The following is a 56,086-nucleotide window of genomic DNA, read 5'->3' as shown; positions in this document are numbered from 1 at the left end:
ATCCCCTGGAGATCGCCTATCGCGACGGCCGCGTCTTCGCCATGCCGGGCCTGACGGCCGGCCCGACGCTCGCCGACATGCTGGCACGCCTGGAACGCGACTGGACACCGGGCACGGCCCCGGATGCGGCGACCTTCACCGCCTGGGCGGCGGCGCTCAAGGGCGCCTATGCGGCACGCCTGGAGGGAATGGGCGATGGCGAGGATCCGAAGGCGCCGGCCTGCACGACGCATTTCTCCGTCGTCGACAGCAAGGGCAACATGGTCTCCATGACGCAGACCCTCCTCTCGGCTTTCGGCTCGCGCGTCGTCTCCCCCTCCACCGGCCTGCTGCTCAACAACGGGATCATGTGGTTCGATCCCGAGCCCGGCAAGGCGAACTCGCTGGGGGCGGGAAAGCGCTGCCTGATGAACGTCTGCCCGGTCGTGGCGGAAAAGGGCGGGCGCCGTGTCGCGCTCGGCGCCTCGGGCGGGCGCAAGATCGTCTCCGCCGTCGGCCAGCTCGCCTCGCTGATGCTCGACCACGACCTTTCCCTGGAGGACGCCTTCCATCACCCGCGCATCGACGTGTCGGGCGGTGAGACGGTGGTTGCCGACGAAAGCCTGCCCGCGGACGTGATCGCGGCCCTGTCCGCCGCGCACAAGACCGTCACCACACGCCGCACCGTGTTCCCCTACGCCTTCGCATGCCCTGCGGCGGTCATGCGCGAGGACGGCGAGAACATGGGCGCCACCGAAATCATGTCGCCCTGGGGCGACGCCCTGCACGCAAGCGAAAGGACCTGACCATCATGGCATCGAGACAGGGCGCGGTTTCACGCGCCGAGACCTATTTCGACAGCGGCTCCTTCAAGGACGATCTCGCCCGCCTGGTCGCCTTCGAGACGGAGAGCCAGAACCCGGACCAGAAGGCCGAACTCACCCGCTACGTCGACGAGGCCATGATCCCCTGGCTCAAGGAGATGGGCTTCACCTGCGAGGTCTTCGAGAACACCGACAGTCGCGGCGGCCCGATCCTGGTGGCGACCCGCATCGAGGACCCCTCCTTCGAGACGGTTCTGACCTACGGCCACGGCGACGTGATCCGCGCCCAGACCGAGCAGTGGCGCGAGGGGCTTTCGCCCTTCACCCTGGTCGAGGAAGGCAACCGTCTCTACGGTCGCGGCACCGCCGACAACAAGGGCCAGCATCTGATCAACCTGCAGGCGATCTCGGCCGTTCTGGATGAGCGCGACGGCAAGCTCGGCTTCAACGTCAAGGTGCTGATCGAGATGTCGGAAGAGACCGGATCCCCGGGCCTTGCCGAGTTCTGCGCGACCCACAAGGAGCTTCTGGCCTCCGACGTGCTGATCGCCTCCGACGGTCCGCGCCTGCAGCCGGACACGCCGACCATGTTCATGGGCTCGCGCGGCGGCGTGAACTTCGATCTGGTGGTCAACTTCCGTGACGGTGCCCACCACTCCGGCAACTGGGGCGGCCTGCTGGCCGATCCGGCAACGGTGCTCGCCCATGCCATCGGCTGCATCGTCGACAAGCGCGGCCAGATCCAGATCCCCGAGTGGCGTCCGACCAGCCTCACGCCGGACATCCGCGCGGCGCTGAAGGATCTTCCGATCACAGGCGAAACCGGCCCGTCCATCGACGAGGACTGGGGCGAGGAAAGCCTGACCCCGACCGAGCGCGTCTTCGGCTGGAACTCCTTCGCGGTTCTCGCCATGAAGAGCGGCGTTCCGGAAGCTCCGGTGAACGCCATTTCCGGCTGGGCCCGCGCCACCTGCCAGCTTCGCTACGTGGTGGGCACCGAACCGGACGACATCCTTCCCGCGCTGCGCCGGCATCTGGACAAGCACGGCTTCGGGAACGTCGAGGTGACGCCCGCCGACCGCGTGTTCTTCAAGGCGACCCGCCTCGATCCGGACGCCCCCTGGGTGACCTTCGTCGCGAAATCGCTGACCGAGACCACCGGCAAGGCCCCGCACATCCTGCCGAACCTTGCCGGCTCGCTGCCCAACGACACCTTCAGCGAGGTGCTTGGCCTGCCGACGGTGTGGGTGCCCCATTCCTACCGTGGCTGCTCGCAGCACGCGCCGAACGAGCATGTGCTGAAGGCTTCCTCCCGCGAGGCGCTCATGCTGATGGCCGGCCTGTTCTTCGACATCGGCGAGCGCAAGTCCGCCTGATCGGGGACAGAACCCGAATGAGAGCGCAAGGGGCCGGCCGACGCATGTCGCCAGCCCCTTGTTCGTTCACTCTCCCGGTGCTTGCCGCACCGGCCCCGCGCACTCCCGCACGAGCCATTCCTCCAGCAGCCGCATGGCGCGGGAGGGCTCGCGTCCGCGCGAGCGCGTGATCCAGTATCGGCCCACGCCGATTTCCCCTGCGAACGGCCGCACGAGCCGCCCCGCCGAAAGCCGCCTTGCAAACATCGTCGAGGGCAGCAGCGCAACGCCGTGACCGGCCTCGGCCACGTCCGCCATGGCGGGCGAACTGTCGAAGACCGGCCCGGCAAGCTCCGGCGGCGCGACGCCGGCCTGCTCGAACCAGACCCGCCATTCGTCCGCGCGATAGGAGCGCAACAGCACCTCGGCGCGAAGGTCCGCCGGAGAGGCGAGCCGCGCGGCCGTTTCAGGTGCACAAAGCGGCGTCAGCGGCGCTTCCATGAGCGGGGTCGCCACGACACCGGGCCATTGGCCGTCGCCGAAGCGGATCGCCATGTGAAGCCCCTCGCGCGACAGTTCCGAGCGGTTGTTGTTGGTGAAGAGACGCAGACTAACGCCGGGATGGGCGACCTCGAAACCCGGCAATCGCTCCATCAGCCAGCCGACCGCGAAGGTCGTGACCGCGCCCACATGCAGCGTTTCCCGGTAGCGCCCCTCCGCGAAACGGTCGAGCATCTCACCCATCTCGTCGAAACTTCGGGTGAGCAGCGGCACCAGCGCCTGCCCTTCATCTGTCAGCACGAGACCGGACGAGGAGCGGGTGAAGAGGCGAACGCCGAGCAGGTCCTCGAGCCGCAGAACCTGCTGGCTCACGGCTGCCTGGGTCACGCGCAACTCGATGGCCGCGCGGGTGAAGCTCCCCTGCCGGGCGGAGACCTCGAACGCCCGAAGGCCATTGAGAGGAAGGTTCGGTCTGTCCAGAGCCATTAGCTGACCTTATGCGGATTTCAAGGATTTGTCGTTTGGCCGCCTCACATCCCGCGCCCTATACCGGACATGCGGGCATTCCGGAACGCCACCGCCAGACTTTCCATTAGACAAACTGACACACCGGGCCTCCCCGGCCCTGCGGAAAGGCACTCCATGCACTCCTTCCCCCCGACATCCGTTCAACTGCTTTCAGGTCTGCGTATCCAGTCCGCGAACCTCGGCCTTCGTGTCGCGTCACGCGCGGTCGCGGCTGCCATCGTCACGCTTGGCCTCTGCGGCCCCGCGTTGTCCGGCGAGGTCGCCGACACGGTTTCTCGGCTCGAGCAACGCCTTGGCGGGCGCATCGGCGCGGTCCTTCGCGAAACCGGAGCGGACACGCCGGTCGTCGCGATCCGCGCGGACGAACGCTTCCCGACCGCCAGCACCTTCAAGCCTTCCCTGTGCGCCGCGGTTCTCGCCCGCGTCGAGCGCGGAGAGGAACGCCTTGACCGCAAGATCGCCTACCAGCCCTCGGACCTCGTGACCTATTCCCCCGTGACGGAAAAATACGCCGGCGGCCCGGGACTGACGATCGATGCACTCTGCGAGGCGTCGGTAAGCGTGTCCGACAACACCGCGACCAACCTGCTTCTCACGACCGTCGGAGGCCCGAAGGGCGTCACGACCTTCCTGCGCGGGATCGGTGACGACACGACGCGGCTCGACCGCACCGAGCCGAAACTCAACGCTTCCATTCCCGGCGATCCGCGCGACACCACCACGCCGGCCGCCATGGCCCGCACGCTGGAAACGCTGATCCTCGGCGCCGGCCTGTCTCCGGCCTCGCGCAAGCGTCTGGAAACATGGATGGTCAACGACAAGGTGGCCGATGCGCTGATCCGCAAGCACCTTCCCCCGACCTGGCGCATTGCCGACAAGACGGGTGCGGGCGCCAACGGCACGCGCGGCATCATTTCCGTGATCTGGCCAGAGACGGGCACGCCGCACCTGGCCGTGATCTACATGACCGGAAGCTCCGCTGACATCACCACGCGCAACGCGGCAATCGCGGAGATCGGCAAGGCCATGATTTCGGAAATCTCCGCCCGTCAGGAATGATCCCACGCAAAGGGCCCGGCGGATCATCCGCCGGGCCCTTTCCCTCAGATCGCGTATTTCTCGATCATCGCTTCCAGGTGCTCCGCCGCCTCGCGCCCCTTGAGCGCCTCGCGCCAGAGGCTTGCGGCGATCTCCTCGTGAAGGCTCATGGCTTCCTCGGCCGCGGTGATCAGCGCCACACCCACGCGGATGTTGGGCTGCTCACCGAGCCGGAACGGGCTGATCGCTAGCAGCGAGCGGTCGTTCTGGCGAAAGATCTGGAAGCTCGTCGCCGGCACGGGCTCACGCACGATCCCGATCTGGATGCCGATCGGCTCCTCGCGCAGCATCTCGAGGATCGACATGGCCTCCTTGCGCGCCTGCTCGCGGCGGCGGCGGGCCACCGCCGCGGGAAGATCGTGCCGACCGATCAGCCCGCGCAGGAGGAAACGCTCCAGATCCGCGGAGGCGATCAGGCTGACGATAAGCGGCCGGCGCAGGTGGAAGGTCTTCTTGCGGGCGCGCAGGATCTCCAGCAGCGCGTTCACCAGTTCCTCTGCCTCGCCGGCGGGCATCACCGCCTCGGGAAGCGATTCCAGCAGAACCTCGCGCAGGATCTCGTCATAGGTGTCGGACGTCAGGAGATAGGACACCGGACTGAAGAGGCCGATGATCTGCTCGCAGCTTTCCTCAAGCTGGCGCATCCGCTCGAAGAAGGCGATGGACGAGCTGACATACTCGACGCCAACCCCCATCAGGCTCGCCAGCGAAACGCCAAGCTCGCCCGCGATACGGGTCAGGGTCTCGATCTTGCGGATCTCGCCCTTTTCGGCGCGGTAGAGCGCGGCACGGGAAATGCCGAGATTCTCGGCAAGTTCCTCGGGCGTAAAGCCCTTGCCAAGCCGATAAGCCCTTAACCTCGCTCCGATATCCGAAAAACTGATGAGGTCGCCGGCCGGCACGCGCTATTCCTTTGCAAACGTTTTGGAGTATACGCAACCGGGTTTTCCAGCGTCAACACGAATGCTCAAAACAGAGACTGTTTACGCATTTTCTAGACGCTGGAGAGTTAAATCTCATTTTTGAGATTTTGCGTTGACGGACCGTCCGCGCGCCCTTACGCTTTTTCCGCACACCATACTTCCGGAGAGGTGAACATGAACTCCGTCCTTCGTCATCTGGCATCCACGGCGCTCGTTGCCGCCGTCACGGTTGCCGGCTCCTCGGTGGCCTTCGCCGCCGAATACACCGCCAAGATCGGCCACCTGGAATCGACCCAGCAGTCGCGTCACGTCCATCTGGAGAAGGTCGCCGAGCTCGTCGCCGAGCGCACCGACGGCGCCGTCGAGTTCCAGATCTTCCCGCAGGGCCAGCTCGGCTCCCAGCGCGAGATGAACGAGGGCGTTCAGCTCGGCGTTCTGGAGGGCACCGTCGCCCCGGCAGCCTTCCTCGGCGGCTTCAACCCGGCCGTGTCGATCCTCGACATCCCCTTCCTGCTGCCCGAGGACGACGCGACGGCGCAGGAAATCCGTGGCGGCGCCTTCGGCGACGCGCTCTGCGAGACCTTCGCCTCGCGCGGCGTGACCTGCCTCGGCCTGTGGCCGAACGGGCGCAAGAACTTCACCTCCTCGAAGCCGATCTCCTCGATCGACGACTTCGCGGGCCAGAAGTTCCGCGTCATGGACAGCAACATCCTCATCGAGCAGTTCAAGGCCGTCGGTGCCTCGGCGATCGCCCTGCCGTTCGGCGAGCTCTACACCTCCCTGCAGACCGGTCTGGTCGACGGTGAGGAGAACCCGCTCGACACCATCCAGCGCATGAAGTTCTACGAGGTGCAGAAGCATCTCGTCGTCTCCAACCACGGCGCCATGGAGGACGTGATCCTCTTCAACACCGCCTGGTGGGGCGCGCTGCCGGACGAGTACAAGACCGTCATCACCGAGGCCTTCGAGGAGGTCATCCCGGACCTGATCGCCCACAAGAACGCCTCCATCCAGGCCGCTCTCGAGGAGATCAAGGCGTCCGGCATCGAGGTCAGCGAGATGAGCGCCGAGGAGAAGGCCGCCTTCCGCGAGAAGATGTATCCGGCCACCCGTGCCGCCTACATCGAGCGCGCCGGCAAGGAGGGCGAGGACCTGCTCGCCGTCTACGAGAAGGCCTACGAGGCCGCGACCAAGTAAGCCGCGAGGCAGGGCGCGGGGCCGTTTCCGCGCCCTGCCCCGGCAACGACCCTTCCGCCGGCCCCTTCGGCCGGCGGAGACCTTCAGGGCAGGCGGACAGGAACACCAGATGCAGCTCCTAGCCATACTCAGAGCGGCCGAGCGCGCCGCCGTCGTCACGATCTTCCTGACGATGGTGGTCCTCTTCTCGCTGAACGTGCTGGCCCGCCAGGTCGGCGGCACCTTCGCCTCCGACTTCGCCTGGATCGAGGAAGCCGTCCGGCTCCTGAGCCTGTTCCTGACCTTCATGGCCGTGGGTCTCGCCCTCGACCAGGGACGCCATGCCGGCATCCACACCTGGCGCGAGAAGATCGCGCGCCGCACCGGCCTGCCGCTCCGGCGCATCATCGATTTCGTCGGTTTCTTCTTCTGCTGCTACCTGATCTGGCTGAGCTACGAGATGACCGCCTTCGTCTTCGCGAGCGGCCAGAAGAGCCCGACCCTCAACGTCCCCGTGTTCTGGATCTATCTCGCCCCGACCATCGGCTTCGCGCTGATGGGCCTGCGCTTCGCGCTGAGCTTCCTCGGACTTATCGACCGCTTCGCCGGCCAGCAGACGGAGCCGCACTGATGATCATTCTGCTTCTCATCATCGCCGTCGCGGTCGTCATGCTCGTGACCGGCTTCGAGATGTTCCTCGTCCTCGGCGTGCCCGCGCTGATGGTCAAGGAAGCCTTCTACGCGAGCCTTCCCGATCCGGTGATCTCGCAGAAGATCCTCGGCGGCATCAACCACACGACGCTGCTCGCCGTGCCCTTCTTCATCCTGGCGGCCGAACTCATGGGCGAGGGCCAGATCGCCCGCCGCCTGACCGGCCTGGTCAAGGCCTTCGTCGGCCACCTGCGCGCGGGCATGGGCTTCACCACCATCGGCGGGTCCATGGCCTTCGGTTCCGTGTCCGGCTCGGCGCCGGCCACCGTCGCGGCGACCGCCCGCATGGTCTATCCGGAGATGAAGAAGGCGGGCTACCGCGACAAGTTCTCCTTCGGACTGATCGTCTCCAGCGCCGAGACCGCGCTGCTCATTCCCCCGTCCATCACCTTCATCATCTACGGCTGGATGACGGGCACCTCCATCGCCAAGCTCTTCGTGGGCGGCCTCGCCGTCGGCCTCGCACTCGGCATCGCCTTCGCCATCATGGCGCACATCGAGGCGCGCCGGACCGGAATCGCCCCGGGCGAGAAGACCACCTGGGCCGAACGCGGCCGGGCACTCAAGGCCGCCTTCTGGCCGCTCGGGATGCCCGTCATCATTCTCGGCGGCATCTACTCCGGCATCCTCACCCCGACCGAGGCGGCGGCGGTCAGCGTCGTCTACGCGATCTTCGTGGAAGGACTGATCTACCGCGAGCTTTCCTTCTCCAAGCTGGTGAAGATCACCGAGCGCGCGGCCGTCTCGACGGCGATCGTGTTCATCCTGCTCGCCATGGGCGGCCTGATCTCCTTCTTCATCACGCTCGCGCAGGTGCCGAGCGCCATCACCGGCTTCCTGACCGCGATCGATGCGGGACCGATCACCTTCCTCATCATCATCAACATATGCTTCCTGATCGCGGGCATGTTCCTCGATCCGAACTCGGCGCTGCTGATCCTCATCCCGCCGCTGTTCCCCGTCGCCCAGGCGCTTGGCGTCGACCCCGTCCACTTCGGCATGATCGTCACGCTGAACATTTCCATCGGCATGATCACGCCCCCGTTCGGGCTCGACCTCTTCGTCGCCTCCTCGACCCTGCAGAAACCCGTCACGGCGATCATCGCCGGCGTGGCGCCGTTCATCGTCGCCAATCTGATCGTCCTCGCGATCATCACCTACGTGCCGGACATCTCGACCTTCCTGCCGAGACTTCTTCTCGGCTAGGAGCCCCGCGCGGGACCAGCGCCGCCGGGCATCCGGCCGGAACGACATCACAAGGAAACGACCCATGTTGCGCGTTGACCAGACCGTGACGACGACACCCCCTTTCCTGACGCAGGAGATCAGCCTCCCGGTCAAGGGGAACACGCCCGTCAATTCCGAGTACCGCCTGCTGGTGCTCGACGCTCCGCGCGAGCTGCTCGATCTGTGCCGTCCGGGCCAGTTCTTCAACCTTCTGTGCCCGCAGGCCGGCGGCGAGGCTCCCTACCTGCGCCGCCCGATGAGCATCTACGGCTTCTATCCGGAAAAGGGCGAGCTTCACTTCCTCTACAAGGTGACGGGAGCCGGCACCCGCGCGCTCGCCACGCTCGGGACCGGGGACGAACTGAACGTGGTCGGCCCGCTCGGCGAACCCTTCTCCATTGAGGACGACTGGCAGCACCTCGTGCTCGTCGCCCGCGGAGTCGGTCTCGCCACGCTCGCCCCCCTCGCCATCGAGGCGAACCGGCTCGGCCGCAAGCTCACGGCCATCTGCAGCGCGCGTCATCCCGACTACCTGATGTCGACGGAGCATTTCGCAGCGCTTGGCGCCGACGTCATCACGGTCACGGACGACGACGGCAGCTCCAGTCTGCAGAACCTCGAGACCATCCTGGAGCGCCTGATCGCCGAGGGGCGTGCCGATGCCTTCTACACCTGCGGGTCCAACCGCCTGCTGCGCCTGCTGCAGAAGGTCGGCGACGCCCACGGCGTGCCGGGCCAGATCGCGCTGGAACAGCAGATGGCCTGCGGGCTGGGCATGTGCCAGTGCTGCGTGCGTCCGCTGAAGCGCGACGGCGCCATCGTCTATCTCAGGGTCTGCCGAGAAGGCCCGGTGTTCGACATGTCGGAGGTGGTCGCATGAGTGATCTTTCTGTCCAGATCGGCGCGCTGACGCTGAAGAACCCGGTGATGCCGGCCTCCGGCACCTTCTCCGAGGAACTGGCGGAGGTCTTCGACCTGGAGCGTATCGGCGCCCATGTCACCAAGACCATCACGCTCGGCCTGCGCGAGGGCAATCCGACGCCCCGCGTGTGCGAGGTCAACGGCTCGATGCTGAACTCCATCGGCATCCCCTCCAAGGGCGTGACGGCCTTCCTGGAGAAGGTCGTTCCCTTCTACCGCCGCTACGAGACGCCTCTGGTGGTCTCCATCTCCGGCAACACGGCGGACGAATTCGCCGAACTGTGCAGCGCGGTCAGCGTCGATGGCGTCGATGCCATCGAGGTCAACATCTCCTGTCCCAACATCGAGGAAGACGGCAAGGCCTTCGCCATCCGCCCCTCTTCCACGCTGGACATCATGAAGCGCCTGCGCGCGGCGAGCCACCTGCCGCTGTGGGCGAAGCTGACGCCCAACACCGGCGAGGTGCCGGATGTCGCCCGCGCCGCCGAGGACGGCGGCGCCGACGCGCTGGTCGTCGCCAACACGATCCTCTCCATGGCCATCGACATCGAGACCCGCCGCCCACGCCTCGGCAACGTCATGGGCGGCCTCTCGGGTCCCGGCCTGAAGCCGATCGCGCTGCGCATGGCCTATCAGTGCGCCCGCGCCTCGCGTCTGCCGGTGATCGGCTGCGGCGGCATCGCCACCGCCTCGGACGTGCTGGAATACATGATCGCCGGCGCCTCGGCGGTGCAGGTGGGCACGGCCACCTTCATCCACCCCACGGCCATGCTCACCATCGTCGACGATCTCGACGCCTGGCTCCGGGCGCGCGGCATCTCCTCGGTGCGCGACATCATCGGCACGGTGGCCGACGGCGAGGAGGACCTTGCAAGCACAATGATGGCGGTGGCCCAATGACCAGGACCGGCACGCACACCTCCAGGACCTCCGACGGCGAATTCGACCTCGTCGCACGCCTGTTCGACGACATCGCGGCCATGAGCCCGGACACCGAGGGCGTCAGCCGGCCGGCCTTTTCCGGGATCGAGACCGAGACGCTCCGCTATCTCGAGGATTTCGCCCGGGGCGAGGGCCTCGCCACCTGGTACGACGACGGTTGCAACCTCAACGTCTCGCTTCCCGAGGACCGTGATGCCGAGCGCTACGTCCTCGTCGGCTCGCACGTGGACAGCGTTCCCCACGGCGGCAATTTCGACGGGCTGGCGGGCGTCATCGCGGCACTTGTGCTCCTGGTGCGCGCAAGACGTGCCGGCTCCCGCTTTTCCCGGCCCGTGCACGCGCTGGCCATGCGCGGCGAGGAAAGCGCCTGGTTCGGCCCCTGCTACATCGGCTCCAAGGTGCTCACCGCAAGCCTCACCGATGACGAGATCGGTTCGAGGCACAAGGGCGACGGCCGCACGCTCGGCGAGCACATGGCGGAGATCGGCCTGCCGCTCGAGCGCATCAAGGCCCACGAGAAGCTCATCGAGCTCGACCGCGTCGAGGCCTATCTGGAACTCCACATCGAGCAGGGACCGCTGCTGATCGGCAAGAACCTGCCCGCGGCCGCCGTCTCCGGCATTCGCGGCAACTTCCGCCACCGCAGGATCCGCTGCATCGGCGAGGCCGGCCACTCCGGCGCCGTGCCCAAGGCCTACCGCCGCGACCCGGTGCTCGCCTTCGCCGACCTGATGGTGCGTCTCGACGAGAGCTGGGCGACGATCCTGAACAAGGGTGACGATCTCGTGCTCACGAGCGGCATGGTGGGCACGGATCCGGCCACCAATGCCCTGTCGCGCATTCCCGACGAGATCGGCTTCAGCCTCGACGTCCGCTCCCAGTCGGCGGAGGTGCTGGACGACATGCGCGACCTCATCCGGACGGAGATGGCGGAGATCGAGCGGGACCGGAAAGTGCGTTTCGAGCTCGACATGGAGTTGCGCTCCGAGCCCGCGATCTGCGACAAGGACATCGTCGCCGGCCTGAAGCAGGCGATGGCGCGCGTCGGACTCGAGCCCTTCGTCATGCCCAGCGGCGGTGGCCACGATGCGGCCGTCTTCGCTGCTGCCGGCATTCCCTCGGGCATGGTCTTCGTGCGCAACCGCAACGGCTCGCACAATCCGCAGGAAGCCATGGAGTTGTCCGATTTCCTCGCCGGCTGCGACATCCTCTATTCCCACCTGACGGAGGGCCAATGACCAAGCTGACGATCCGCAAGCCCGATGACTGGCACCTGCACCTGCGCGACGGCGAGATGCTGAAGAGCGTCCTGCCTCATACCTCGGCGACCTTCGCCCGTGCCATCATCATGCCGAACCTGGTGCCCCCGGTGGTGACCACCGCCGACGCGGTCGCCTATCGCGAGCGGATCCTGGCCGCCCTGCCGAAGGAGCATTCCTTCACGCCGCTGATGACGCTCTACCTGACCGAGGGCACCGATCCCGACGATGTCGAGGCCGGCTTCAGGGACGGGACCGTCACCGCCGCCAAGCTCTATCCGGCCGGCGCGACGACCAACTCCCAGTCCGGCGTGCGTTCCATCGACAAGGTCATGCCCGTGCTCGAGCGCATGGCCGAAATCGGCATGACCATGTGCGTTCATGGCGAGGTGACCAGCGCGGACGTCGACATCTTCGATCGCGAGGCGGTGTTTCTCGAGACCGTGCTCGCCCCCCTGCGCGAGCGCCTGCCCGAACTGCGTGTGGTGCTGGAGCACGTGACCACGAGCGATGGCGTCGACTTCGTCATGGGCGCGGAGAAAAACCTCAGCGCGACGATCACGCCGCATCATCTCATGATCAACCGCAACGCCATCCTGGCCGGCGGCATCCGCCCGCACTACTACTGCCTGCCGGTGGCCAAGCGCGAAAGCCATCGCCTCGCCCTGCGCAAGGCGGCCACCTCCGGCGATGCCCGCTTCTTCCTCGGCACGGATTCCGCACCGCATGTGGATCCCTCGAAGGAATGCGGCTGCGGCTGCGCGGGAATCTTCTGTGCGCCCAACACGCTGGAGTGCCTGGCAACCGTGTTCGAGGAAGACGGCGCGCTGGACCGCCTCGAGGCCTTCGTGTCGCTGAACGGACCGGCCTACTACCGCCTTCCGGCCAACGAGGAGCGCGTGACGCTCGTCCGCCAGGACGCGCCCGTCGACTTTCCGGCGAAGGTCATGGCCGGCAGCGAGGCCGTCACGGTGTTCGATCCCATGCGCCCGATCCACTGGAATGTGGAACGCACTGCTTGCCCGCAGGGGAACTAACCGCTACAGCCCCCTTTCGGGTTGCCGCATTTTCAAGGAACGGCCGGGCCGCCCGGCCGGAAGATGCTCCAGCGAGGCACACCGGCCGTCGTGCAGGCCGGCAAAGAGCAGGATTGAGCGATGTTCCCGAACACCTTCCCCGACAAGGCGCTGATTTCCGAGATGGTGGCGAAGATGCTGCTGGAGATCGAGGCCGTCCATTTCCGCGCCGACCAGCCCTATACCTTCACATCGGGACTGGCGAGCCCGGTCTACATCGACTGCCGCAAGCTCATTTCCTATCCGCGCATCCGCTCGGCGGTGATGGACTTCGCGGCCGGCACGATCCTGCGCAATGCGGGCTTCGAGCAGTTCGATTCCGTGGCCGGAGGCGAGACGGCCGGCATTCCCTTCGCCGCCTGGCTGTCCGAAAGGCTCGGCCTGCCCATGCTCTACGTGCGCAAGAAGCCGAAGGGCTTCGGCCGTGACGCCCAGATCGAGGGCAACCTGAAGGAAGGCTCCCGCGTCCTTCTCGTGGAGGACCTGATCACCGACGGCGGCTCCAAGGTGAAGTTCGCCGAGGCGATCCGCAAGTCGGGATCCGAGGCGAGCGATACGTTCTCGGTCTTCTACTACGACATTTTCCCCGGCACGCCGGAGCGCCTCAAGGCCGCCGGCATGCGCCTGCACTATCTCGCGACCTGGTGGGACGTTCTCAGGGTCTGCAAGGAAGGCGGCCTCTTCCCGACCGCCGTGCTCGACCAGGTCGAGGCGTTCCTGAACAACCCTCTCGAGTGGTCCGGCAACCACGGCGGCATCACCGAGCTGCCGAGCTGAGGCGCGAGACCACGCCGGCTCCGGTCCGGGAGGATGAAACCGGGGCCCGATTGTCTGTCGTGTCGCATGTCCGGGAGCCGGTCGAAAGCCGGCCCCGGAATGCCCAAGCGGAGATGAACATGTTTGAGCAACTGATCCAGACCGTCGTCGACGGTGGCCACGGGGTCCGCGCCTACGATGCCTGCGCCCGCGCGGCGCGCGCGCGCATCAAGGACGAGCCGGAGAACGCCGCCGCGCTGACGCTCGTCATGTATGCCGCCCAGGGCGTCGTCGAGGCCTATGACGACCAGCCGCTGCCGGTGGACGAGTCCGAGGCCCTCCTCGACAAGTTCCGCGAGATGGTGGCCCTCATCGAGGGGGCCTACAAGAACGGCTCGGCCGATGCCAAGCTTGCAGCTCTCAACACGGTCGCGACCAAGCTCGCCGACGTCTCCACGACCTGAGGTCCGAGACCGCCGCGCCGCGCCGCGCGCGGCGGTCGGCGCCCCCCTGAACGCAAACAGGCCGCGCCCGGTGGGCGCGGCCTGTGCCTTTCTCCTGGACCGATGTCGCTTTTCTAGTGCGCCATCATCTCCCGAACGATTTCCTCACCGCTCAGCGACGCCGGATAATAGGTCGGCCAGTTGGTCACCTCCTTCAGCAGCGCGGCACGATCATCGCCCCAGTAGAGGTGATAGTGATCGGCCGAAGCCGGCGCGATGCGATGATCGCTGAACTGGATGAAGCCCGGAGCCCCGGCATCGCCTTCCGTCTTCCTGAAGATGAAACGCACACCGCGATTGCCCTTCTTGTAGGTCAGGATCTCGTATCCGTCGGAGGCGTAGCGCCCTTCCGCAACGCCGTTCGCGCCATGAAACGCGACCCGGTCACCGTCGATGACGATGCGGTTCACATCCGTCTTGTAGCCCACGTCATAATAGGCCTTGTACTCCTCGGCGGTCTTCTCGCCGTGCTCGGCCTTGTGGGTCATCACTGGGTCCAGAGTGCCGTCGGCCAGATAGGGATAGACCGACTGCCAGTCCCCCTCCCAGTCGGCAAGCGGCCGCTCGGCAACCGCACTGTCCTCGAAATAGCCCTTGTAGACGGACTTCTCGCCGTGGTCGTGACCATGGTCATGGGCGTGGGAATGGTCGTGCTTGTGCTCCTTGCCGGACTGTTCCGCCGCGGCCGGAACACTGGAAAGAACAGCCGCCGCGAGCAGCGCGGCGGAGGTACGAAGCATTGCCTGTATCATTCTGACTGACCTCTTTGCATCCCGAACATGCCCGCATCCGGACCTCTCCCGAGAGAGGCGGAATGTCGGGCAACGACCGCGTTTTCGCGGCCTTTGTTCGATATGTTATTTCATAACATTCGCGTTCTAGCCCAATGCCATCCGGCTGCCAATGGCAAAACGGGCAGGACGCAACGAGATCGGGGAAAACCGGAGCGACATCGCAACGCGCGCGAGCGCCCGGGAGCGAAGCGCTCCCGGGCCGTCGGCCAGATGCGACGACCGTCAGGCCGTCGCCGAGGCCCGCTTGACCTGCAACGTGCGGCGAATGAAGGCGATCACGAAGGCCGCCGTCAGGATCAGTACGACCGTCGGCGCGGGAGCGCTGTCGAGGAAGAAGCTCAGATAGGCGCCAAGCACCATCGACGCCATGCACACGATCACGGACACGACAAGCATCCGGCCGAAGCTGCGCACGCTCAAAAAGGCGATCGCGCCGGGCGCGATCAGCAGCCCGACGGCCAGAATGAGCCCGGTGGCCGACAGCGTCGCCACGATGGTCAGCGACAGGACCGTCAGCAGCCCGTAGTGCAACAGCCCGACAGGAAGTCCCGAGGCTCGCGCCTGGGCCGGATCGAAGGCGTGCAGCATCAGGTCCTTCCATTTGAGGAGCAACACAGCCGCCACGCCAGACGAGATCAGGCCCGCCGTCCAGAGATCGTCCGCGCCCACACCGAGCATGTTGCCGAACAGGATGTGATCGAGATGCACATTGGTGTGGATCGAGACATAGATGACGATGCCGAGGCCGAACATGCCGGAGAACACCACGCCCATGACGGTGTCCTGCTTCACCCGGCTGTTTTCCGAAAGATAGCCGGTCGCAAGCGCCGTCACCATTCCGGCGCCGAAGGCCCCGAGGATCAGCGGAAAGCCGAGCACATAGGCAAGCACGATCCCCGGCAGCACCGCATGGCTGACCGCATCGCCCATGAGCGCCCAGCCCTTCAGCACCAGGAAGCAGGACAGCAGCGCGGTCGGCACGGACACGATCACGCAGATCCAGAAGGCATTCTGCATGAAGGGAAACTGGAACGGCAGAAGCAGCGTGTCGGCCATCATGCCGCCTCCCCTTGGCTGGCTGCGGCGGCCGCCTTGCGTCGCGCGGCCAGCAGCCCGTGCTTGGGCGCGAACACGAAGGTGACGAGGAAGATCAGGGTCTGCAGCACCACGATGATGCCCCCCGTCGCGCCATCCAGAAAGAAGCTCGCATAAGCGCCGACGAAACTCGTCAGCGTGCCGATCGCGACCGACGTGGCGATGAGGCGGGGAAAGCGGTCGCACAGCAGATAGGCCGTGGCGCCGGGTGTCACCACCATGGCGATGACGAGAAAGGCCCCGACCGTCTGCATCGCCGCGACCACGCAGGCCGACAGCAACACGAAGAACACCGCTTTCAGCAGGCCCGGCCGCAGGCCGATCGAACGCGCATGGCTTTCGTCGAAGAAGACGACCATCAGGTCCTTCCATTTGGCGAGCAGGATCGCCAGCGACACGAAACCGATGATCGCGAGCTGGAGCGTGTCTCCCGGCGTGATCGCGAGGATGTTGCCCATGGTGATCGTCTGGATCGACACCGCCATGGGGTTCACCGAGGCGATGAACAGCCCGAGCCCGAAGAAGGACGTGAAGATGATGCCGATGATGACGTCGACCTTCAGCCCGGACCGGTCGGAGAGGAACAGCATCGCTGCCGCCGCCAGGCCACCCGAGAGAAAGGCGCCCAGCGCGAAGGGAAGCCCGAGGATATAGGCCCCTGCGACGCCGGGCACGACGGAATGGGACAGGGCATCGCCGATGAGCGACCAGCCCTTGAGCATCAGGTAGGACGACAGGAAGGCGCAGACGCCGCCGACGAGGGCGGACACCCACATGGCGTTGGTCATGTATCCGTAGGCGAAGGGCTCCAGAAGCACGCTCATTGCCGCTTCTCCGTCACCCGGATCTCGTCGCCGTACTGGACGAGGGGGCGCTCGTCGTCGGTCAGGATCGACACCTTGCGCGCGTCGTCGTCCTCGTGCAGGTCCGACCCGCCCAGCGTGAAGTGCCGCAGGACGCCGCCGAAGGCCGCCTCCAGGTTCTCGCGCGTGAAGGTGGTCTGTGTCGGACCGTAGCCGAGCACCGTCCCCTTGACCAGAACGGTGCGGTCGCAGAATTCGGGCACCGAGCCGAGGTTATGGGTCGAGACCAGCATGACCCGACCCTCGTCGCGCAACTCGCGCAACAGCGCGACGATCTGCTCCTCGGTCTTCACGTCGACACCCGTGAAAGGCTCGTCGAGAAGGATGACCTGTCCGTCCTGCGCCAGCGCACGGGCGAGGAAGACGCGCTTCTTCTGGCCGCCCGAGAGCTCCCCAATCTGGCGGTGCCGGTACTCCTGCATGTTGACGCGGGCAAGGGCGGCATCCACCGCGTCACGGTCGACCTGCGAGGGCCGGCGCAGAAATCCCATGTGGCCGTAGCGCCCCATCATGACCACGTCCTCGACCAGCACGGGGAAGGACCAGTCGACCTCCTCGGATTGCGGGACATAGGCGACGAGGTTCTTCTTCAGCGCCTCCCTGACGGTGAGCCCGAGCAGCCGGATCTCGCCCCTGGACGCCGGCACGAAGCCCATGATCGCCTTGAACAGGGTGGACTTTCCCGCCCCGTTGACGCCGACGAGCGCGGTCACCGTACCGCGCGGGATCTCGAAGGACGCATTGCGCAGGGCCGTGTGGCCGTTGCGATAGGTGACCGTGATGTCCCGCGCCGCGATACCGCCTCCAGGGTCCGCATCCGCATGCGATACGGCAGGGGGCATCTGGCTTTGACGTTTCATCCTGGGTCCTTCCGCCTGGGAGGCATCTTGCGGGACGGGGTACGATGCCGCGCGCCCGTCCCGCCCGATCAGTTCATGCCGGATTTCAATCCGTCCGCAACGGTCCTGGAGGTGACGCGAAGCAGGTCGAGATAGGAGGGAACCGGTCCGCCGGCTTCCGAGAGACTGTCGACATACAGAACGCCACCGTAGTGCGCTCCGGTCTCGCGCGCCACCTGCTGCGCCGGGGCCGTATTGACCGTGCTTTCACAGAAGACGACGGGTATGTCGTGCTGCCTGACACCGTCGATGACCGCGCGCACCTGCTGCGGCGTCCCCATCTGGTCCGCGTTCATCGGCCAGAGGTAGAGTTCCTTCATGCCGAAGTCCCGGGCGAGGTAGCTGAACGCCCCCTCGCAGGTGACCAGCCAGCGCCGGTCCTCGGGAATGGAGGCGATTTCCCGACGCAAAGGCTCAAGCGTCTCGCGCAGGCTGTCCTTGTAGGCCGCGGCGTTCGCCTTGTAGGTCGCCGCGTGATCGGGGTCGTGCTCGCTGAATGCTTTCTCGATGTTGTCGATGTAGATCAACGCATTGTCGAGCCCCATCCAGGCATGCGGGTTGGGCTTGCCCTCGTAGGCGCCAGCCGCGATCGGGATCGGATCGATGCCCTCGCTCAGCGTCGCGGAGGGCACGTCGCCGAGGTTGGCGAGAAACTGCTCGAACCAGAGTTCGAGGTTCATGCCGTTCCACAGGATCAGGTCCGCGCCATGCGCGCCGACGATGTCCTGCGGCGTGGGCTCGTAGCCATGGATCTCGGCCCCCGGCTTGGTGATCGAGACCACATCCGCCGCATCGCCGGCGACATGACGCGCCATGTCGGCAAGCACGGTGAAGGTGGTCACGACCTTCATCCGCCCGGGGTCCGCCAGCGCGCCGCCCGTCAGCGCTGTTCCGGCCATCAGGGCCACGGCAGCCAGCACCGGCAGGCGCGTCATCCTCGAAGACATGCACTCGTCCTTTCCGCTCATCGTCTCAGACGCAATCGGCCTCCGTCTGGATCACCTTGTTGCGACTGACTTGCAGTCAGGAAACGCCAATCGCGAATGATTTGCAAGTGCAAATCATTCGCAAAAGCAAAAAAACTTGAGCAAACGCGGACAGCCCGCCCGCCGCGAACGGCGGACGGGCCTGACAAGGCATGTCCGTAAAAGGGAGCGAGGCCGGGGCCTCAGTAGTCGGCGCGACCACCCGACATGTCGAAGACCGCGCCCGTGGAGAAGGAGGCACGACGCGAGGCGACGAAAGCCACGACTTCGGCGAGTTCCTCCGGTGTTCCGAAACGGTTCATCGGGATCTTCGCAACGAGTTCCTGAACGTAGCTTTCCGGCCAGCCGTCGAATATCCGCGTGCGAATCGCTCCCGGCGCGACGCAGTTGACCGTAACGCCGGAGGTCGCAAGTTCGCGGCCAAGCGTCTTGGTGAGCGAGATCACCGCGGCCTTGCTGGCGGCATACGCCGCGATTTGCGGCCCCGGCTCCTTGCCCGCAATCGAGCCGATGGTCACGATCCGCCCGTAGCCCCGTGCGACCATGTCCGGGATGACCGCCTTGCAGCACAGCATCGTGCCGGTGACATTGACCTCCATCACCCGGTTCCACTCATCCCGACCGAGTTCCGCGACCGGCGCATTCGGTCCGGGAATGGCAGCATTGCACACCAGGATGGAGATTTCGCCCAGCATCTTGCGGGTCGCCGCAAGCGCCGTAGAAACATCCTCCGGCGAGGTGATGTCGACGGCACAGCAATGCGTGGGGCCGATATCTGAGAGCTGGTCGGAGCACTCCTGCGCCGCATCTCCGTCCTGATCCCAGATCGCGACACGCGCGCCTTCCTCAAGCAGCTTGCGTGCAATGGCACGGCCCAGTCCGCGGGCCGCTCCGGTAACGACAGCCGAGCGCCCCTTCATCGTGACACCTCCTGTTCGGAAGCGGATGCGGGGGAACGCGAGCGTTCGATCCACGCCCCGATCTCACCCACGAAGCCCTTTCGGAACGCGAGAATGCAGGTCAGGAAGACGACACCGATGATGACCGAGAGCCACTCGCCCACCTTGTCGGCCAGAAAATTCTGCAGGAGGATCACGAAGAAGGCTCCCGCCACCGGGCCGCCAAGCGTCCCAAGCCCACCGAGGAGACACATCATCACCACCTCGCCACTGAGTGCCCAGTGCAGGTCGTTGAGCGACTCGTAGGACAGCGCAAGCGCCTTGAGTGCGCCCGCAAGGCCCGACAGGGCCCCCGACAAGGTGAAGGCCAGAACCTTGTAGCGGTCGACGTCATATCCGAGCGAAATGGCGCGCGGCTCGTTCTCCCGGATTGCCGTCAGGACCTGCCCGAAGGGCGAGGTCACGATGCGATGGATCGCCGCCAGCGCCAGCACGAAGCACACGGCCACCAGGGCATACAGAGCAAGGTCGTCCTGGAGATCGATCACGCCGAACAGCTTGCCCCGCGGAATGCCATGGAAGCCGTCATCGCGTCCGGTCCAGTCCATCTGCATCGCGACGAAATAGATGAGCTGGGATATGGCCAGCGTGATCATGGCGAAGTAGATGCCCTGTCGCCGGATCGCCACGGATCCGGCGAGGAAGCCGATCAGAGCCGCCACCGCGACACCGGCGACCAACCCGAGTTCGGGTGTCCAGCCGAGATATTTCGTCGTCACACCCAGCGCATAGCCGGCCGATCCGAAGAACATCGCGTGGCCGAACGAAAGCAGCCCCGTGTATCCGAGCATCAGGTTGAAGGCCGAGGCGAAGATGGCGAAGCACAGAAGCTTCACGACCAGCATCGGGTAGATGAAGGCTGGTGCCGCGACAAGCGCGGCAAGCCCGCAAAGCATGAGGAGATTGCGATAGGAGATCATGGCCTGGCTCACTGCTTTCCGAACAGGCCATGCGGGCGCACCAGCAGGACCAGTATCATCAGGACGAAGATCGCGGTGGACGAGGCTTCGGGGTAGTAGACCTTTGCGAGCCCCTCGATGAGGCCAAGCCCGACCCCGGTCACGATGGACCCGAGGATGGACCCCATGCCTCCTATCACAACGACGCCGAAGACGGTGATGATGATCGAGTGTCCGATCTGCGGGGTAAGCTGCATCAGCGGTGCCGCCAGAACGCCCGCAAAGGCGGCCAGCGCGACGCCCCAGCCGAAGACGAGCGTCACGAGAAGGGGCACGTTGACGCCAAAGGCCTGCACCAGCTTCGAGTTCTCGGTGCCTGCGCGCAGCGTGGCGCCCAGGCGGGTGCGCTCGATCACGAGCCACGTGAACAGGCACAGCCCCAATGCGGCGACGATGACCCACACCCGGTAGACCGGCAGGCGCATGAAGCCGAGATCGACCATGCCGTGAAGCAGGGCGGGCACCGAGTAGCGCAGGCCCGAAACCCCGAAGTAGACCCGCACGAGCCCCTCGATGATCATCGTCAGGCCAAAGGTGACGAGCAGCCCGTAGATGTGATCGAGCTTGTAGATACGGCGCAGGATGGTGCGCTCCACCACGATGCCGATGCCTGCCGCCATAAGCGGCACCAGAACTATGGCCCACCAGTAGCCGAGCCCGAGCGGGTTGAGCAGCAGATAGGCCAGAAACGCGCCCAGCATGTACATCGTGCCATGAGCGAAGTTCACGATGTTCAGAAGGCCAAAGATCAGGGACAGGCCAAGCGACAGAAGAGCATAGAAACTGCCGTTGACGAGCCCCAGAAGAAGCTGGCCGTAGAGCACGGGGGCGGGAACGCCGAAGATCTCGGGCATGGTCACACTCCCAGATACGTGCGGATGTCATCGGCGCGCGCGTCGAGAGCGGATTGCTCGATCGTCTCGACCACCCGGCCGTGCTCGATGATGAAGAAGCGATCGGCAAGCGGTGCCGCGAAGCGGAAGTTCTGCTCGACCATGACGATGGTGAACCCGCGTGCCTTGAGATCCTGGATCACGCGCGCGAGCGTCTGGACGATCACCGGGGCGAGCCCTTCCGAAATCTCGTCGAGCAGGAGGATGTCGGCGCCGGTACGCAGGATCCTCGCGATGGCAAGCATCTGCTGTTCACCACCCGACAGTCTCGTGCCCGGGCTCTGCGCCCGCTCCTTGAGATTGGGAAACATCGCGTAGATCTCGTCGAGCGACATGGCCATGCCGCCATCCGTCCGCGTGACTGGCGGAAGCATCAGGTTTTCCTCGCAGGTCAGCGAGGAGAAGATCCCGCGCTCCTCGGGGCAATATCCGAGTCCGGCCCTGGCGATGCGGTAGGCGGGCGTCGAGCTCATGTCCCGCCCCCTCACCTCCAGAACGCCGTCTCGCCGGTCGAGAAGACCCATGATGGCCCGCAGGATGGTCGTGCGGCCCGCGCCGTTGCGCCCGATCAGGCTGATCACTTCGCTACGGCGGACATCGAGATCGACGCCGTGCAGCACATGACTTTCGCCGTACCAGCCGTTCACTCCCTTCAGGGACAGGACAGTGTCACCCATCAGTACGCCCCCTCCAGTTCGGTTTCGCTGCCCATGTAGGCCTCGAGCACGCGTGGATCGGCGGAGATCTCGTCGTAGGTCCCTTCGGCCAGCAGCGCGCCACGCTGCAGCACCGAGATCCGGTCGCAGATGCCCGAAACGACCTTCATGTTGTGCTCGACCATCAGGATCGTGCGGCCCGCCGAGACCCGTTTGATGAGTTGGGTCACCCGCTCCACGTCCTCATGCCCCATGCCCTGCGTCGGCTCGTCGAGAAGCATCAGTCGCGGCTCCATGGCCAGCGTGGTGGCAATCTCGACGGAGCGCTTGCGCCCGTAGGGAAGATCGGCGGCCTTCACCTTGGCGAAGTCCTGCATGTCGACCTGCTCCAGAAGCTCGAGCGCCCGTCCGTCGAGCCGCGAAAGCGTGCTTCCGGAAAGCCAGAAGGCATAGGTTGGTGCCAGACGCCGCTGCAGGGCGACACGCACATTCTCCAGAACGGTGAGATGCGGAAAGGTCGCGGAGATCTGGAAGCTGCGCACCAGCCCCTGCCGCGCGAGTTCCGCCGGTTTCTTTCCGGTGATGTCACGCCCGTCGAAAACGATCCTGCCCGCGCTCGGGGGCAGGAACTTCGTCAGCAGGTTGAAGACGGTTGTCTTGCCGGCCCCATTGGGTCCGATGAGGGCATGAATATCGCCCTCCCGGACCCGCAAGGACACATCGTCAACCGCCCGGAACCCGCGGAACTCCTTGCAGAGTCCTAACGTTTCCAGAATGTTGGCCATGGACCGGAACTCAGCCCTTGCCAACCAGCGGGCACTTGCTCTGGTCGAGCGGCAGGAAGGCCTCGGAAGCCGGAATGGTCTCGAGAACCTTCAGGTAGTCCCAATCGTACTGCGACTCCTCCGGCGTCTTGACCTGCACCAGATACATGTCGTGGACCATCATGCCGTCCTCGCGGATCTTGCCGTTCTCCGCGAACATGTCGTTGATCGGCATCTCGTGCATCTTGGCCAGGACGGCGTCGGCGTCAGTGGTCCCAGCCGCCTCGACGGCGCGCAGATAGTGCAGCGTGCCGGAGTAGTCGCCAGCGTTCACCATGTTCGGCATCTTGCCGACGCGCTCGTAGAACCGCTTGGACCACTCCCGGGTCGCATCCGTCCGGTCCCAGTAGAACCCGTCGGCGAAGAGAAGGCCGGATGCCTGGTCGAGACCCAGCCCGTCGATCTCGTTGATGAGCAGCGTGAAGGCCACCATCTGCTGGTCGCCGCCGAGACCGAACTCCTTGAGCGCGCGGATCGTGTTGGTCGTGTCCGACGAGGAATTGGACAGGCCGATGACCTGGGCTCCCGAGGAGATCGCCTGCAGCGCGTAGGAGGAGAAGTCGCTTGCCATGAAGGCGGGATGCTTGACGCTCCCGCTCAAGGTTCCGCCCGCGGCTTCGATGGCACCGGTCACCGCGGCCTCGACCGACAGGCCATAGGCGAAGTCCGAGACGATCAGATACCAGTTGCCGACGCCTTTCGCCGCAAGCGCCTTCACCGGCGAATTCGACAGCGAATAGGAGTTGAAGGCGAAGTGTACGGCATTCGTCGAACAGGCATCACCCGTGATCCGGTCCGAACCGGCTCCGGTGACGACCACGACCTTGTCCTTGGCTTCGGCGATTTCCATGACGCCCAGCGCCGCAGCGGAGTTCGACAGGTTGATCACCATGTCGGTGCCGTTGTCAAAAGCCTCGCGTGCCTTGGTGACCGCGATGTCCGGCTTGTTCTGATGGTCGATGAAGTCGGCGTGGATCGGCTTGCCGTTCAGCGTGCCACCGAAGTCCTCGATGGCCATTTTCACGGCCTCGCTGGCCCCCTGGCCGCCATAGTCCGCCGTCGCTCCCGCAAGGTCGGTCATCAGGGCGATGCGCACCTGCTCCTCGTCCGCGAGGGCAGGTGTCGTCAGGACAGTGCCCGCCATGAGGGCCAGCACGCCACCGTAAAGCTTGTTCATGATGTTTCCTCCCGAAGTGTTCAGTCCCGCGACAAGGCGCAAGTTCCCCTCGACCGGACAGGAAGATCCTCGGTCTCCCTGCCGCGGAGGCAGTGTTGCGGTCATTGTTGCGAGGGATGCGCAGTGCTCCCGATACTTGCGCTCCTGGCTCGGGTGTCTGGCCTCGAAGACGGCCGTTCACCCTGCCCGACAAACGCTAGGCACGGCCAAGACATGTGTAAAATAGATAATTGACATGCAAGACATAACCAAAAAACATTGATCTGGAGACGGCGAACAGGGAGGAATTCGCGTGAAGATCAGGCAGCTCGAGTATTTCATGCATGTGGTGAACACGCTCAACATCACTCATGCGGCCGAGCGGGCGAACGTCTCCCAGCCGGCGCTCAGCAGGCAGGTACAGCTGCTGGAGGAGGAACTCGGCACGCAGCTTGTCGACAGAAGGCCGCGCGGTGTCGCCCTCACCCCTTCCGGGCAGAAGCTTGCGGACCACGTCCGCGCCCTGATGCAGAACGTTGAACTCATCAAGGAAGACATCATCGCCGCAGAGACCCGCCCGGCCGGATCCCTGCGCATTTCATCCGCCTACTCCCTTCGGGGCCTGCTGATCGCCGATGTCGCGGCGGAGTTCCATCGGCTTCATCCCCAGGTAGACTTGGAAATCCACGAAGGCGTCTCGATCAACGTGCGCGAGGAACTCGTCACCCGCCATGTGGATCTGGCGATCTATTCCGACCACGGTGCCTCGCGCGGCCTGAACCGTCAGGCCCTTTGCTCGGAGGGGCTGGTGCTGCTGTCCTCCGCCGCGGCAGGGCTGAAAATGGGCTCCCCCGTTCCCAGTGCGGACCTGGCCGGGCTCGACCTCGTTCTGACCCCCTCCCCCAACGGACTCCGTCGCGTGGTCGAGGACCTTCTGTCCCCCTCCGGGGCCTCCCCAAATCCGCCGGTCATCGTCGAAACCAACTCGATCATCATCGACCTGGTGTCTCGCGGCGGCCTGCACAGCATCCTTCCCTACAGCGCCTGCCACCAGGCCTACATGCGCGGCGACATTTCCATCGCCCCGATAACCGGCGCCACGTGGCCCTGGGTGATCGCGACCTCCCGCGACCGTCCTCGCACCGCCGCCATGCGCGTCTTTTCCGATCTGGTCATCAGCCGTGCCCGCCGTCTTGTGAAGGATGAACTGTGGGCAACGGCCGAGTTGCCACCGGAAGACTGAACCGGCGGATGAGCGCGAAAGACATATATTTTGCTGATCCTTGAAGCCCAGACATAACTTTTTGTTATTTCCGACATATCCGCTTTGATTTTGTCGGAAGCCCGCGAACGTGATTGCCTTCCTGCGAAACGGTCGCCCCCTGCCGGGAGCGGTCAGGTATCCCCGGGAGGAAAAAACGTGGCAACAAAAGCCCGCACCGCTGCCGGCGGCAGCAAGCCGCTGCCTGTCGGCAACAACATGCCCAAGCCCCTCAACCGCAACGTCCCCGCGCCCACGCGCGAGGACATGCTCACCCTGGCCCGCACCATGCTGCGGATCCGTCGCTTCGAGGTACGCACCGAAGAACTCTTCAAGACCGGCGTCATCAAGGGTACCGCACACTCCTCGGCCGGGCAGGAGGCGATCGCGGCCGGCGCCTGCCTTCCCCTGCGTCGAAGCGACTTCATCACCACCCATCATCGTGGTCACGGGCACTGCATCGCCAAGGGCGCCGACATCGACGGCATGATGGCGGAACTTTGCGGGAAGCTCGGCGGAATCTGCGGCGGCATCGGCGGTTCCATGCACGTTGCCGACGTCGAGCTCAACATCCTTGGCGCGAACGGCATCGTGGGCGCGTCGATGGGTCTCGGCGTGGGAGCCGCGCTTGCCGCGAAGCAGCGCGGCTCGGACGACGCGGGCATCGCCTTCTTCGGCGATGGCGGCTCCAATGAGGGCATCTTCCACGAGGCGCTCAATCTTGCCGCCCTGTGGAAGCTGCCCATCGTCTTCTTCTGCGAAAACAACCTGTACGGCATGTCGACCCCCTTCGAACAGGCAACGGCGGGCGGCTCGGTCGCCGCACGTGCCGCGTCCTACGGGATCCCGGGAGAAAGGATCGACGGCAACGACCCGGTTGCCGTCTATGCCGCCGTGGCCGAGGCGCTCGCCCGGGCGCGCGCCGGCGAGGGGCCAACCCTGATCGAGGGGCTGACCTATCGCCACGGCGACCATTCGGTGCGTGGAAACCTGCTCGGCTACCGTACCGACGACGAAGTTCGGAAGTGGCTCGACGAGGACCCCTTGACACGTCTCGCGCGCTGTCTCTCCGAGGAGTGGGACATCGACGGAGAAGCCTTCGCCGCCCTTGAGCAGGAGGCGTCCGATGTGATCGAGACCGCGATCACGAAGGCGGAAAACCTCCCCGAGCCGGAACTGCCGATGCTGTTCGACAAGGTTCTGGCGCCCCGGCGCATGCCACCACCTCCCCCGGCGCCCGGCAGCCGAGCCATCACCTACACCGAGGCCCTTCGCGAGGCGATCGCCCAGGCCATCGAGAGCGACGACACGGTCTTTCTCATGGGCGAGGATGTCGGCCCCGTCGGCGGCACCTTCGGCGTGACGCGCGGTCTCTTCGATAGGTTCGGTCCCGAACGCGTCATGAACACACCGATCTCGGAAGGCGTGATTTCAGGCTCGGCCGTCGGCGCGGCCCTCTCCGGCCGGCGACCGATCGCGGAAATCCAGATCTTCGACTTCGTCACCTTCATGATGGACCCCATCGTCAACCAGGCCGCCAAGCTGCGCTTCATGCTGGGCGGCAAGGCATCGGTCCCCGTGGTGTTCCGGGGCCCCCAGGGTGGCGGCATCCGGCTGGCTGCCCAGCACTCCCAGTCCCTCGAGGCATGGTTCGCCCATGTTCCCGGGTTGACGGTGCTCGCCCCCTCGACCGCGTATGACGCCAAGGGTCTGATGATTGCGGCCATACGTGACGACAATCCGGTCGTCTTTCTGGAACACAAGCTGCTCTATCTCGGAGGTGCCTCTCCGGTTCCCGAGGCCCCCTACGAAATCGAGATCGGCAAGGCCGACGTCAAGCGCGAGGGAATGGACATCACCGTCATCGCAACGCTTGCCATGGTCGAACGCGCGCTTTCGGCCGCGGAGACCCTTGCCCGCGAGGGCATCAGCGTGGAGGTCATCGACCCGCGCAGCCTGCGGCCGCTCGACATGGAGTGTTTCGTCCGCTCCGTGAAGAAGACCAGTCGCTGCCTTGTCGTTCACGAGGCATGGCGCACCGGCGGCATCGGGGCGGAAATCGCCGCCCAGATCACCGAGGAGGCCTTCGACTGGCTCGACGCACCGGCGGAGCGGATGGGCGCGGCGGAAGTGCCCATGCCCTACAACGACCGCCTCGAGCGCGAGGTCATGCCGAGCGCGGCCGGAATCGCCGAAACCGTGCGCCGCATGTGCCACCGCGATCTTGCGGAGGCCTGAGCCATGACCGTCAATATCCTGATGCCGGCGATCTCGCCGGACATGGCCACCGGCAAGCTGGTGTGCTGGCACGTCGAGCCCGGCACCGCCGTCAAGCAGGGCGATGTCCTTGCGGAGCTGGAGACCGACAAGGCCGCCATGGACATCGAGGCTCCCGCCGACGGCGTTCTGGAGCAGATCCTGGTGCCCGGCGGCACCAACGACGTTCCGGTGGAGACCCCGATCGGCATCATCGGCGCGGGCGCGAGTGCCGCGCCGCCGGCAACGACGGAGCCCCCGGCTGCGGCCGGGATGTCCTCCGACGCGACCTCCCCATTGCAAGAGGATGTCGGCGGTCAGGACATCCAGGACCGGCCGCTCCGGCGCATTTCGCCACTCGCGAGACGGCTTGCCCGGGAAATGTCGGTGGAGACCGAAGGACTGAGGGGAACCGGGCCGAAGGGACGGATTCTGGCCGCCGACATTCGCGAGGCGGCCGAGCGGCAGGTTCGCGAGGAGACGCAGGCCCCGACTGCCGCCGCCGGAGAGGCCGCCGCTCCTGCCACGGTCATGCACATGGCCGCAGCTTCGGCCTGCGTGGAACCGCACGGTGCCATGCGGCGCACCATTGCCGCACGCCTGGTCGAGGCCAAGCAGACGGTGCCGCACTTCTATCTCGAGATCCGCTGCGACGCGGATGCGCTGCTCGACATGCGCCGGACGCTCAATGAGGCTCTGGCCTCCTCGGGCTCGGAGGCGAAGGTCACCGTCAACGACCTGGTCATGAAGGCATATGCGCTGGCCATCGCCGCCACCCCGGATACAATGGTGACATGGAGCGAGGAAGGGCTGGTTCGCCACACGAGCGTCGACATCGGCCTGGCGGTCGCTCTGGAAGGCGGGCTGATAACGCCCATCCTGCGCGATGCCGCCCGTCTCTCGCCCGGTGCGCTTTCCTCCGCCGCGCGCGAGGCAATCGAACGTGCCCGGGCCGGAAAGCTCTCGCCGCAGGAGTACTCCGGCGGGCTCGCCGGGATCTCGAACCTCGGCATGTTCGGGGTCAGTGCCTTCTCCGCGATCATCAATCCCCCCCAGAGCATGAACCTCGCCGTCGGGACGATCGAAAGCGAACTGGCGTTGCACAACGGCCAGGCCGTGGAGGTGCGGCGGTTGCGGCTCACCCTGTCCGTGGACCACAGGGCGATCGACGGCTCAGTGGGCGCCCGGCTTCTCCAGCGTCTGAAGTCCTTCATCGAGGCACCGTTGCTGCTGGCCTCCTGAGGTCAGGGTGCGGCCCCCGGGCCGCAGAAGCGTCCGGAACCGGGGCCTCCGTACCGGTTCCGACCCCGCCGGCGGCCCTGGCTCTCCCCCCGAGCCGCCGCCGGCGGTCGCACGTCTTCGCCATTTGCTAAAAAGGAAGATCCGCATGCCTGTCACGCTCAACCACACCGGCATTACGGTGGCCGACCTCGATCGCGCCGAGAAGATGTTTCGCGAGCTCTTCGGATTTGAAACCATCTCCCGCGCGCCTAGGAACCCCGACCTGATCTCACGTGTCATCGGCGTTCCGGACGCCAGGGTCGAAATCGCCTATATGCGCAACGGCGCGGCAACGCTGGAGTTGTTGTGCTACTCTGGTCCATCGGCGCGTGGCGACTTCCGCCCGCGTCCCTGCGACCTCGGCTCGCTTCATCTGGGCTTCGATGTCGATGATATCGACGCGACGCTCAAGGACTGCTTCGCGTGGTCACTGGAATTGCTCGGAGAGGTCGTCGTCATCGACGCCGGTCCGAACAAGGGCAAGCGTATCGCCTACCTGCGCAACCCTGGCGACGGACTGGTGCTCGAACTGATCGAGAGCTGAAAAGGCCGTCCCACGACGGCACGATCACCGGCATTCATGAACGGCCCGGACGGCGGTCCCGCGCCGGCCGGGACCACGCCTCAATTTCGACGCGGCGGGTTTTCCGGGGGACGACGCCCTGGGGATCCCCGAAACAGCGAGCCCCCGCCGCACACGGCCGCGTGCCCGAACACACCAGGTTTCACAGCGCAAGACTGACTGTAGGGAGGTGGTGGGCCCGGCAGGACTCGAACCTGCAACCAATCCGTTATGAGCGGACGGCTCTAACCATTGAGCTACAGGCCCGTCGCATCCGGTCGACACGCCGCAAGGCGTTCCGACGGAACGGTTGTACCGGCACCGCGTCCAGAACCCCGCGTCCCGCACCACGCCCCTCATGACGCGTGATCCGGCACCCGGCGCAACCTGTCCGGCCCGGCACCTTCTTCGTATATCACCCCTTTACCGCCATGCAAGCGGGCGCGCGCCTCTCCCCACGGTTCAGGCGGGCAGCGGGTCCAGACACCACCGGACGCGCGCCCACGCTTGACCTTGCCCCGGACCTCCTGCATGGCTTGGCGGAAACTCCGCACGACCTTCGAAGGGATCGACATGCGACGATGCCCGCAGGGCAGAACAGGATTCGCAGGACAATGCCGCGCTTTCCGATCGTACTGACCCTGACCCTGGTCTGCGTCACCCTTGTCGGCTGGCTGCTTGTGGTCGGACGATCGCTGCTGCTCCCCTTCATCATAGCGCTGCTGGTGTGGTATCTCATCACCGCCCTCGCGGAAGGCATCCGCGCCCTGCCGCTCGGGCCGCTGCGTCCTCCCAGGGTCTTGGCCGTGACCGCCGCGATCGCGGTGATCTTCGGCATTTCCATCGTCGTGGTGGACATCGTCACTGCCAATCTGACCGAGCTTGCCGGCGACGCACCGGTCTACCAGGCCCGGCTTGAAAGCCTCTTCAGCACCTATTCCCACAAGCTTGGGCTCGCCGACCCCATCGAGCTGCGCGACCTGCTGCCCGACAACTTCCTCAACCGATCCATCACCGCCGGAGCCAACGCCCTGACCACCGTCGCGGGATCCGCGTCGCTGGTGTTCATCTATGTTCTGTTCCTGCTGCTGGAACAGTCGACGTTCGACCGGAAGATGCGCCGTCTCTTCGCCACGTCCGACCAGGCGCGCCTCGCCTTCCACATCCGGCGCCGCATCACGGACGCCCTGCGTCATTACCTCGGCATCAAGACCGGCGTGAGCGTGCTCACGGGGCTTCTCACCGCCGGCCTGCTGACACTTCTGGGACTTCCCTACGCGGCGCTCTTCGGCTTCATCGCGTTCCTGCTCAACTACATTCCCACCATAGGCTCGCTGACGGCGGTGGTGTTTCCGAGCCTTCTTTCGCTGGTCTATTTCGACAGCCTGACGCCCTTTCTGGTGATCAGCGTCGGCCTCGGGGCCATCCAGTTCGCCATCGGCAACCTGGTCGAGCCGCGCCTCATGGGCAACAGCCTGAACCTGTCCGGCCTGGTCATCATGCTGTCGCTGAGCCTCTGGGGCGCGATCTGGGGCGTTACGGGCATGGTGCTCTGCGTGCCGCTCACGGTGATGGTGCTCATCATCTGCGCGCAATTTCCCGCCTCCCGACCGGTCGCCGTGCTGCTATCCGCCGATGGCGAGGTGGGCGATCCCGTGGCGCTCGACCCCGACGAAGTGGACGAACCGTTCCCCTGAAGCCGTTTCAAGCGCACGTCATGCGGGTGCCGCATTTGCCGGTCTAGGGTTTGGCCTCCAGGGCAACCGCCCGTGAACAAAGCCATTTTCGACCGGAGAGACGTAATGAAGACGCTGCCGCTTGCACCCCGCCACACGACCTCGCGCGCATCGGGAATTGCCCGACTTGCCGCAATCGCCGGGCTTGCCGCTCTCCCGCTTGCCCTGTCGGCGACCGGCCCCGCCCTGGCCGAGGAGCCCCGTGTCGCCACGATCGACATCGCCGGCGAGGGCAGCGTCACCGCCGCTCCGGACATGGCGATGGTCTCCAGCGGCGTCGTCAGTGACGCGGACACGGCGGCCGAGGCGATGACCGCGAATTCCACCGCAATGGCCGAGGTCGTCGCGCGGATCAAGGAAGCCGGCATCGAGGCCCGCGACATCCAGACCTCCGGCTTCAATGTCTCGCCGCGCTATGCCCGCGTGAAGAGCTCCGATCCCCAGGAGTACCGCCAGGAGCTGGTCGGCTACCGCGTCTCCAACTCGGTCAACGTGCGTGTGCGCGATCTCTCCAAGCTGGGCGGGCTGCTCGACGTCATGGTGCGCGACGGCGCCAACCAGATCGGCGGCGTCAGCTTCATCGTCAGCGAGGCTGGCAAGCTCAAGGACGAGGCGCGCAAGGAGGCCATGGCCGACGCCATGCGCAAGGCAAAGCTCTACGCCGAGGCGGCCGGCGTCGAGCTTGGCCGGGTGCTGTCCATCAACGAGCAGGACCACGGCCCCCGGCCGGTGATGATGATGGCCCGCGCCGAGTTCAAGGGCGCCGATGCCGCGGCCCCTGCCCCCATCGAGGCAGGCGAGAGCGAGCTTTCGATCCGGGTAAACGTGAGCTGGGAACTGAAGCAGTAAAGCAGCACACAACCGGCCGTCGCGCGCACTCCGGCAGCGGATACGCGCGACGGCCGGAATTATTTTCCGGCTAACGATTTCGGATATTATTAGCCGGCTCTTCAAAAAACCTTGAGATCTTCTTGCGTTCTCGAGGGTGTTTTCGCTCTTTTTTCATTCACGGCCATTGAATTTCCCCGAATCGGGCCTTATACGAAGGGCCTTCGGGATAACCCCGGGTTTCATCTGCTGGTTGGGGAGACCGCCATGTCTGACGACGGCCTCTTCCAATTGGGGATGGACTTGGAGGCTCATGCCGGTGACGAGCGGACCCTGTCCGCCTACGGCGAGCCGAGAAGCACCACCCATACGGAAGACACGACACGAACCGCACCCCGCACTGCCGCGGAGGTCGACCGCCTCGATCACTTCATCGAGAAGGACGGCATTCGTTGCGCGGGCGCGCATTTTATCATCGACCTCTATGACGCCGAGCGTCTGGACGACCTTCCCTATATCGAGGAAGCGTTGCGGACCTGCGTCACGGAGTCGGGGGCGACACTGCTGCACATTCATCTGCATCCGTTCCAGCCCGAGGGCGTGAGCGGTGTCGCGGTGCTCGCGGAAAGCCACATCTCGGTGCATACCTGGCCCGAGGCCGGCTATGCCGCCTTCGACGTCTTCATGTGTGGCGACGCCAGGCCCGAGGCCTGCGTCGAGGTGCTGAGGCGGGCCTTCCGTCCCGGGCGCACCGCCGTCAGCGAATTGCTGCGCGGCAAGGAGGTGGAATGAGCCAGGGGCTGATTTTCGCGGAAACGCTCTATCCCGGCGTGCAGGTTCAGTACGACTGCGAGGACATCCTGTTCCAGAGCCGGTCCGAGCATCAGGATCTCGTGCTGTTCACCAATCCGGTGTTCGGCAAGGTGCTGATGCTCGATGGCATCACCCAGGTGACCACCGGCGACGAGTTCATCTACCACGAGATGATGGCCCATGTGCCGATCCTCGCCCATGGCGCGGCGCGCGAGGTGCTCATTGTCGGCGGCGGCGACTGCGGCATGGCCGAGGAGGCGCTCAAGCACAAGGGCATCGAGCGCCTTACCCAGGTCGAGATCGACAGCGCGGTCGTCGATTTCTCCCGGGAGCAGTTCGGCGAGTTCAACGCCCCCGTCTTCGACGATGACCGCTTCGATCTCGTTATCGCCGACGGAGCCCGCTTCGTCGCCGAGACGGATCGCCGTTTCGACGTGGTGCTGGTGGACAGCACCGACCCGGACGGCCCCGGCGAGGTGCTCTTCACCAGGGAGTTCTACGCCGGCGTCCACCGCTGCCTGAAGCCGGGCGGCGTTCTGGTGACCCAGAACGGTGTCCCCTTCCTGCAGCCGGACGAACTCGTTTCCTCGATCGGGCATTTCACATCCATCTACAAGGATGCGGGCGCCTATATCGCCGCCATCCCGACCTACTTCGGCGGGCACATGGCCCTTGGCTGGGCAAGCGACAATCCGGACCTGCGCCGCGTGTCGCTCGAGACGCTGGACGAGCGTTTCACCGCCGCCGGCCTCGAGACCCGCTACTACACGCCGGAGGTCCACGCGGCCGCCTTCGCGCTTCCGCGATTCATCCGCGATCTGGTGGAGAAGGGGCGGGCCGGCTAGCATCCGCCCACACCCACGGATCATGGACGCTCCAAAGCCCGCGCGAGCCTGTCGCGCGGGCTTTTTTACGTTTTCACCGCACTTTCCCTGCGCCGGTTACATCTTGCGACAGGACCGGTACATACTTGCGAACAAATGCGAGTATTGTCGCTGCGCCGGCCGGGACGGGCGGGCGGAGCGAGACACCAGCCATCCTTCTCTTGCGAGGTAGCCATGAGTGAAATTTCAGACCGCGCGGGCATCGCCGACGCGCCCGCGGCCTATTCCACGTCCCAGGTCCTGCTGCACTGGATCATTGCCGCCCTGATCATCTTCCAGCTCGTGTTCGGGGAATCGATCAAGGACTACGGGCACACGCTGCGTGACGGCGAGATCCCGTCCACGCTCGTCTGGCTGATGGGCAATCTGCACATCTGGGTCGGCGTCGCCGTTCTCGCGCTCACACTCGCCCGCCTCGCCCTGCGCCTGACGCGCGCCGCACCGCCCGCCCCCGCCCTGGCTGCACCGCTGCTTCTGGCCATGCGAGCGACCTACGCGCTTTTCTATGCGTTGCTGCTGGCGGCTCCCGTCACCGGGCTGGTGGCGTGGTACGGCGGCGTTCATATCTCCGGCGAGCTCCACGAGACACTCAAGCCGGTCTTTATCGTGCTGATCACGCTGCATGTGCTCGCAGCCCTCTGGCACCGCTTCGTGCTGAAGGATGACGTCATGAGCCGCATGAGCTTCGCCGGACGCTGATCACGGATTTCAGCAATCGACAAGAGCGAGGCGCGCTCAGTCGCGCGCCTCCAACCACTGGCGCAAGCCGGCCGCGTCGCCGCTCAGCACCCCTTGCGCGACCCGGCGCCCGACCGCGGCTCCGAACTTGTAGCCGTGCCCCGAGCAGGCCGACACCACGAGGCTGCGCGCGCCCGCCTCCAGGAAGAAATGCTCGTCCCGCGTGAAGGTGTAGGCGCAGGTGACCACGTCCTCCACCGCATACTCATCGATGCGGGCAAAGGGCGGCGAGAAGAGACCGCGCAACCGCTCGCCCTCACCGGGCTCCAGCACGCGCCGGGCATCGGCGTCTCCCGATTTCACCTTATGCAGGCCGGCCCCAACCTTGAGCCCGGTTCCCGCCACGGGCGGCAGCACGTAGCCGTCCACCGTGCCGCCGGTGTCGAGAAGCACCGGCGAGGCCTCCCAGGCGGCGCGCAGGTCCTCGGGCGGCCTCAGGTAGGCCACCGCCGTTCGATAGCCGGTGAGATGACGGCCAAGCTCCGGCAGGAGCTTGAGCACCCAGGCACCGGCGGTCACCACCAGCCGGTCGGCCAAAAGCTCCTCGCCGGTCTCGAGCCGGACGCTCGCCGCATCCCGGTCAAGCGCGACCACGCGGGCGTTGTCGCGCACCACGGCGCCGGCGTCGCGCAGCCATGAGGCAATCCCGCTGCCGATGCGCCGGCACAGCAGCACACCGCCCTCGGGACTGAAGGCGGCCGAATGCACCGTGTCCGGGTCGAGATACGGGTGGCGTGCGACCGCCTCTCCCGCACTCATCCGCTCGACCGGGTACCCTCCGGCCTCCAGGCTGTCGCGAAAGGCGATCGACTGGTCCGCGCCCGTCTGGGAGACGAGCAGGAACCCGGTGTCGACCAGATGCTTCTCGCCCAGATCCGACCACAGTTCGTCCCAGGCCTCATAGGCCTCGCCGATACGCCTCTGGTAGCCGGTCTGTCCGCCATAGGCGCGGCGGATGATGCGGTGCTGGTCGCCGGAGGCCGACATGGGGCTGGGGATGGCGCTCCCCTGCTCGAGAAGCGTCACCTCGGCCCCCGCCTTCGCGAGCGACCAGGCGGTGGACAGGCCGGAGATCCCGGCCCCGACGACGATGACCTTCATGCCGGCCTCCTCCAGGGTTCAGTTTCAGGCCGCGCCGCGCAGGCGGTCGATGCTGAGCGGACCGGGGCCGGCGGCAGCGAGGTAGAGGAAGGAGAAGCAGTAGAGCGCGGCCAGCTCGCCACCGTTGAGGATCGGATAGAAGTTCTGCGGCGCGTGGACCATGAAATAGGCGACCGCCATCGTGCCGGAGGCGAGGAAGGCGGCCGGGCGCGTGAACAGGCCCAGCACGATCAGTGCGCCGCAGACCAGTTCGATGATGCCGGCGGCACCACCCATGGTCATCGGCGAAACGCCGGACATCTGCGTCACGGGCAGGCTCAGGTACTTGCTCGTGCCGTGCTGGAGGAAGAGCGCCCCGGCCATGATCCGGAACACGCTGAGCAGGAAGGGCGAATAGGAACGAAGAAAGATCATGTCGGTCTCCGGATGATAGCGCGCGACAGCGATGGACACAGGTTCCCGCCGCACCTTTAAAGCACGGGTTCAGGCCACCCTATCAAGCCGATCCTCGCCACCACAGCCCTTCCTTGCAGCCGTTTCCCGGCTGTCCACCGTTTGGGCGGTTGGCAACGCCCCTTGACCTTCCAGTTACAGGAAGGATCAGATAGGAAAAACAGGAACAGGAGACCGTCACGATGAACATCGGCGAGGCGGCCGCGCGCTCCGAGCTGCCGGCCAAGACGATCCGCTACTACGAGGACATCGCGCTTGTGCGCCCGGCACGCGCGGCCAACGGCTACCGCGACTATTCCGAGGAGGACGTGCACCGGCTGCGCTTCGTGCAGCGCGCCCGTGGGCTCGGCTTCACCATCGAGGAATGCCGCGCGCTGCTCTCCCTCTACGACAACGAGCAGCGCGCCAGCGCCGACGTGAAGCGCGTCGCACAGGAGAAGATCCGCGAGGTGGATCGCAAGATCGCCGAGCTCCAGTCCATGCGCGCCACGCTCTCACGACTGGTCGAATGCTGCCACGGCGACGACCGGCCGGACTGCCCGATCCTCGACGACCTCGCCCGCTGAACGCCGTCTCAGTTGAGCGGAAAGCCGCGCTCGCGCCACTGGGAGCGCGGGATGGGCGCACCGACCCGGAAGCTGAAGCGCTCGACGCGGGTGATCTGCTGATTGAGCTCGCAGCGGAAGGAGAGCTCGTACCATTGCCCGGCGGCACGGAACGCCGCCCGGCGCGGCTGCAGCACATTGCCCTCGAGCTGACGGAACGAGGGCAGGATGTCGGCGTTGTAGGACGGCGTCGCCATCTGCAACTGACTCTTAAGTTCGGTCGTGCACAAGGAAGCGGCACGCATCACGCGCGACATTCCACGCATGGCTGTGCGGACGCGCGGGTCGTTTGACACGGCATGGGAAAGGATCCGCCCGCCCGACTGGCCGATCCCGGAGCCGGGAACGGAAACGCCCGGCGGCAACTGGTCGTCCGGCACGGCCTGGGTCCGGCTGGCCTGGGCAGGGGCAACCCGCGCCCGCGCCGCGATCTCCGCGATGTCGGCGGGTTTTTCGCGCGGGACCCCGCTTGCGGCCGTGCCTGGCTCTCCGGCCGGCATCCCGAGCGTGTCCGTGTCACCGTCCGAAGGACCGGCCTCCAGAACCTCCGGCGCCGAGGCTTCGGGCGCATCGGCGTTTTCGGGAGCATCCGCATTCTCCGGCCCCTCGGGCATGTCCTCGACCTCGGCCGACGTTTCGTCGGCGGCCTCCGCCGACCCGTCATCGGCCTGGTCCGCCGGCTCCCCGGCGGCTTCCCCCTCCCCGTTGGCGGGAGCATCCTGCGCGCTGCCGCCATCGAGTTCGCGATTGCCGCTGTCCTCCTCGCCGAACTCGGTCACCGGCTGAGGGACACGCATATCCTGACGCTCGGGAGCCTCCGCCCCGGGGGACTGCGGCGATGCGGCGGGCTCATCAGTCGAGGGCTGATCTTCAGCCGCCTCCTCCGAAGCCGGCTCGTCCGGCGTCTGTTCCTCTTCCCGTACCTCGGGAGCCCCGGGCTCGGGGACCGCCTCGGGTTCTGCTTCCGGTTCGGGCTCAGGCGCGGCATCCCGGGCCGTTTCCTCGGCCTCCGGCGTCTCGGGGGATGCCTGCTCGTCTTTCCGGTCTTCGGGGCTTTGCTCTTCCAGATTCTGCTCTTCGGGCGGTGGCGGCGCCTCGGGCTGTTCGTCTTCCCGCGCGACCTCTTCCTCGGCTGCCTTTTCCTCCGCCTCGGCCAGTTCTTCCGGCGAGACCATGGTCACCTCGACCGGTTCTTCCCGAATGGCCGGCAGTGTCCGTGAGGCCTCGATACCGTGAACCAGCAGATAGCCCGCCACCAGATGCAACAGGATCGAGAGCGCGAGGCCCGCGCCCATGTACCTCATCCAGAAGGGTTCGGGTGTGTCCATGCCCCCTCTCCTATCCGCTCTCGCATCAAAATGGGAGGCGGTGCGTTCACCCGTGTCGCGGTCTTGCGCGGGGCTCGCGGACCTTTCGGGCGAATGATCGGAGGGCATGACCTGATCCGGCATGAAGGAGCGTCGTCAGTTCGGTGAAACAGCAGCCCGGAAGTCCCGGATGAACCGGCCATCGGGCGTCCCGTAGCCTTCCGCCATCAGATGCGACCCGGGTTCCAGCGTGGCGCGCAGGGTCTCGTCGAGACGGCAGACCTGGGAATACATCCAGGGAAGGTCGGCAAGAATGATCCGCGAATAACATCCGCGACTGGCTTTTGCACGCGGATCCTTTACCGCACAGACCTTCGACATTCGTTTGCCGGACGTCAGGGCGGCCACGATCGGCGGACCGCTCGACACCGTGTCGACCGTGCCGATCCCCAGCACCAGAAAAGCGAAAACCACCGCGATCCACTTGCTCGTGCGGCTGAGCGGCGGCACGAGGGGAAGCCGGTCGAAAATGTCAATGTCGCCGGCAAGCGCAAGCCCCAGGCAGGCGAGACCGACGGCAACGCCGGCGCCCCAGGCAAGAGGCGCGACACTGGCGACATAGCCGGGTGCGGGAATGAAGCCGACACCGTGAAACGAGCTGGAGCAGTGGACGAACGTCGTGGAGACGAGCAGGCAGCAGACGGTGATCACGCCCCATGCCGGACGGCCGGAGGGTCCGCCTGCTGCCATGCCCTGGTCTTAGCTGTCGAGGAACGAGCGCAGCTTGCGCGACCGCGACGGGTGCTTGAGCTTGCGGAGCGCCTTCGCCTCGATCTGGCGGATACGCTCGCGCGTCACCGAGAACTGCTGGCCGACTTCCTCAAGCGTGTGGTCGGTGTTCATGCCGATACCGAAGCGCATGCGCAGCACGCGCTCCTCGCGCGGCGTGAGCGAGGCCAGCACGCGGGTCGTCGTCTCGCGCAGGTTCGACTGGATCGCGGCATCGATGGGCAGGACCGCGTTCTTGTCCTCGATGAAGTCGCCCAGGTGGCTGTCTTCCTCGTCGCCGATCGGCGTCTCGAGCGAGATCGGCTCCTTGGCGATCTTGAGGACCTTGCGCACCTTCTCGAGCGGCATCTGCAGCTTCTCGGCCAGTTCCTCCGGAGTCGGCTCGCGGCCGATCTCGTGCAGCATCTGGCGCGAGGTACGCACGATCTTGTTGATCGTCTCGATCATGTGCACCGGAATACGGATCGTGCGGGCCTGATCCGCGATGGACCGCGTGATCGCCTGCCGGATCCACCAGGTGGCGTAGGTCGAGAACTTGTAGCCGCGCCGGTACTCGAACTTATCGACCGCCTTCATCAGGCCGATGTTGCCTTCCTGGATGAGATCCAGGAACTGCAGGCCGCGGTTCGTGTACTTCTTGGCGATCGAGATCACGAGACGCAGGTTGGCCTCGACCATCTCCTTCTTGGCGATGCGCGCCTCGCGCTCGCCCTTCTGCACCATGGACACGATGCGGCGGAACTCGGCCGTCTCCAGCCCCGTCTCGGACGCAAGGTTCTGGATTTCCTGACGAAGCTCCCGGATCATCTCCTTTTCCTGGGCGACGAAGTTCTTCCAGCCCTTGGAGGCAAGGTTCGCGACCTTGCGGATCCAGTTCGGATCGAGCTCGTTGCCCTGGTACTGCTTCAGGAAGTCGCCGCGATCGACGCCATGGCTGTCGGCAAGGCGCAGAAGCCGCCCCTCGTAGCCCATCAGCCGCTTGTTGATGTCATAGAGCTGCGCGACCAGCGCGTCGATGCGCTGCTGGTTGAGCGACAGGCTCTTCACGTCGACGATGATCTCTTCCTTGAGCTTGCGGTAACGGCGCTCCTGGGAAGGCGACAGCGTCTTGTTGGCCAGCTTGTTCTCGACGAGCTGGTCCTGCAGCCGGCGCAGCTTCTTGTAGTCGTCGGCGATGCGGTCGAAGGTCTCGAGAACCTTCGGCTTGAGCTCGGCCTCCATCGCGGAAAGCGAGATATTCGCCTCGAACTCGTCGTCGTCCTCGCCGTCGCCGTCACCCTCGCCCTGAGCCTCGCCGTCGCCCGAGGAGCCTTCCTCGCGCTTGGCATTGCCGGTCGCCGAAGCGGGCTGGGCCGGGGTCGCGCTGCCCGAGGTCTCCTCGGCGTCGTCCGAGTCGTCGTTCTCGTCCTCGGATCCCTCGGCCTTGAAATCGGGGCCGGCATAGGTCGCCTCGAGGTCGATGATGTCGCGCAGGAGGACCTTGCCCTCGTTGAGCTCGTCACGCCAGATGATGATGGCCTGGAAGGTCAGCGGGCTTTCGCAAAGCCCCGCGATCATCGCCTCGCGACCGGCCTCGATGCGCTTGGCGATGGCGATCTCGCCCTCGCGCGACAGCAGCTCCACCGAGCCCATCTCGCGCAGGTACATGCGCACCGGGTCGTCGGTACGGTCGGCCGGCTCCTTGGCAGCGGTCTTCGTCACGGCGGTCGGGCTGACCTCCGCGATCTCGCCACCCTGGCTTTCCTCCGCCTGGGCTTCCTCCGCCTCTTCTTCCTCGATGACGTTGATGCCCATGTCGGAGAGCATCGCCATCGTGTCCTCGATCTGCTCGGACGTCACTTCCTCGGAAGGAAGGACCTCGTTGAGCTCCTCGTAGGTCACGTAGCCGCGCTTCTTCGCGACCTTGATCATCCGCTTGACGGCGGCATCGGACAGATCCAGAAGCGGACCGTCAGAGCTCTCGCCCGGGGTTTCCTGGGAGTCTTCCGCCTGGGTTGCTTTCGCTGCCATGTTTTTCTCCGGCCCGCCGGCCCGCACAGGGGGCCTTGCGCTGTCGCTCATCAACTCTGTCCGGTCCGCCCCGGCCTCTCATCCCGCCTCGCGCGCCGCTTCGCGAGATCCGGACGGGCCACATGCGAACCTGCCCCGCGCACCGGACACGGTCCGGAGGGGGAACTGAATTCACACATTTAGTCGGTGACCGTTAAGTGCCACTTAACCCTGCCATTCGTTTTGACAAGTCGCAGGATCACGCCACCACGCATCCCCGCGGACAACGCGGTGACGGGCGGAGGACCCGGCCTCAGGGTTTTCGGGCAGCCCAATGACTTCCTGTCGCTGTTGGCATCTGGTGCTCGCGGGATCGCATGTCCCATGACCGGCCGTGCGCGACGTTGTTTGCTGCCTGAGGATCCTATGTAGCGCAGACGGCTGGATTCGCAAGAGTGATTCGTGGCCCGTCAATCGATTCGACGCACGGTTTGCGCGGTCCCGGGCCCGGCAACGGCCCCTACCCCCGAGCGCCAGCAGCCGCAGCGAGCCCCGACATGCTTGCCGGGCGCGCGGCGCGAATCACCCTGGCCCGGTCCGCAAGCTCCTGTTCCGCGCGCGCGCATTCCTCCCGCCGCCGCGCGAGGTCCTGCGACTGTGCACGGATGCGCTCCCAGCCGGTCTCGTCGAGACTTTCCGAAAGCGCCGCCATTTCCGCGTCCAGATCCTCCGCCAGGGCGCGCGTTTCCAGGACGTCGAGCAGGTGGCAGAACAGGTCCTCGATGAAATCGGGCGGCGGATCGTGTCTCAGGATCGGCAGCCGCTGCAGCAGGTCGCGGAAGCGCGACTGGCCGCGCGCGGCCGCCTCGCGACTTCCCGGCGCCTGCCCCTCGGAGGCTTGCCCGTCGAGCGCCTCGGAAAGGATCTGGAAGAAGCGCTGGTCGAGGGTCTCATAGAACCCGCTGACCGGCACGTCCTCGAGATCCGTGGCGATGCGGCAGAGTTCGTCGCGAAATCCCGCATGCAACGTGTCGCCGAAAACCGCGCTGCTCACCCGCTCCACATGACGTTCGAGCAGGTCCGGATAACGCAGGCACAGGCCGCACAACGTACGCTCGTTGCCGAACAGCGAACTGTCGGGCAGGTCGGAGCCGCGCGCCGGCGCCGCCGGCTCGCCGAACGGCACCGCACCGCCCTGGCCCGCACGCCGGTTCTGCGAGCCCTCGCGCCGCGCCCGCCCCTGCTGATAGAAAAGGTTGGAAAGGCGCAGGCGGATGTCGAGCTGATAGCCGCGCCGCACGCGCTCGTCCGTGATCGTGCGCGTGAGGTCGTCGAGGGCCTTTTCCAGCGCGGCCCGGCGCTCGGGCGTGTCGATGCGCGCGGCCTGCACCTCACGCTCCCACAGCACGTCGATGAGCGGGCGCGCCTCGCCGAGCTGGGCCGTGAAGGCGGAAATGCCGCCCTCGTTGATCAGGTCGTCCGGGTCCTTGCCGTCCGGCAGGAACACGAAACCGAAGGAGTGACCGCTTCTCAGCCCCGGCAGGATACGGTCGACCGCGCGATGCGCCGCCGAGACACCGGCCGCATCGCCGTCGAAGCAGATCACCGGCTCGGGCGCGAGACGCCACAGCCGTCCGACCTGCTCCTCGGTGAAGGCGGTGCCAAGCGCGGCGACCACATTGCCCATGCCCGCCTGGGCGACCGCGATCGCGTCGAGATAGCCCTCCACCACGATCGCCTGCCCGCTCTTGTGGGCCGGTTCGCGCGCGCGGTGAAAGTTGAACACCATCTGCCCCTTGTGGAACAGCGGCGTCTCCGGCGAGTTGAGGTATTTCGGCTGCCCGTCGGGATCGAGCGTCCGTCCGCCGAAGGCGATCACCCGGCCCCGGTCGTCCTGGATCGGGATCATCAGCCGGTTGCGGAACCTGTCGTAGGAGGCGCGCCCGTCGTCCGGCCGGATCACCAGCCCCGCCTCGATCATGTCGGCTTCCGGCACGCCCTTCGACACCAGGTGGCGCTTCAGCGCATCGCGCGCGGAAGGGGCAAAGCCGATGCGGAACTCGCGCAAGGTCTCGGGCTTCAGCCGCCGGCGGGCCACATAGGCGCGGGCAGCCTCCCCTCCCGACAGCGTGAGCTGCTCCTGGAAGAAGCGGGCCGCCATCTCGCAGATCTCGGCGAGGCCGGCCCGGCGTTCGGCGCGGGCAGCCTCACGCGGATCGGGAGCGGGCAGCGGAACGCCCGACTGTTCGGCAAGCCGCTCCACGGCCTCCGGAAAGGCCAGGCCCTCCGTTTCGGTCAGGAAGCGGAAGTGGTCGCCCGAGGCACCGCAGCCGAAGCACTTGTAGCGCCCGCGCCGGTCGTCGACGTGAAAGCTCGGCGTCTTTTCCTGATGGAACGGACAGCAGGCCCAGAAGTCGCCGCGCGCGGGCTGCGACTTGCGCCGGTCCCACGACACCCGCCGCGCGACGATTTCCGACAGCGGAAGCCGCGCACGGATCTCGTCGAGAAGACTGGGCGAAAAACGCATGACCGCTTGTCCGAACGTTGTGAGGGGCGCGCCGCGCCGGAGGGCCGCAACACGAAAGGCCCCGGCTCTTTGCGAGAACACCAGGGGCGAAAGGGTACATGGGTATATCGGGAGCGCCAACAAGACCGCAATCCCGCGGACGTCGGGAGAGCACGGGCTCCCTCGAAGCCGGGCTTTTCCGCCTCGCGGGCCTGTTGACTATGCGGGAAAACGCAACGCGCCGCCCTACTCGGTGCGCAACAGGTCCTTCACCACGCAGCTCGCGCGCACGAAATCCATCTGGCCGGGATAGCGCTGCTTGAGCGCGTTCATGCAGCGCCCCATGTCGCGCAGCCCGTTGGCGGAGATGTCGCGCACCACGTCCTCGCAGGCGGTCTTCATGGCCGTGTCGTCGAACTGGCGCGGCAGGAACTCGGCGATGATGGCCATTTCCTCGCGCTCCTGCTCGGCAAGCTCGAGCTGCCCCGCCTCCTCGTAGTCGCGCACGGATTCCTCGCGCTGGCGCACCATCTTGTTGAGGATGTCCAGGACATCGGCCTCGGGCAGGCCGTCGGCTCCCATTTCGCGCGCCCGCGCCTCCCTGTCGCGGACGGCGGCAAGCACCAGCCGCAGGGTCGCGGCCCGTCGCTTGTCGTCACTGTCCACGGCCGCCTGAAGCGCCGCATCGATCTGTTCACGCATGGTTTGCCCTGCCATTTGCGCCACACCTGGATTGCCGGCGATACCCCAGGAACCGCCAGAGACCAAGACCCTCGATATAAATTATTGATTTTTCTAGGTTATTTTTAACAAGCTGACAGTTGACCCCTCAGCGCGCATCCCATAGATTGCCGCGCAAGATGCACCGTTGACAGCCAAGCCTCGTAACGTCAAGGCGCGTCGACCGTGACAATGTCATCGAACCGACCGGGAAAGCAAGACAATGACGACCGCAGACGTCTGGTCCGCGACGCCGACCACGGCCGTACTCGTTCTGGCCGACGGAACCGTCATCGAGGGCCAGGGCCTGGGCGCGACCGGCCAAGCCTGCGCCGAGGTGTGCTTCAACACCGCCCTGACGGGCTACGAGGAGATCCTCACCGATCCCTCCTATGCCGGGCAGATCGTGACCTTCACCTTCCCGCATATCGGAAATGTGGGGACGAACGACGAGGATGTCGAGACCGTCAACATGGCCTCCGCCTCGGGCGTGCGCGGCGTGGTGGTCAAGGCCGACATCACCGACCCGTCCAACTACCGCTCGGCACGCCACTTTGACGCCTGGCTGAAAGCCCGCGGCATCATCGGCATGTCCGGCGTGGACACTCGCGCCCTGACGGCGCTGCTGCGCGAGAAGGGGGCGGCCAATGCCGTGATCGCCCACTCGCCGGACGGACAGTTCGACATCGACGCGCTGAAGCAGGCCGCCGCCGCGTGGCCCGGCCTCGTCGGCATGGATCTCGCCAAGGACGTCAGCGCGACCCAGAGCTACGGATGGTCGCAGACCTCCTGGCGCTGGGAGCAGGGCTACGGCGAAAAGCCGGATGGCGTGTTCAAGGTCGTTGCCATCGACTACGGCATCAAGCGCAATATCCTGCGCCTGCTGACCGACGCGGGCTGCGACGTGACGGTTCTGCCCGCCACCGCCACCGCCGAGGACGTGCTGTCACGCAACCCCGACGGCGTGTTCCTGTCCAACGGCCCCGGCGACCCGGAAGCGACGGGCGAATACGCCGTCCCGGCAATTCGTGGCATCGTGGAAAGCGGCCTGCCGGTCTTCGGCATCTGCCTCGGTCACCAGATGCTGGCGCTCGCCGTGAACGGCAAGACGACCAAGATGCACCAGGGCCATCACGGCGCCAATCATCCGGTCTTCGACCGCACCACCGGCAAGGTCGAGATCACCTCGATGAACCACGGCTTTGCCGTCGACGCGAAGAGCCTGCCCGAAGGCGTGGAAGAAACCCATGTCTCGCTCTTCGACGGCTCGAACTGCGGCCTGCGGCTTGTCGGCAAGCCGGTGTTCTCGGTGCAGTACCACCCCGAGGCGTCGCCGGGCCCGCGCGACAGCCACTACCTCTTCCGCCGGTTCACCAACCTGATGCGCGAGCGCAAGGGCGAGACGGCGATCCCGGAAAAGGACGCGGCCGCCTGAGGCCTTGCGCAGAGCCGGGCCGGAAGCGGCACGCCAGAGATGACACGAACGGCCCGGCGATCTCTCGCCGGGCCGTTTTTCGTCGTGGATCGCACGGTCCCGCGGAAGCGAAAGCCCTTCGGACACGAAAACGCCCGCGGACGATGCCGCGGGCGTTTTCGTGTCCAACGACCGGCGGAGCCGGTCTTGCATGTGTCTGCGTGCCAGGGGTCAGTCCTGGTCGCCGTTCGCCTCGATGAGCCCGTCGAGAGCCTTCACGACGCCACGCATTTCCTTCACCTGCTCCTCGATCTGGGCGAACTGCTCCTGCAGGAGGTCGTCCTGCTTGGAGCACATGTCGCGCAGCACCTTGAGCTGGCCGATGCGTCCGGTACGCCCCTCGAGAAGCGAGATGATCTCGCGGATCTCGACAAGCGTGAGGCCCAGGCGCTTCGCCTGCAGGATGACCTTCATCCGCCCGACGTCGCGGGTGCCGTAGAACCGGCGCGCGCCCTTGCGCTCCGGCCGCAGAAGCCCCTTCTCCTCATAGAACCGCAGGGCGCGAAGGGTTACCCCGAACGACTCGGACATCTCCGCGATGGAGAGCTTGGAGGCATTGGGGTCGTCAGCTTCAATCGGCCCGGCCAGATCCGGCCCGAAGACCGCACTTCTCGACAGTTCCGTCATCATCAAATTCCGTCATTCCCGATCATTAACGCGCACATTCCCCCGAAAGTCGCGTGTCAATCCCGACTATGGCATCATCACCAAGACGAGGCCTTAGCCAAGCGCGCCAATTTTTTATCCGTACGTACAAAAACGCACGATTTTGCACATAAACCGCAAATATGACGCAGCGGGCCGCGACGGAAGATAGGCCGGACTCAAGCTCTGAGGTCGCGCGACGGCACATTCCGCCACGCTGTTTGGCGTAAAATGTCAAGTTTCCGCTTGAGAACAACGCCGATACCGCAATGCGGAAAATCATGCGGCGCCATGTTTTACACGATCAGTAATTTTATACGTATAAAAATTAAAATATTTACTTGATGTAATCTCGCAATCAAGAATGCTCCAGACCAAGAATAAGCCCACAACTAGCGATAATTTATACTTGAAACATTGCCACAGGTTTTAGCGCCCCGCCTCTGCGGGCACGGCGGAGGTCGCTCCCGCCCCGGCCGGACGGCTCTACTCGTCGCGCGGCACGACGGCGTTCGCCTGACGCCATTCACTGGGCGGACAACCGAACCAGCGCCGCGCCGCGCGCGAGAAGTTTCCAACGGCCGAGAAGCCGAGACGATAGGCGATCTCGGACATGGGCAGGTCGGTCAGCGCCAGCAGGTCCGCCGCCATGCGCCGGCGTACGCCTTCATGCAGTCCGTGGAAGGTCAGGTCCCGCTCCGCGAGACGGCGTTGAAGGCCTCGCGAGCTCATCGCCAGCGTACGCGCGACATCAGCCACCGTCAGGTCCGGCGCGGAGATCCTGGCGCTGATCGCGTCGCTCACGAGGGCAATGAAGTCCTCCGCCCGCCGCCGGTCGTCGAGTCGCCGGCGGTTCAGGTCGCAAAGCGCCGCGAAGAGGTCGTCATCACGATACGGATTTGGCGCTCCCTCCCCCGAAACCCGGAACACCAGCCGGTTGCGGGAAGCCCCGAACTGGATCGGGGCGGCGTAATGCGCGTCGTGCAGATCCCTGGACGCCGGCTCCTTGCGTGCGATCTCGGCGAGCGAAAGCTCGACCCGACCGCCACCGATCCGCATGAGCCGTGCATGCACCTTGCTCATCATACGGTCGGTCATCTGGTCGACACAGACCAGCGCGTCGGGCAGCCGGAAGGCAAGGGAAGCGTCCTGACCCGCGATCCGCGCCTCGACATCCGTCACGTCGCACACAATGTGCATGTAGCGTGCCGTCGCCTCGAGGGCGCCGGCAAAATCGGGGGCGTAGCGCACGGCCATCGCCACCGTTTCCTCGGGTCCGGGGCCGAGTTCGCGCGTCCAGTTGAGACCAAAGCAGTCATCATCCGCGAGCCGCGCGGCGACCTCAAGGGAGCGCGCATGATCGCGCAGACTGATGTGCCCGCCAAGGGACGCGTCGCTACGTTGTCCTTCCATTCCGCTTTGGCGCAGCACGGTCTCGTAGTCCACGCGGCGCACGCGACAATAGTCGGCGAGGCCCAGTTGGGCGCGACCGTGAATGAGAAGGGTGTCCGTCGAAAGACGCTGTTCGGCGTCTGAAGGCATGGGCGGGTCCGGTTAGACGGGACGCGACCACCAGGCGCGGGCGCGCAGGTTGCATCCCACTTGCACTGCACGATCTATCAAGGAAATCGCCACAAGACCAGCGATGGAATTGTCATTATCACCCTGTCACCGTCAAACTGCGTCGTGACGGAGTGCCGTGGCCAGGCAAGCGCGCACTCCGGCCCCCTTGCGGGAATTGACTTTGGTCCCGTAAGGGCGGAAACAGTCGGCGCACTGAATGCGCATCCGGCCGTTCACCCGGGCCGGATCGCCTGTCATGGAGATCCGCCGTGTCCTCGTCCCGCCCCTCCTCGTCCGGATCGACCGCCCCGACGCGGTCCCGCGAAGCGCCTGCCGCGGAAAGCGACACCATGACGCCCGAGCGGTTTCGCGCCTGGCGCAAGCGGCTGGGTCTCAAGCAGAAGGAAGCCGCCGACCGGCTCGGGCTCAAGAAGCGCATGATCCAGTATTACGAGAAGGGCGCGCGCGACGGACGGCCCGTGGAGATCCCCCTCGCGGTGCGTCTCGCCTGCTATGCGATCAGTGCCGGCGTCACCGACTTCGATGGCCGCGCCACCTCCCGAACACCTCTCGGGGCCACCTCCCCGGCCACTGTCGCGGAGCCCGCGGACGTCGATATGCCGGATGTGCCCCCCGCCGCGCGGACCTGAGGGACCATCGCCGGTTCAAAGAGCAAGGGATGGGGTTCCCCGGACCGGTCTTTTTCCCTATAAGGCGCGCTCAGCCGAACACTTTGCACGACCCGAAGCCTCGACCGCTTCCGCACCACTGGCGCGGCGGCGGCTGATCCCTGCGAGCCTCACATGCCCAAACGCACAGACATCTCCTCCATCCTGATCGTCGGCGCCGGGCCGATCATCATCGGACAGGCCTGCGAGTTCGACTATTCCGGCACGCAGGCGTGCAAGGCGCTGCGAGAAGAGGGCTACCGGGTCATCCTGGTCAACTCCAATCCGGCGACGATCATGACCGACCCGGATCTGGCCGACGCGACCTACATCGAGCCGATCACGCCGGAGATCGTCGCCAAGATCATCGAGCGCGAGCGTCCCGACGCACTGCTGCCGACGATGGGTGGCCAGACGGCCCTGAACTGCGCCCTGTCGCTGCAGAAGATGGGCGTTCTGGAGAAGTTCGGCGTCGAGATGATCGGCGCCACCGCCGAGGCCATCGACAAGGCCGAGGATCGCGAGCTGTTCCGCGAGGCGATGACGAAGATCGGCCTCGAGACGCCGCGTTCCCGCCTGGCCCACTCGCTCGCCGAGGCGCTCGACGCCCTCGACGACATCGGCCTGCCGGCGATCATCCGCCCGTCCTTCACGCTTGGCGGCACGGGCGGCGGCATCGCCTACAACCGCGAGGAATATCTCGACATCATCGAGCGCGGCCTCGACGCCTCGCCGACGACCGAGGTTCTGGTCGAGGAATCGGTGATCGGCTGGAAGGAGTACGAGATGGAGGTCGTCCGCGACAAGGCGGACAACTGCATCATCATCTGCTCCATCGAGAACATCGACCCGATGGGCGTGCACACGGGCGATTCGATCACCGTCGCGCCTGCGCTGACGCTGACCGACAAGGAATACCAGATCATGCGCGACGCGAGCCTCGCGGTCCTGCGCGAGATCGGCGTCGAGACCGGCGGCTCCAACGTCCAGTTCGCGGTGAACCCGGAGAACGGCCGGCTGATCGTCATCGAGATGAACCCGCGCGTGTCGCGGTCCTCCGCGCTGGCGTCCAAGGCCACCGGCTTCCCGATCGCCAAGGTCGCGGCGAAGCTCGCCTGCGGCTACACGCTCGATGAACTGGAGAACGACATCACGGGCGGCGCGACGCCCGCCTCCTTCGAGCCGTCCATCGACTATGTCGTCACCAAGATCCCGCGTTTCGCCTTCGAGAAATTTCCCGGCGCCGAGCCCATTCTGACGACCGCCATGAAGTCGGTCGGCGAGGTCATGGCCATCGGCCGCTCCTTCGCCGAGAGCCTGCAGAAGGCGCTGCGCGGCCTGGAGACCGGGCTCAACGGTCTCGACGAGGTCGAGATCCCGGGCCTTGGGCAGAACGACGACAGGAACGCCATTCGTGCGGCCCTCGCCCTGCCGACGCCCGACCGCCTGCTCAAGGTCGCCCAGGCCTTCCGCCTCGGCACCGACCTGGCGGACGTGCACCGCGCCTGCCATATCGACCCGTGGTTCCTGAGCCAGATCGAGGCCATCGTCGCCACCGAGGAGAAGATCCGCACCCACGGCCTTCCCGACGGAGCCGATGCGCTGCGCCGGCTGAAGGGCATGGGCTTCTCCGACGCGCGCCTGGCCTCGCTCGCGCGCCTCGACGAGAATGACGTCGCGCGCCTGCGCGCCAGCCTCGACGTGCACCCGGTCTACAAGCGCATCGACACCTGCGCGGCCGAGTTCGCATCACCGACCGCCTACATGTATTCGACCTACGAACTGCCCTTCGCCGGCGCCCTCGCCGACGAGGCGCAGCCCAGCGAGGCGAAGAAGGTGCTCATTCTGGGCGGCGGACCGAACCGGATCGGCCAGGGCATCGAGTTCGACTACTGCTGCTGTCACGCGGCCTTCGCGCTTCAGGACGCCGGTTTCGAGACCATCATGGTCAACTGCAACCCGGAGACCGTCTCGACCGACTACGACACCTCGGATCGCCTCTACTTCGAGCCGCTGACGGCCGAGGACGTGCTGGAGATCGTGCGCACCGAGCAGTCGAAGGGAACGCTGCACGGCGTCATCGTCCAGTTCGGCGGCCAGACGCCGCTGAAGCTCGCGGCGGCGCTGGTCGAGGCGGACGTGCCGATTCTCGGCACCACCCCGGACATGATCGACCTGGCCGAGGACCGCGACCGCTTCCAGAAGCTGCTGCACCGCCTCGGCCTCAAGCAGCCCGAGAACGGTATCGCCTATTCGGTCGAGCAGAGCCGCCTGATCGTCGCCGACCTCGGCCTGCCGCTGGTGGTGCGTCCCTCCTACGTGCTCGGCGGCCGCGCCATGCAGATCATCCGGGACGAGGAGGCGCTCAACGCCTATCTGCTCGGCACCCTGCCGGAGCTGGTTCCAGGCCACGTTCGCGCCAAGTACCCGAACGACAAGACGGGGCAGATCAACACGGTTCTGGGCAAGAACCCGCTGCTCTTCGACCGCTATCTCGACGGCGCCATCGAGGTCGACGTGGACGCGCTTGCCGACGGCAAGGACGTCTTCGTCTGCGGCATCATGGAGCACATCGAGGAAGCGGGCATTCACTCCGGCGACAGCGCCTGCTCGCTGCCACCCTACTCCCTCTCCGACGACCTCGTGGCCGAGCTCAAGCGCCAGACGGAGGCCCTTGCCCGCGCGCTCGAGGTCGGCGGCCTGATGAACGTCCAGTACGCCATCAAGGACGGGGAAATCTACGTGCTCGAGGTCAATCCGCGCGCCTCGCGCACGGTGCCCTTCGTCGCCAAGACCATCGGCGCGCCGATCGCCAAGATCGCCGCCCGCGTCATGGCCGGCGAGCCGCTCGCCTCCTTCGGGCTGAGCGAGAAGAAGCTCGACCATATCGCGGTCAAGGAAGCGGTGTTCCCCTTCGCCAGGTTCCAGGGCGTCGACACCCTGCTCGGCCCGGAAATGCGCTCCACCGGCGAGGTCATGGGCCTCAACGGCACCTTCGAGATCGCCTTCGCCAAGTCGCAGCTCGGCTCGGGGACGCGCGTGCCGACGAGCGGCACGGTCTTCGTCTCGGTGCGCGACAGCGACAAGGAGCGGGTGCTGGATCCCATCGCCCGACTGGCGCGCGCCGGCTTCAGGATCATCGCCACGCACGGCACCCAGGCCTTCCTGGAGGAGCGGGGGATTTCCTGCGCCCGTGTGAACAAGGTGCTTGAAGGCCGGCCGCACATCGTCGATGCTATCAAGAATGGAGAGGTGCAGCTCGTCTTCAACACGACGGACGGTGCCCAGGCCCTCTCCGACAGTCGCTCGCTTCGTCGGGCGGCTCTGCTGCACAAGGTGCCCTACTACACGACCCTTGCCGGGGCCGTTGCGGCCGCGAAGGGGATCGAGGCTTACGCCTCGGGCAACCTTGAAGTGCAGCCTCTTCAGGCCTACTTCGCGTAAACGTCGCGAAGCGACCTGAACCGAATGCGTTTCGATCCGGCCGGGACCCTCCCGGCCGGACGTTTGTCTGCTTGCCGAAGACCGTCGGACACCGGCGGTCCGGACCGGCGGACGCGGATAACGAGAGAGGACGCCCGTGGGCGCGACCCTGTCGGGAGCGCGCGGGCAAGCCCTGAAGAATGAAAGGGTCGAAGACCTATGGACAAGGTTCCGATGACGAACGCGGGCTATGCGATGCTCGAGAAGGAACTGAAGCAGCGCATGAGCGAGGAGCGCCCGCGCATCATTCAGGCGATTTCCGAGGCACGCTCCCACGGCGATCTGTCCGAGAATGCCGAGTATCATGCGGCCAAGGAGCAGCAGAGCCTGAACGAGGGCCGCATCAGCGAGCTTGAGGACAAGCTCGGCCGCGCCGAGGTGATCGACGTCAGCAAGCTGTCGGGCGACACGGTGAAATTCGGCGCCACGGTGACCCTCGTGGACGAGGACACCGAGGAAGAGAAGAAGTACACCATCGTCGGCGACGTCGAGGCGGACGTGAAGCTCGGCCGCATCTCCATCTCCTCGCCGATCGCCCGCGCGCTGATCGGCAAGTCGGTTGGCGACAGCGTCGAGGTGACCGCGCCGGGTGGCGCCCATGCCTATGAGATCATGGAAGTGAAGTTCGGCTGAACCCGCCCTTTCGGGCATCCGGCGGCATCGCCGGTTGCTTTTTCCAAAGAGGCAATTTCGCGCAATTTCCGGCAGGAAACTTCCAACAGTTGCGCGAAAATTGAGTCACGCTTTTCGCATCTCGGCCGTCCGGACGGGACCCCGTCCGGACGGTTTTCTTTTGTGGCGCGGCTTGCGCGCGCACCTGGTCACCCCGCAGCGAGGTGAGTTGTCCCCGCAAGGAGGTTCCGCCTGTCCCCGGCGGGGAACCGTCATCCACGCATCAGGTCTGGAATGAACAGGGTGATCGCCGGCACATAGGCGATGACCAGAACGATCGCGACCAGCATCAGGAAGAACGGCAGGAGCGGACGGAGCATCTGCCCGACGGAAACGCCGCCGATGCTGGAGGTCAGCAGCAGCGTCAGGCCCACCGGTGGCGTGACGTGGCCAAGCGCCAGGCCCGAGACCAGCATCAGGCCGAAGTGGACCGGATCGACGCCGAACTCCATGGCCGCCGGAAAGAGGATCGGCGTCAGGATGATCGTGGCGATGGCCGGCGTCAGGAACAGGCCCACGACGAGGCAGATGAGGATCACGTTCAGCGCGAAGAAGCCGGTCGACGGCAGGGCCTCGAACAGAGCCTGCGACAGATGCAGCGGCACCTGCTCGATGGTCATGACGTAGGCGAAGACCTTGGCCGTTCCCAGAAGGAACATGACCTGGCCGATCGTCTTCGCCGCATCGGAAAAAAGCGCCGGCAGATCGACGACCTTCAGTTCGCGATAGTAGAGCCAGGTGACCAGCAGCCCGTAGACGACGGATGCGGCCGCCGCCTCGGTGACGGTGAAGACGCCGCCCAGGATGCCGCCGATGATGATGAGCGGCATGAGAAGCGCGGGGAAGGTGTCGCCCGTCCTGCGCACGAGTTCGGGCAGCGAGAACGGCTGGCGAATGCCGTAGCCGTGGCGCGCGGACAGGACATGCGAGACGACCATGAGCGCGCCGCCGATCAGCACGCCGGGAAGAAGCCCGCCGGCGAAGAGTTCGTCCATGGGCGTGTCGGTCAGCCAGCCGTAGAGGATAAGGTCGACGCTCGGCGGAATGATGATGCCGATGATCGACGACGTCGCGGTGACCGCAACCGAGAAGGTCGCCGGATAGCCGCCGCGTTTCATCGCCGGGATCAGAACGGACCCGATGGCCGCGCTGTCGGCGGTCGCCGAGCCGGAGATACCGCCGAAGAACATGCTCGCCGTGACGTTGGCGTGCGCAAGCCCCCCCCGGAAGGAGCCGACAAGGGCCTGCGAGAAATCGACGATGCGCCGGCCGATGCCTCCCTTGTTGACCACCTCGCCGAACACGATGAACAGCGGGATCGCAAGCAGGGGATAGGAGTCGATGCCCGAGACCAGCTTGTGCGCGACGATCGTCAGCGGCACCGACCCGCCCCAGAGAATGGCGGTGATGCTGGCGACGAGAAGCGAGAACACGACCGGCATGGACAGAAGCAGGCACAGGCCGAAGGTCAGGAAAAGAACCTCAGACATGATCGCCCTCCGGGGCGCCGAACCCCAGATGGCTCCGCCAGTCGAGCAGTGTCGAGACCAGCATCAGCGAGGCGGACAGGGGCAGCGCTGCATAGATCCAGGACATTGGCACCCGCAGGATCGATGATTTCTGGAAGTGCACCACGAAGAGCAGCTTCACTCCGTAGACCGCAAGCAGCACCAGCGCCGCCAGGATCGTGACGTAGACGAGCGCGAGAACAACCCGGCGCGGCGACAGCGGCAGAAGCCGGACGAAAGCGTCGATCCTGTGCGCGCCGCCGGTGTTGATGACGAGTGCGGCCCCCATCAGTGCCGCCCAGATGAAGGAGAACATCGCGACCTCGTCGGTCCACGAAAGCCCGGTGCTGAAGACGAACCGGGCAACGACCTGAAGCACCGTGCACCCGACCATGACGATCAGCATGAACGCGGCGACGGATGCCTCGACAAGGCTCAGGCCGGTGCGGATACGCGCCGCAAGGCCGGGCGGACGAACGGCTTCGCTCATCGGGTTTCCATCTTCTGGAGGGGATGCGCGCGGGCGGGACCCGCCCACGCGAAAGGCCTGGCGGGGCAACCGGAAGCCGGCCGCCCCACCTGCCGGGTCAGTAGTTCTGGATGGCCTCGATGCGCTCCAGGCCGCCGACGTCATCGGCATTCGCCGCGTAGACGTCCTTGATCCTGGCGATCCACTCGGCGCGATCCCGCGGTGTGATGATTTCCGCACCCTTGTCGGCGAGATCGTCGAAGAGCGCCTTCTCCTGGTCGAGGAAGGTGGTGCGCTCGTAGGTTTCCGCGATCTTGGCCGCATCGAGCACGGCGCGCTGCTGCTCGCCGGTCAGGGAGTCGAAGGTCATCTTCGACATCATCAGGTTGTGCCAGCTGAAGATGTAGGCGAGCCGCGTGAAGTACCTCGTGTCCTCGTAGAAGGCCATCGAGCGATAGCTGACACCGGTTCCCTCGCCGCCATCGATCAGCCCCTGCTTCAGGCTGACGGGAACATCCGACCAGGCCACCGGCGTGGCGATGGCACCAAGGGCATTCCAGGTGTCGATGATCGCGGAGTTCTTCATGGTGCGGATCTTCAGTCCCTCGAGATCCGCCAGTTCGTTGACCGCCTTGCTGGTGTAAAGGTCGCGCGTGCCGCCGTAGCCGTAGCCGAGCTTGACCAGTCCGGCGTCGAGCATCCGGACGGCCATCTCATCGCCGATCTCGCCGTCCATGACGCGGAAGAGATGGCCGGCGTCACGGAACATGAAGGGCAGGCTGAAGACCCGGAACTCGGGCACGAAATTCGAGGTGACGGCGGAAGTGATGGTCGAAATGTCGACGCTTCCAAGCTGCAGCCCGCTGATGAGTTCGCTCTCGTTGCCGAGCTGGCTGGCGGGAAAGATCTCGACGCTCAGCCCGACGTCGCGAGCCTCGAGCTCCGCTTTGAAGCGAAGCGCCATGTCGTGATAGGGATGATTGGTCTGCAGCACGTGGGCGAACTTCAACACCCTCGCCTCGGCAAGGGCTGCGGTGGTCGAGACGACCGCGGCCGCGGTCACCAGGGCTGCGGTCACCAGGCCGCGAACGGTCCGGCTTGCGATTTTCCTGTTCATGTCGATGTCCAATCTTGAGCGGTGGCGTGAAGAAGACGCTGTACCGGACGCGGGATGTCATCCGACGCGAATGATGAATAAATGCAGGCGACGCGCCGCTCAAACTAATAATCCTTATGCAAATTGATAAGTTTTAATTTCAAAATACGCCCAATCAACTTCAAAAAATGAAGCTTTTATGACGTATTTACGAATTTTTTCCATTCGAAACGTCTTTTGCGAGATCGACGATTGCCTCGGTAAGCGTGTGAGGGAGCTCGGCGGGGAAATAGGCGTAATATTGAAGGCTGACGGAGTCGGCATCGGTATCGACCAGATGCAGGCGCCCGTGATCGAGTTCCTCCTGCACTGAGACCATGGGCAGAAAGCCGATGCCGCCGGCATTGACCACCAGATTGACGGAAGCGGTCACGGACCCCGACGCGTTGATGCGCGAGGCCTGCAGGTTGGCGGCCTTCATCTGTTCCTTGACCAGCGCATAGGGTCTCGATGAGCGGGGAAAGGTGACGATCGGCCGTTGGGATATTTCCTCCAGCGGAACCGTGCGCCCCTGCAGCCCGAGGCCGGGGCTCGCGACCCAGCCGAACTCGTAGGTGCACAGGTAGCGGGCGGACATGTCGGCATCCGCCAGGGGGCCGACCAGAAACGCCATGTCGAGCGACCCGCTCTGAACCGCCTCGCGCAGCACAGTGGACGTGTCGACGCGCAGCTCCACCGTCACATGCGGATGCTGGGTCTGGAGCTGTTCCAGCAGTGTCGTCAGCCAGACATGGACGATGGTGTCGACCACGCCCA

General features: G+C 65.7%; 52 protein-coding genes and 1 tRNA gene (2 of these 53 only partly in view). 26 read left to right on the top strand and 27 right to left on the bottom strand.

The features are described from left to right. Both ACYX4S_RS03075 and ACYX4S_RS03070 read left to right on the top strand, forming a co-directional pair. A protein-coding gene (locus ACYX4S_RS03075) for a gamma-glutamyltransferase family protein (RefSeq protein WP_476361846.1) crosses the window boundary here: on the top strand, positions 1 to 785 show its 3' portion. The gene continues 793 nt to the left of window position 1, outside the view; 785 of the gene's 1,578 nt are visible here — the last part of the coding sequence; its start codon lies off the left edge, out of view; it ends in the stop codon at positions 783 to 785. 5 nt (positions 786 to 790) lie between these two features. After that, entirely contained in the window at positions 791 to 2,179 is a 1,389-nt protein-coding gene (locus ACYX4S_RS03070) for a M20 family metallopeptidase (RefSeq protein WP_476361845.1), read from the top strand. Positions 2,180 to 2,245: 66 nt separating this feature from the next. Here the strand turns inward: ACYX4S_RS03070 and ACYX4S_RS03065 are convergent, their stop codons facing one another. Continuing rightward, positions 2,246 to 3,139 (bottom strand): LysR family transcriptional regulator, encoded by an 894-nt coding sequence (locus tag ACYX4S_RS03065; protein ID WP_476362807.1) that lies wholly within the window; start codon positions 3,137 to 3,139, stop codon positions 2,246 to 2,248. A 162-nt stretch (positions 3,140 to 3,301) separates the two neighbouring features. On the opposite strand from ACYX4S_RS03065, the gene bla reads away from it, so the two are divergent. Further along, a complete protein-coding gene (gene bla, locus ACYX4S_RS03060; protein WP_476361844.1) occupies positions 3,302 to 4,246 on the top strand; it encodes a class A beta-lactamase in 945 nt (314 codons plus the stop codon). A 44-nt stretch (positions 4,247 to 4,290) separates the two neighbouring features. Here the strand turns inward: bla and ACYX4S_RS03055 are convergent, their stop codons facing one another. After that, entirely contained in the window at positions 4,291 to 5,187 is an 897-nt protein-coding gene (locus ACYX4S_RS03055) for a helix-turn-helix domain-containing protein (RefSeq protein ID WP_293724163.1), read from the bottom strand. Between the two features lie 195 nt (positions 5,188 to 5,382). On the opposite strand from ACYX4S_RS03055, the gene ACYX4S_RS03050 reads away from it, so the two are divergent. From ACYX4S_RS03050 to ACYX4S_RS03010, 9 genes are all read left to right on the top strand, one after another. Then, a complete protein-coding gene (locus ACYX4S_RS03050; RefSeq protein WP_476361843.1) occupies positions 5,383 to 6,405 on the top strand; it encodes a TRAP transporter substrate-binding protein in 1,023 nt (340 codons plus the stop codon). A gap of 109 nt (positions 6,406 to 6,514) precedes the next feature. Further along, positions 6,515 to 7,015 (top strand): TRAP transporter small permease, encoded by a 501-nt coding sequence (locus tag ACYX4S_RS03045; protein ID WP_476361842.1) that lies wholly within the window; start codon positions 6,515 to 6,517, stop codon positions 7,013 to 7,015. Further along, the gene (locus ACYX4S_RS03040) at positions 7,015 to 8,301 is read left to right on the top strand and encodes a TRAP transporter large permease (RefSeq protein ID WP_422069566.1); all 1,287 of its coding nucleotides are present in this window, start codon (positions 7,015 to 7,017) and stop codon (positions 8,299 to 8,301) included. The genes ACYX4S_RS03045 and ACYX4S_RS03040 overlap by 1 nt, the downstream gene beginning before the upstream one ends. Before the next feature lie 64 nt (positions 8,302 to 8,365). Beyond that, on the top strand, positions 8,366 to 9,202 hold the full coding sequence (locus ACYX4S_RS03035) for a dihydroorotate dehydrogenase electron transfer subunit (RefSeq protein WP_476361841.1): 837 nt from the start codon (positions 8,366 to 8,368) through the stop codon (positions 9,200 to 9,202). Continuing rightward, entirely contained in the window at positions 9,199 to 10,143 is a 945-nt protein-coding gene (locus tag ACYX4S_RS03030) for a dihydroorotate dehydrogenase (protein ID WP_476361840.1), read from the top strand. Before ACYX4S_RS03035 ends, ACYX4S_RS03030 begins: the two co-directional genes overlap by 4 nt. Further along, positions 10,140 to 11,423, top strand: a complete 1,284-nt coding sequence (locus ACYX4S_RS03025) for a hydantoinase/carbamoylase family amidase (protein WP_476361839.1) — start codon at positions 10,140 to 10,142, stop codon at positions 11,421 to 11,423. The genes ACYX4S_RS03030 and ACYX4S_RS03025 overlap by 4 nt, the downstream gene beginning before the upstream one ends. Continuing rightward, entirely contained in the window at positions 11,420 to 12,481 is a 1,062-nt protein-coding gene (gene pyrC, locus ACYX4S_RS03020; RefSeq protein WP_476361838.1) for a dihydroorotase, read from the top strand. The genes ACYX4S_RS03025 and pyrC overlap by 4 nt, the downstream gene beginning before the upstream one ends. Positions 12,482 to 12,601: 120 nt before the next feature. Continuing rightward, entirely contained in the window at positions 12,602 to 13,297 is a 696-nt protein-coding gene (locus ACYX4S_RS03015; RefSeq protein ID WP_293724145.1) for an orotate phosphoribosyltransferase, read from the top strand. Positions 13,298 to 13,416: 119 nt separating this feature from the next. Next, positions 13,417 to 13,740: a hypothetical protein gene (locus tag ACYX4S_RS03010; RefSeq protein WP_293724143.1), complete on the top strand. Its 324-nt coding sequence runs from the start codon at positions 13,417 to 13,419 to the stop codon at positions 13,738 to 13,740. Positions 13,741 to 13,853: 113 nt separating this feature from the next. Here ACYX4S_RS03010 and ACYX4S_RS03005 read toward each other — a convergent pair whose 3' ends face one another. The 11 genes from ACYX4S_RS03005 to ACYX4S_RS02955 all read right to left on the bottom strand — a co-directional run bounded on the left by ACYX4S_RS03005 (position 13,854) and on the right by ACYX4S_RS02955 (position 23,884). Further along, on the bottom strand, positions 13,854 to 14,519 hold the full coding sequence (locus tag ACYX4S_RS03005) for a metal-binding protein ZinT (RefSeq protein ID WP_476361837.1): 666 nt from the start codon (positions 14,517 to 14,519) through the stop codon (positions 13,854 to 13,856). Positions 14,520 to 14,795: 276 nt separating this feature from the next. Further along, the gene (locus ACYX4S_RS03000; protein ID WP_476361836.1) at positions 14,796 to 15,632 is read right to left on the bottom strand and encodes a metal ABC transporter permease; all 837 of its coding nucleotides are present in this window, start codon (positions 15,630 to 15,632) and stop codon (positions 14,796 to 14,798) included. After that, the gene (locus ACYX4S_RS02995; protein ID WP_422069573.1) at positions 15,629 to 16,492 is read right to left on the bottom strand and encodes a metal ABC transporter permease; all 864 of its coding nucleotides are present in this window, start codon (positions 16,490 to 16,492) and stop codon (positions 15,629 to 15,631) included. The genes ACYX4S_RS03000 and ACYX4S_RS02995 overlap by 4 nt, the downstream gene beginning before the upstream one ends. Further along, positions 16,489 to 17,391 carry a manganese/iron ABC transporter ATP-binding protein gene (locus ACYX4S_RS02990; protein ID WP_422069574.1) on the bottom strand — a complete coding sequence of 301 codons (903 nt, stop codon included), beginning with the start codon at positions 17,389 to 17,391 and terminating at the stop codon, positions 16,489 to 16,491. Before ACYX4S_RS02990 ends, ACYX4S_RS02995 begins: the two co-directional genes overlap by 4 nt. A 68-nt stretch (positions 17,392 to 17,459) precedes the next feature. Next, on the bottom strand, positions 17,460 to 18,329 hold the full coding sequence (locus ACYX4S_RS02985) for a metal ABC transporter substrate-binding protein (protein ID WP_476362806.1): 870 nt from the start codon (positions 18,327 to 18,329) through the stop codon (positions 17,460 to 17,462). Positions 18,330 to 18,598: 269 nt separating this feature from the next. Next, positions 18,599 to 19,336 (bottom strand): SDR family NAD(P)-dependent oxidoreductase, encoded by a 738-nt coding sequence (locus tag ACYX4S_RS02980; RefSeq protein ID WP_476361835.1) that lies wholly within the window; start codon positions 19,334 to 19,336, stop codon positions 18,599 to 18,601. Then, positions 19,333 to 20,295, bottom strand: a complete 963-nt coding sequence (locus tag ACYX4S_RS02975) for a branched-chain amino acid ABC transporter permease (protein ID WP_422070254.1) — start codon at positions 20,293 to 20,295, stop codon at positions 19,333 to 19,335. Before ACYX4S_RS02975 ends, ACYX4S_RS02980 begins: the two co-directional genes overlap by 4 nt. Before the next feature lie 8 nt (positions 20,296 to 20,303). Next, complete coding sequence (locus ACYX4S_RS02970) at positions 20,304 to 21,188, bottom strand: branched-chain amino acid ABC transporter permease (protein ID WP_293724130.1); 885 nt, start codon at positions 21,186 to 21,188, stop codon at positions 20,304 to 20,306. A 2-nt stretch (positions 21,189 to 21,190) separates the two neighbouring features. After that, the gene (locus ACYX4S_RS02965) at positions 21,191 to 21,904 is read right to left on the bottom strand and encodes an ABC transporter ATP-binding protein (RefSeq protein WP_476361834.1); all 714 of its coding nucleotides are present in this window, start codon (positions 21,902 to 21,904) and stop codon (positions 21,191 to 21,193) included. Further along, positions 21,904 to 22,668, bottom strand: coding sequence for an ABC transporter ATP-binding protein (locus ACYX4S_RS02960; RefSeq protein WP_476361833.1), 765 nt, complete (start codon positions 22,666 to 22,668; stop codon positions 21,904 to 21,906). The genes ACYX4S_RS02965 and ACYX4S_RS02960 overlap by 1 nt, the downstream gene beginning before the upstream one ends. 10 nt (positions 22,669 to 22,678) lie before the next feature. After that, positions 22,679 to 23,884 carry an ABC transporter substrate-binding protein gene (locus tag ACYX4S_RS02955; protein ID WP_476361832.1) on the bottom strand — a complete coding sequence of 402 codons (1,206 nt, stop codon included), beginning with the start codon at positions 23,882 to 23,884 and terminating at the stop codon, positions 22,679 to 22,681. 292 nt (positions 23,885 to 24,176) lie between these two features. Between ACYX4S_RS02955 and ACYX4S_RS02950 the strand changes: the two genes are divergently transcribed. The 4 genes from ACYX4S_RS02950 (at position 24,177) to ACYX4S_RS02935 (ending at position 29,205) form a co-directional block, all read left to right on the top strand. Continuing rightward, positions 24,177 to 25,106 carry a LysR family transcriptional regulator gene (locus ACYX4S_RS02950; protein ID WP_422069579.1) on the top strand — a complete coding sequence of 310 codons (930 nt, stop codon included), beginning with the start codon at positions 24,177 to 24,179 and terminating at the stop codon, positions 25,104 to 25,106. Positions 25,107 to 25,283: 177 nt separating this feature from the next. After that, positions 25,284 to 27,362 (top strand): alpha-ketoacid dehydrogenase subunit alpha/beta, encoded by a 2,079-nt coding sequence (locus ACYX4S_RS02945; protein ID WP_476361831.1) that lies wholly within the window; start codon positions 25,284 to 25,286, stop codon positions 27,360 to 27,362. Between the two features lie 3 nt (positions 27,363 to 27,365). Beyond that, positions 27,366 to 28,622 (top strand): dihydrolipoamide acetyltransferase family protein, encoded by a 1,257-nt coding sequence (locus ACYX4S_RS02940; protein WP_476361830.1) that lies wholly within the window; start codon positions 27,366 to 27,368, stop codon positions 28,620 to 28,622. A gap of 145 nt (positions 28,623 to 28,767) precedes the next feature. Then, a complete protein-coding gene (locus ACYX4S_RS02935) occupies positions 28,768 to 29,205 on the top strand; it encodes a VOC family protein (RefSeq protein ID WP_476361829.1) in 438 nt (145 codons plus the stop codon). A gap of 209 nt (positions 29,206 to 29,414) precedes the next feature. Here the strand turns inward: ACYX4S_RS02935 and ACYX4S_RS02930 are convergent. Further along, positions 29,415 to 29,490: transfer RNA gene (locus tag ACYX4S_RS02930), tRNA-Ile, on the bottom strand. A 347-nt stretch (positions 29,491 to 29,837) separates the two neighbouring features. On the opposite strand from ACYX4S_RS02930, the gene ACYX4S_RS02925 reads away from it, so the two are divergent. From ACYX4S_RS02925 to ACYX4S_RS02905, 5 genes are all read left to right on the top strand, one after another. Next, complete coding sequence (locus tag ACYX4S_RS02925) at positions 29,838 to 30,920, top strand: AI-2E family transporter (protein WP_293724115.1); 1,083 nt, start codon at positions 29,838 to 29,840, stop codon at positions 30,918 to 30,920. A 105-nt stretch (positions 30,921 to 31,025) separates the two neighbouring features. Continuing rightward, positions 31,026 to 31,808, top strand: a complete 783-nt coding sequence (locus tag ACYX4S_RS02920; protein ID WP_476361828.1) for an SIMPL domain-containing protein — start codon at positions 31,026 to 31,028, stop codon at positions 31,806 to 31,808. Between the two features lie 246 nt (positions 31,809 to 32,054). Further along, entirely contained in the window at positions 32,055 to 32,579 is a 525-nt protein-coding gene (speD, locus tag ACYX4S_RS02915) for an adenosylmethionine decarboxylase (RefSeq protein ID WP_293724111.1), read from the top strand. After that, entirely contained in the window at positions 32,576 to 33,445 is an 870-nt protein-coding gene (speE, locus tag ACYX4S_RS02910) for a polyamine aminopropyltransferase (RefSeq protein ID WP_476361827.1), read from the top strand. Before speD ends, speE begins: the two co-directional genes overlap by 4 nt. 213 nt (positions 33,446 to 33,658) lie before the next feature. After that, positions 33,659 to 34,183 carry a cytochrome b gene (locus tag ACYX4S_RS02905; protein WP_476361826.1) on the top strand — a complete coding sequence of 175 codons (525 nt, stop codon included), beginning with the start codon at positions 33,659 to 33,661 and terminating at the stop codon, positions 34,181 to 34,183. Between the two features lie 36 nt (positions 34,184 to 34,219). Here ACYX4S_RS02905 and ACYX4S_RS02900 read toward each other — a convergent pair whose 3' ends face one another. Together ACYX4S_RS02900 and ACYX4S_RS02895 are read right to left on the bottom strand one after the other, a co-directional pair. After that, positions 34,220 to 35,323 carry an FAD-dependent oxidoreductase gene (locus ACYX4S_RS02900; RefSeq protein WP_476361825.1) on the bottom strand — a complete coding sequence of 368 codons (1,104 nt, stop codon included), beginning with the start codon at positions 35,321 to 35,323 and terminating at the stop codon, positions 34,220 to 34,222. A gap of 24 nt (positions 35,324 to 35,347) precedes the next feature. Beyond that, positions 35,348 to 35,737 carry a DoxX family protein gene (locus tag ACYX4S_RS02895; RefSeq protein WP_476361824.1) on the bottom strand — a complete coding sequence of 130 codons (390 nt, stop codon included), beginning with the start codon at positions 35,735 to 35,737 and terminating at the stop codon, positions 35,348 to 35,350. A 221-nt stretch (positions 35,738 to 35,958) separates the two neighbouring features. Here ACYX4S_RS02895 and cueR point away from each other — a divergent pair, with 221 nt between their 5' ends. After that, complete coding sequence (cueR, locus tag ACYX4S_RS02890; RefSeq protein ID WP_476361823.1) at positions 35,959 to 36,342, top strand: Cu(I)-responsive transcriptional regulator; 384 nt, start codon at positions 35,959 to 35,961, stop codon at positions 36,340 to 36,342. Positions 36,343 to 36,350: 8 nt separating this feature from the next. Here the strand turns inward: cueR and ACYX4S_RS02885 are convergent, their stop codons facing one another. The 5 genes from ACYX4S_RS02885 to ACYX4S_RS02865 all read right to left on the bottom strand — a co-directional run bounded on the left by ACYX4S_RS02885 (position 36,351) and on the right by ACYX4S_RS02865 (position 43,674). Next, positions 36,351 to 37,709, bottom strand: a complete 1,359-nt coding sequence (locus ACYX4S_RS02885) for a DUF930 domain-containing protein (RefSeq protein ID WP_476361822.1) — start codon at positions 37,707 to 37,709, stop codon at positions 36,351 to 36,353. 135 nt (positions 37,710 to 37,844) lie between these two features. After that, positions 37,845 to 38,438, bottom strand: coding sequence for a hypothetical protein (locus ACYX4S_RS02880; protein WP_476361821.1), 594 nt, complete (start codon positions 38,436 to 38,438; stop codon positions 37,845 to 37,847). A 9-nt stretch (positions 38,439 to 38,447) separates the two neighbouring features. Next, the gene (gene rpoD / locus ACYX4S_RS02875) at positions 38,448 to 40,487 is read right to left on the bottom strand and encodes an RNA polymerase sigma factor RpoD (protein ID WP_476361820.1); all 2,040 of its coding nucleotides are present in this window, start codon (positions 40,485 to 40,487) and stop codon (positions 38,448 to 38,450) included. A gap of 499 nt (positions 40,488 to 40,986) precedes the next feature. Beyond that, positions 40,987 to 42,993, bottom strand: a complete 2,007-nt coding sequence (gene dnaG, locus ACYX4S_RS02870) for a DNA primase (RefSeq protein ID WP_476361819.1) — start codon at positions 42,991 to 42,993, stop codon at positions 40,987 to 40,989. Between the two features lie 225 nt (positions 42,994 to 43,218). Then, complete coding sequence (locus tag ACYX4S_RS02865) at positions 43,219 to 43,674, bottom strand: GatB/YqeY domain-containing protein (RefSeq protein WP_293724089.1); 456 nt, start codon at positions 43,672 to 43,674, stop codon at positions 43,219 to 43,221. Between the two features lie 241 nt (positions 43,675 to 43,915). Between ACYX4S_RS02865 and carA the strand changes: the two genes are divergently transcribed. Then, on the top strand, positions 43,916 to 45,127 hold the full coding sequence (gene carA / locus ACYX4S_RS02860) for a glutamine-hydrolyzing carbamoyl-phosphate synthase small subunit (RefSeq protein ID WP_476361818.1): 1,212 nt from the start codon (positions 43,916 to 43,918) through the stop codon (positions 45,125 to 45,127). Positions 45,128 to 45,337: 210 nt separating this feature from the next. Here the strand turns inward: carA and ACYX4S_RS02855 are convergent, their stop codons facing one another. Both ACYX4S_RS02855 and ACYX4S_RS02850 read right to left on the bottom strand, forming a co-directional pair. Further along, the gene (locus ACYX4S_RS02855; protein ID WP_476361817.1) at positions 45,338 to 45,793 is read right to left on the bottom strand and encodes a MerR family transcriptional regulator; all 456 of its coding nucleotides are present in this window, start codon (positions 45,791 to 45,793) and stop codon (positions 45,338 to 45,340) included. Between the two features lie 504 nt (positions 45,794 to 46,297). Then, entirely contained in the window at positions 46,298 to 47,353 is a 1,056-nt protein-coding gene (locus ACYX4S_RS02850) for an AraC family transcriptional regulator ligand-binding domain-containing protein (protein WP_476361816.1), read from the bottom strand. Between the two features lie 290 nt (positions 47,354 to 47,643). Here ACYX4S_RS02850 and ACYX4S_RS02845 point away from each other — a divergent pair, with 290 nt between their 5' ends. The 3 genes from ACYX4S_RS02845 to greA all read left to right on the top strand — a co-directional run bounded on the left by ACYX4S_RS02845 (position 47,644) and on the right by greA (position 52,158). After that, on the top strand, positions 47,644 to 48,024 hold the full coding sequence (locus ACYX4S_RS02845) for a helix-turn-helix domain-containing protein (RefSeq protein WP_476361815.1): 381 nt from the start codon (positions 47,644 to 47,646) through the stop codon (positions 48,022 to 48,024). Between the two features lie 153 nt (positions 48,025 to 48,177). Then, positions 48,178 to 51,486, top strand: coding sequence for a carbamoyl-phosphate synthase large subunit (gene carB / locus ACYX4S_RS02840; RefSeq protein ID WP_476361814.1), 3,309 nt, complete (start codon positions 48,178 to 48,180; stop codon positions 51,484 to 51,486). Between the two features lie 198 nt (positions 51,487 to 51,684). Next, positions 51,685 to 52,158, top strand: coding sequence for a transcription elongation factor GreA (gene greA / locus ACYX4S_RS02835; protein ID WP_293724079.1), 474 nt, complete (start codon positions 51,685 to 51,687; stop codon positions 52,156 to 52,158). 251 nt (positions 52,159 to 52,409) lie between these two features. Here the strand turns inward: greA and ACYX4S_RS02830 are convergent, their stop codons facing one another. The 4 genes from ACYX4S_RS02830 to ACYX4S_RS02815 all read right to left on the bottom strand — a co-directional run. Then, positions 52,410 to 53,687 carry a TRAP transporter large permease gene (locus ACYX4S_RS02830; protein WP_476361813.1) on the bottom strand — a complete coding sequence of 426 codons (1,278 nt, stop codon included), beginning with the start codon at positions 53,685 to 53,687 and terminating at the stop codon, positions 52,410 to 52,412. Then, a complete protein-coding gene (locus tag ACYX4S_RS02825) occupies positions 53,680 to 54,195 on the bottom strand; it encodes a TRAP transporter small permease (RefSeq protein WP_476361812.1) in 516 nt (171 codons plus the stop codon). The genes ACYX4S_RS02830 and ACYX4S_RS02825 overlap by 8 nt, the downstream gene beginning before the upstream one ends. A 97-nt stretch (positions 54,196 to 54,292) precedes the next feature. Continuing rightward, complete coding sequence (locus tag ACYX4S_RS02820) at positions 54,293 to 55,291, bottom strand: TRAP transporter substrate-binding protein (RefSeq protein WP_476361811.1); 999 nt, start codon at positions 55,289 to 55,291, stop codon at positions 54,293 to 54,295. Between the two features lie 187 nt (positions 55,292 to 55,478). Next, positions 55,479 to 56,086: the 3' portion of a LysR family transcriptional regulator gene (locus ACYX4S_RS02815; protein WP_476361810.1), read on the bottom strand. 280 nt of this gene lie beyond the right edge of the window; the window shows 608 of its 888 coding nt (coding positions 281-888); the start codon falls outside the window, past its right edge — the gene reads right to left on this strand; the stop codon is at positions 55,479 to 55,481.

It is taken from the genome of Stappia sp. ABD4_338, from assembly GCF_056312175.1.
This window is presented reverse-complemented; position numbering and strand designations above follow the sequence as displayed.

Excerpts from the sequence above, each read along its gene's own strand:
- ACYX4S_RS03070 (WP_476361845.1), top strand. The coding sequence starts at position 791 with ATGGCATCGAGACAGGGCGCGGTTTCACGCGCCGAGACCTATTTCGAC.
- bla (WP_476361844.1), top strand. The coding sequence starts at position 3,302 with ATGCACTCCTTCCCCCCGACATCCGTTCAACTGCTTTCAGGTCTGCGT.
- ACYX4S_RS03050 (WP_476361843.1), top strand. The coding sequence starts at position 5,383 with ATGAACTCCGTCCTTCGTCATCTGGCATCCACGGCGCTCGTTGCCGCC.
- ACYX4S_RS03045 (WP_476361842.1), top strand. The coding sequence starts at position 6,515 with ATGCAGCTCCTAGCCATACTCAGAGCGGCCGAGCGCGCCGCCGTCGTC.
- ACYX4S_RS03040 (WP_422069566.1), top strand. The coding sequence starts at position 7,015 with ATGATCATTCTGCTTCTCATCATCGCCGTCGCGGTCGTCATGCTCGTG.
- ACYX4S_RS03035 (WP_476361841.1), top strand. The coding sequence starts at position 8,366 with ATGTTGCGCGTTGACCAGACCGTGACGACGACACCCCCTTTCCTGACG.
- ACYX4S_RS03030 (WP_476361840.1), top strand. The coding sequence starts at position 9,199 with ATGAGTGATCTTTCTGTCCAGATCGGCGCGCTGACGCTGAAGAACCCG.
- ACYX4S_RS03025 (WP_476361839.1), top strand. The coding sequence starts at position 10,140 with ATGACCAGGACCGGCACGCACACCTCCAGGACCTCCGACGGCGAATTC.
- pyrC (WP_476361838.1), top strand. The coding sequence starts at position 11,420 with ATGACCAAGCTGACGATCCGCAAGCCCGATGACTGGCACCTGCACCTG.
- ACYX4S_RS03015 (WP_293724145.1), top strand. The coding sequence starts at position 12,602 with ATGTTCCCGAACACCTTCCCCGACAAGGCGCTGATTTCCGAGATGGTG.
- ACYX4S_RS03010 (WP_293724143.1), top strand. The coding sequence starts at position 13,417 with ATGTTTGAGCAACTGATCCAGACCGTCGTCGACGGTGGCCACGGGGTC.
- ACYX4S_RS03005 (WP_476361837.1), bottom strand. The coding sequence starts at position 14,519 with ATGCTTCGTACCTCCGCCGCGCTGCTCGCGGCGGCTGTTCTTTCCAGT.
- ACYX4S_RS03000 (WP_476361836.1), bottom strand. The coding sequence starts at position 15,632 with ATGATGGCCGACACGCTGCTTCTGCCGTTCCAGTTTCCCTTCATGCAG.
- ACYX4S_RS02995 (WP_422069573.1), bottom strand. The coding sequence starts at position 16,492 with ATGAGCGTGCTTCTGGAGCCCTTCGCCTACGGATACATGACCAACGCC.
- ACYX4S_RS02990 (WP_422069574.1), bottom strand. The coding sequence starts at position 17,391 with ATGAAACGTCAAAGCCAGATGCCCCCTGCCGTATCGCATGCGGATGCG.
- ACYX4S_RS02985 (WP_476362806.1), bottom strand. The coding sequence starts at position 18,329 with ATGGCCGGAACAGCGCTGACGGGCGGCGCGCTGGCGGACCCCGGGCGG.
- ACYX4S_RS02980 (WP_476361835.1), bottom strand. The coding sequence starts at position 19,336 with ATGAAGGGGCGCTCGGCTGTCGTTACCGGAGCGGCCCGCGGACTGGGC.
- ACYX4S_RS02975 (WP_422070254.1), bottom strand. The coding sequence starts at position 20,295 with ATGATCTCCTATCGCAATCTCCTCATGCTTTGCGGGCTTGCCGCGCTT.
- ACYX4S_RS02970 (WP_293724130.1), bottom strand. The coding sequence starts at position 21,188 with ATGCCCGAGATCTTCGGCGTTCCCGCCCCCGTGCTCTACGGCCAGCTT.
- ACYX4S_RS02965 (WP_476361834.1), bottom strand. The coding sequence starts at position 21,904 with ATGGGTGACACTGTCCTGTCCCTGAAGGGAGTGAACGGCTGGTACGGC.
- ACYX4S_RS02960 (WP_476361833.1), bottom strand. The coding sequence starts at position 22,668 with ATGGCCAACATTCTGGAAACGTTAGGACTCTGCAAGGAGTTCCGCGGG.
- ACYX4S_RS02955 (WP_476361832.1), bottom strand. The coding sequence starts at position 23,884 with ATGAACAAGCTTTACGGTGGCGTGCTGGCCCTCATGGCGGGCACTGTC.
- ACYX4S_RS02940 (WP_476361830.1), top strand. The coding sequence starts at position 27,366 with ATGACCGTCAATATCCTGATGCCGGCGATCTCGCCGGACATGGCCACC.
- ACYX4S_RS02935 (WP_476361829.1), top strand. The coding sequence starts at position 28,768 with ATGCCTGTCACGCTCAACCACACCGGCATTACGGTGGCCGACCTCGAT.
- ACYX4S_RS02925 (WP_293724115.1), top strand. The coding sequence starts at position 29,838 with ATGCCGCGCTTTCCGATCGTACTGACCCTGACCCTGGTCTGCGTCACC.
- ACYX4S_RS02920 (WP_476361828.1), top strand. The coding sequence starts at position 31,026 with ATGAAGACGCTGCCGCTTGCACCCCGCCACACGACCTCGCGCGCATCG.
- speD (WP_293724111.1), top strand. The coding sequence starts at position 32,055 with ATGTCTGACGACGGCCTCTTCCAATTGGGGATGGACTTGGAGGCTCAT.
- speE (WP_476361827.1), top strand. The coding sequence starts at position 32,576 with ATGAGCCAGGGGCTGATTTTCGCGGAAACGCTCTATCCCGGCGTGCAG.
- ACYX4S_RS02905 (WP_476361826.1), top strand. The coding sequence starts at position 33,659 with ATGAGTGAAATTTCAGACCGCGCGGGCATCGCCGACGCGCCCGCGGCC.
- ACYX4S_RS02900 (WP_476361825.1), bottom strand. The coding sequence starts at position 35,323 with ATGAAGGTCATCGTCGTCGGGGCCGGGATCTCCGGCCTGTCCACCGCC.
- ACYX4S_RS02895 (WP_476361824.1), bottom strand. The coding sequence starts at position 35,737 with ATGATCTTTCTTCGTTCCTATTCGCCCTTCCTGCTCAGCGTGTTCCGG.
- cueR (WP_476361823.1), top strand. The coding sequence starts at position 35,959 with ATGAACATCGGCGAGGCGGCCGCGCGCTCCGAGCTGCCGGCCAAGACG.
- ACYX4S_RS02885 (WP_476361822.1), bottom strand. The coding sequence starts at position 37,709 with ATGGACACACCCGAACCCTTCTGGATGAGGTACATGGGCGCGGGCCTC.
- ACYX4S_RS02880 (WP_476361821.1), bottom strand. The coding sequence starts at position 38,438 with ATGGCAGCAGGCGGACCCTCCGGCCGTCCGGCATGGGGCGTGATCACC.
- rpoD (WP_476361820.1), bottom strand. The coding sequence starts at position 40,487 with ATGGCAGCGAAAGCAACCCAGGCGGAAGACTCCCAGGAAACCCCGGGC.
- dnaG (WP_476361819.1), bottom strand. The coding sequence starts at position 42,993 with ATGCGTTTTTCGCCCAGTCTTCTCGACGAGATCCGTGCGCGGCTTCCG.
- ACYX4S_RS02865 (WP_293724089.1), bottom strand. The coding sequence starts at position 43,674 with ATGCGTGAACAGATCGATGCGGCGCTTCAGGCGGCCGTGGACAGTGAC.
- carA (WP_476361818.1), top strand. The coding sequence starts at position 43,916 with ATGACGACCGCAGACGTCTGGTCCGCGACGCCGACCACGGCCGTACTC.
- ACYX4S_RS02855 (WP_476361817.1), bottom strand. The coding sequence starts at position 45,793 with ATGACGGAACTGTCGAGAAGTGCGGTCTTCGGGCCGGATCTGGCCGGG.
- ACYX4S_RS02850 (WP_476361816.1), bottom strand. The coding sequence starts at position 47,353 with ATGCCTTCAGACGCCGAACAGCGTCTTTCGACGGACACCCTTCTCATT.
- carB (WP_476361814.1), top strand. The coding sequence starts at position 48,178 with ATGCCCAAACGCACAGACATCTCCTCCATCCTGATCGTCGGCGCCGGG.
- greA (WP_293724079.1), top strand. The coding sequence starts at position 51,685 with ATGGACAAGGTTCCGATGACGAACGCGGGCTATGCGATGCTCGAGAAG.
- ACYX4S_RS02830 (WP_476361813.1), bottom strand. The coding sequence starts at position 53,687 with ATGTCTGAGGTTCTTTTCCTGACCTTCGGCCTGTGCCTGCTTCTGTCC.
- ACYX4S_RS02825 (WP_476361812.1), bottom strand. The coding sequence starts at position 54,195 with ATGAGCGAAGCCGTTCGTCCGCCCGGCCTTGCGGCGCGTATCCGCACC.
- ACYX4S_RS02820 (WP_476361811.1), bottom strand. The coding sequence starts at position 55,291 with ATGAACAGGAAAATCGCAAGCCGGACCGTTCGCGGCCTGGTGACCGCA.